The sequence below is a fragment of the Agromyces terreus genome (assembly GCF_009749465.1).
GTDB classification, from domain to species: domain Bacteria; phylum Actinomycetota; class Actinomycetes; order Actinomycetales; family Microbacteriaceae; genus Agromyces; species Agromyces terreus.
In genome coordinates this window covers 508,652-566,322 of the sequence record NZ_WBIS01000001.1, presented here as the reverse complement: position 1 = coordinate 566,322, position 57,671 = coordinate 508,652, and the positions used below count along the sequence as shown (strand labels likewise).

Annotated in this window: 46 protein-coding genes and 2 tRNA genes (1 of these 48 cut by a window edge); 7 read left to right on the top strand and 41 right to left on the bottom strand. The window is 71.7% G+C overall.

What is annotated here, in order from left to right; all coding sequences use genetic code 11:
* Positions 1–15 precede the first annotated feature (15 nt).
* Genes GQQ92_RS02535 through GQQ92_RS02510 form a run of 6 tightly spaced genes read right to left on the bottom strand, consistent with a single transcriptional unit; the run spans position 16 to position 8,224 of the window.
* A complete protein-coding gene (locus GQQ92_RS02535) occupies positions 16–2,349 on the bottom strand; it encodes a transglutaminase family protein (RefSeq protein ID WP_156997644.1) in 2,334 nt (777 codons plus the stop codon).
* Positions 2,339–3,655, bottom strand: a complete 1,317-nt coding sequence (locus tag GQQ92_RS02530) for a DUF58 domain-containing protein (protein WP_156997643.1) — start codon at positions 3,653–3,655, stop codon at positions 2,339–2,341. The genes GQQ92_RS02535 and GQQ92_RS02530 overlap by 11 nt, the downstream gene beginning before the upstream one ends.
* 2 nt (positions 3,656–3,657) lie before the next feature.
* On the bottom strand, positions 3,658–4,671 hold the full coding sequence (locus GQQ92_RS02525) for an AAA family ATPase (protein WP_232057443.1): 1,014 nt from the start codon (positions 4,669–4,671) through the stop codon (positions 3,658–3,660).
* A gap of 11 nt (positions 4,672–4,682) precedes the next feature.
* Complete coding sequence (coaD, locus tag GQQ92_RS02520) at positions 4,683–5,174, bottom strand: pantetheine-phosphate adenylyltransferase (RefSeq protein WP_156997642.1); 492 nt, start codon at positions 5,172–5,174, stop codon at positions 4,683–4,685.
* A gap of 51 nt (positions 5,175–5,225) precedes the next feature.
* Positions 5,226–7,430: an ATP-dependent DNA helicase RecG gene (locus GQQ92_RS02515; RefSeq protein WP_156997641.1), complete on the bottom strand. Its 2,205-nt coding sequence runs from the start codon at positions 7,428–7,430 to the stop codon at positions 5,226–5,228.
* Complete coding sequence (locus GQQ92_RS02510; protein ID WP_156997640.1) at positions 7,427–8,224, bottom strand: tetratricopeptide repeat protein; 798 nt, start codon at positions 8,222–8,224, stop codon at positions 7,427–7,429. The genes GQQ92_RS02515 and GQQ92_RS02510 overlap by 4 nt, the downstream gene beginning before the upstream one ends.
* A gap of 115 nt (positions 8,225–8,339) precedes the next feature.
* On the opposite strand from GQQ92_RS02510, the gene GQQ92_RS02505 reads away from it, so the two are divergent.
* Positions 8,340–8,936 (top strand): RsmD family RNA methyltransferase, encoded by a 597-nt coding sequence (locus tag GQQ92_RS02505; RefSeq protein ID WP_156997639.1) that lies wholly within the window; start codon positions 8,340–8,342, stop codon positions 8,934–8,936.
* Here the strand turns inward: GQQ92_RS02505 and thiL are convergent.
* The gene (thiL, locus tag GQQ92_RS02500) at positions 8,906–9,928 is read right to left on the bottom strand and encodes a thiamine-phosphate kinase (protein WP_197738041.1); all 1,023 of its coding nucleotides are present in this window, start codon (positions 9,926–9,928) and stop codon (positions 8,906–8,908) included. The genes GQQ92_RS02505 and thiL overlap by 31 nt on opposite strands.
* A 289-nt stretch (positions 9,929–10,217) precedes the next feature.
* Between thiL and GQQ92_RS02495 the strand changes: the two genes are divergently transcribed.
* A complete protein-coding gene (locus GQQ92_RS02495) occupies positions 10,218–11,846 on the top strand; it encodes a VWA domain-containing protein (RefSeq protein WP_197738040.1) in 1,629 nt (542 codons plus the stop codon).
* A 24-nt stretch (positions 11,847–11,870) separates the two neighbouring features.
* Positions 11,871–12,389 (top strand): DUF3515 domain-containing protein, encoded by a 519-nt coding sequence (locus GQQ92_RS02490; RefSeq protein WP_156997637.1) that lies wholly within the window; start codon positions 11,871–11,873, stop codon positions 12,387–12,389.
* A 14-nt stretch (positions 12,390–12,403) separates the two neighbouring features.
* Here the strand turns inward: GQQ92_RS02490 and GQQ92_RS02485 are convergent, their stop codons facing one another.
* The 18 genes from GQQ92_RS02485 to GQQ92_RS02400 form a co-directional block, all read right to left on the bottom strand.
* A complete protein-coding gene (locus GQQ92_RS02485; protein WP_156997636.1) occupies positions 12,404–13,489 on the bottom strand; it encodes a D-alanine--D-alanine ligase family protein in 1,086 nt (361 codons plus the stop codon).
* Complete coding sequence (locus tag GQQ92_RS02480) at positions 13,389–14,519, bottom strand: NAD(P)H-dependent glycerol-3-phosphate dehydrogenase (protein ID WP_156997635.1); 1,131 nt, start codon at positions 14,517–14,519, stop codon at positions 13,389–13,391. The genes GQQ92_RS02485 and GQQ92_RS02480 overlap by 101 nt, the downstream gene beginning before the upstream one ends.
* Positions 14,512–15,288, bottom strand: coding sequence for a lysophospholipid acyltransferase family protein (locus GQQ92_RS02475; RefSeq protein ID WP_232057442.1), 777 nt, complete (start codon positions 15,286–15,288; stop codon positions 14,512–14,514). The genes GQQ92_RS02480 and GQQ92_RS02475 overlap by 8 nt, the downstream gene beginning before the upstream one ends.
* Positions 15,289–15,295: 7 nt before the next feature.
* Positions 15,296–16,666, bottom strand: coding sequence for a UDP-N-acetylglucosamine 1-carboxyvinyltransferase (murA, locus tag GQQ92_RS02470; protein WP_156997634.1), 1,371 nt, complete (start codon positions 16,664–16,666; stop codon positions 15,296–15,298).
* Positions 16,663–17,283 carry a 3-isopropylmalate dehydratase small subunit gene (gene leuD, locus GQQ92_RS02465; protein ID WP_156997633.1) on the bottom strand — a complete coding sequence of 207 codons (621 nt, stop codon included), beginning with the start codon at positions 17,281–17,283 and terminating at the stop codon, positions 16,663–16,665. The genes murA and leuD overlap by 4 nt, the downstream gene beginning before the upstream one ends.
* A gap of 1 nt (position 17,284) precedes the next feature.
* Entirely contained in the window at positions 17,285–18,760 is a 1,476-nt protein-coding gene (gene leuC / locus GQQ92_RS02460) for a 3-isopropylmalate dehydratase large subunit (protein ID WP_156997632.1), read from the bottom strand.
* 116 nt (positions 18,761–18,876) lie between these two features.
* On the bottom strand, positions 18,877–19,686 hold the full coding sequence (locus GQQ92_RS02455) for an FHA domain-containing protein (RefSeq protein WP_156997631.1): 810 nt from the start codon (positions 19,684–19,686) through the stop codon (positions 18,877–18,879).
* A gap of 9 nt (positions 19,687–19,695) precedes the next feature.
* Complete coding sequence (locus GQQ92_RS02450; protein ID WP_156997630.1) at positions 19,696–21,987, bottom strand: transglutaminase domain-containing protein; 2,292 nt, start codon at positions 21,985–21,987, stop codon at positions 19,696–19,698.
* The gene (locus GQQ92_RS02445; protein ID WP_156997629.1) at positions 21,984–23,282 is read right to left on the bottom strand and encodes a DUF58 domain-containing protein; all 1,299 of its coding nucleotides are present in this window, start codon (positions 23,280–23,282) and stop codon (positions 21,984–21,986) included. The genes GQQ92_RS02450 and GQQ92_RS02445 overlap by 4 nt, the downstream gene beginning before the upstream one ends.
* Positions 23,279–24,247 carry an AAA family ATPase gene (locus tag GQQ92_RS02440; protein ID WP_156997628.1) on the bottom strand — a complete coding sequence of 323 codons (969 nt, stop codon included), beginning with the start codon at positions 24,245–24,247 and terminating at the stop codon, positions 23,279–23,281. Before GQQ92_RS02440 ends, GQQ92_RS02445 begins: the two co-directional genes overlap by 4 nt.
* A gap of 21 nt (positions 24,248–24,268) precedes the next feature.
* Entirely contained in the window at positions 24,269–29,656 is a 5,388-nt protein-coding gene (locus GQQ92_RS02435) for an Ig-like domain-containing protein (RefSeq protein ID WP_156997627.1), read from the bottom strand.
* A 162-nt stretch (positions 29,657–29,818) separates the two neighbouring features.
* On the bottom strand, positions 29,819–30,541 hold the full coding sequence (locus GQQ92_RS02430) for an FHA domain-containing protein (RefSeq protein WP_232057441.1): 723 nt from the start codon (positions 30,539–30,541) through the stop codon (positions 29,819–29,821).
* Positions 30,529–32,238, bottom strand: a complete 1,710-nt coding sequence (locus GQQ92_RS02425; RefSeq protein ID WP_156997626.1) for a serine/threonine-protein kinase — start codon at positions 32,236–32,238, stop codon at positions 30,529–30,531. Before GQQ92_RS02425 ends, GQQ92_RS02430 begins: the two co-directional genes overlap by 13 nt.
* On the bottom strand, positions 32,238–33,572 hold the full coding sequence (locus tag GQQ92_RS02420; protein WP_156997625.1) for an FHA domain-containing protein: 1,335 nt from the start codon (positions 33,570–33,572) through the stop codon (positions 32,238–32,240). Before GQQ92_RS02420 ends, GQQ92_RS02425 begins: the two co-directional genes overlap by 1 nt.
* Positions 33,553–34,437, bottom strand: coding sequence for a PP2C family protein-serine/threonine phosphatase (locus tag GQQ92_RS02415; protein ID WP_232057440.1), 885 nt, complete (start codon positions 34,435–34,437; stop codon positions 33,553–33,555). Before GQQ92_RS02415 ends, GQQ92_RS02420 begins: the two co-directional genes overlap by 20 nt.
* A 140-nt stretch (positions 34,438–34,577) precedes the next feature.
* On the bottom strand, positions 34,578–35,597 hold the full coding sequence (locus GQQ92_RS02410; RefSeq protein ID WP_232057510.1) for a TerC/Alx family metal homeostasis membrane protein: 1,020 nt from the start codon (positions 35,595–35,597) through the stop codon (positions 34,578–34,580).
* A gap of 276 nt (positions 35,598–35,873) precedes the next feature.
* Positions 35,874–35,949 (bottom strand) — tRNA-Glu (locus tag GQQ92_RS02405).
* A gap of 108 nt (positions 35,950–36,057) precedes the next feature.
* Positions 36,058–36,963, bottom strand: coding sequence for a diacylglycerol/lipid kinase family protein (locus tag GQQ92_RS02400; RefSeq protein ID WP_156997623.1), 906 nt, complete (start codon positions 36,961–36,963; stop codon positions 36,058–36,060).
* A 62-nt stretch (positions 36,964–37,025) separates the two neighbouring features.
* Here GQQ92_RS02400 and GQQ92_RS02395 point away from each other — a divergent pair, with 62 nt between their 5' ends.
* Complete coding sequence (locus GQQ92_RS02395; protein ID WP_156997622.1) at positions 37,026–37,664, top strand: MBL fold metallo-hydrolase; 639 nt, start codon at positions 37,026–37,028, stop codon at positions 37,662–37,664.
* Positions 37,665–37,721: 57 nt separating this feature from the next.
* Here GQQ92_RS02395 and GQQ92_RS02390 read toward each other — a convergent pair whose 3' ends face one another.
* The 4 genes from GQQ92_RS02390 to GQQ92_RS02375 all read right to left on the bottom strand — a co-directional run bounded on the left by GQQ92_RS02390 (position 37,722) and on the right by GQQ92_RS02375 (position 43,130).
* Positions 37,722–40,175, bottom strand: a complete 2,454-nt coding sequence (locus tag GQQ92_RS02390) for a transglycosylase domain-containing protein (RefSeq protein WP_156997621.1) — start codon at positions 40,173–40,175, stop codon at positions 37,722–37,724.
* A 253-nt stretch (positions 40,176–40,428) separates the two neighbouring features.
* Positions 40,429–40,500, bottom strand: a tRNA-Gln gene (locus GQQ92_RS02385).
* A 145-nt stretch (positions 40,501–40,645) separates the two neighbouring features.
* Entirely contained in the window at positions 40,646–42,160 is a 1,515-nt protein-coding gene (gltX, locus tag GQQ92_RS02380) for a glutamate--tRNA ligase (RefSeq protein WP_156997620.1), read from the bottom strand.
* A gap of 28 nt (positions 42,161–42,188) precedes the next feature.
* A complete protein-coding gene (locus tag GQQ92_RS02375; RefSeq protein WP_232057439.1) occupies positions 42,189–43,130 on the bottom strand; it encodes a LysR substrate-binding domain-containing protein in 942 nt (313 codons plus the stop codon).
* Positions 43,131–43,211: 81 nt separating this feature from the next.
* On the opposite strand from GQQ92_RS02375, the gene GQQ92_RS02370 reads away from it, so the two are divergent.
* A complete protein-coding gene (locus GQQ92_RS02370; protein ID WP_156997618.1) occupies positions 43,212–44,300 on the top strand; it encodes an aminotransferase class V-fold PLP-dependent enzyme in 1,089 nt (362 codons plus the stop codon).
* Between the two features lie 35 nt (positions 44,301–44,335).
* Here the strand turns inward: GQQ92_RS02370 and GQQ92_RS02365 are convergent, their stop codons facing one another.
* The 3 genes from GQQ92_RS02365 to GQQ92_RS02355 all read right to left on the bottom strand — a co-directional run bounded on the left by GQQ92_RS02365 (position 44,336) and on the right by GQQ92_RS02355 (position 47,442).
* Positions 44,336–45,106: a fumarylacetoacetate hydrolase family protein gene (locus tag GQQ92_RS02365; protein WP_156997617.1), complete on the bottom strand. Its 771-nt coding sequence runs from the start codon at positions 45,104–45,106 to the stop codon at positions 44,336–44,338.
* Between the two features lie 135 nt (positions 45,107–45,241).
* The gene (locus tag GQQ92_RS02360) at positions 45,242–46,357 is read right to left on the bottom strand and encodes a branched-chain amino acid aminotransferase (protein ID WP_156997616.1); all 1,116 of its coding nucleotides are present in this window, start codon (positions 46,355–46,357) and stop codon (positions 45,242–45,244) included.
* Positions 46,358–46,380: 23 nt separating this feature from the next.
* A complete protein-coding gene (locus GQQ92_RS02355) occupies positions 46,381–47,442 on the bottom strand; it encodes a 3-isopropylmalate dehydrogenase (protein ID WP_156997615.1) in 1,062 nt (353 codons plus the stop codon).
* Positions 47,443–47,567: 125 nt separating this feature from the next.
* Between GQQ92_RS02355 and GQQ92_RS02350 the strand changes: the two genes are divergently transcribed.
* The gene (locus GQQ92_RS02350; protein ID WP_156997614.1) at positions 47,568–47,822 is read left to right on the top strand and encodes a DUF6458 family protein; all 255 of its coding nucleotides are present in this window, start codon (positions 47,568–47,570) and stop codon (positions 47,820–47,822) included.
* A gap of 57 nt (positions 47,823–47,879) precedes the next feature.
* Here GQQ92_RS02350 and GQQ92_RS02345 read toward each other — a convergent pair whose 3' ends face one another.
* Positions 47,880–49,490 (bottom strand): MFS transporter, encoded by a 1,611-nt coding sequence (locus GQQ92_RS02345; protein ID WP_156997613.1) that lies wholly within the window; start codon positions 49,488–49,490, stop codon positions 47,880–47,882.
* A 129-nt stretch (positions 49,491–49,619) separates the two neighbouring features.
* On the opposite strand from GQQ92_RS02345, the gene GQQ92_RS02340 reads away from it, so the two are divergent.
* The gene (locus GQQ92_RS02340; protein ID WP_156997612.1) at positions 49,620–50,249 is read left to right on the top strand and encodes a TetR/AcrR family transcriptional regulator; all 630 of its coding nucleotides are present in this window, start codon (positions 49,620–49,622) and stop codon (positions 50,247–50,249) included.
* A 77-nt stretch (positions 50,250–50,326) separates the two neighbouring features.
* Here GQQ92_RS02340 and serA read toward each other — a convergent pair whose 3' ends face one another.
* The 8 genes from serA to ilvD form a co-directional block, all read right to left on the bottom strand.
* Positions 50,327–51,916, bottom strand: a complete 1,590-nt coding sequence (serA, locus tag GQQ92_RS02335) for a phosphoglycerate dehydrogenase (RefSeq protein ID WP_156997611.1) — start codon at positions 51,914–51,916, stop codon at positions 50,327–50,329.
* Positions 51,917–52,093: 177 nt separating this feature from the next.
* Positions 52,094–52,483 (bottom strand): hypothetical protein, encoded by a 390-nt coding sequence (locus tag GQQ92_RS02330; RefSeq protein ID WP_156997610.1) that lies wholly within the window; start codon positions 52,481–52,483, stop codon positions 52,094–52,096.
* Complete coding sequence (locus GQQ92_RS02325) at positions 52,480–52,998, bottom strand: DNA polymerase III subunit gamma/tau (RefSeq protein ID WP_156997609.1); 519 nt, start codon at positions 52,996–52,998, stop codon at positions 52,480–52,482. Before GQQ92_RS02325 ends, GQQ92_RS02330 begins: the two co-directional genes overlap by 4 nt.
* A gap of 77 nt (positions 52,999–53,075) precedes the next feature.
* Positions 53,076–53,840 (bottom strand): copper homeostasis protein CutC, encoded by a 765-nt coding sequence (locus tag GQQ92_RS02320; protein ID WP_156997608.1) that lies wholly within the window; start codon positions 53,838–53,840, stop codon positions 53,076–53,078.
* A gap of 206 nt (positions 53,841–54,046) precedes the next feature.
* A complete protein-coding gene (ilvC, locus tag GQQ92_RS02315) occupies positions 54,047–55,075 on the bottom strand; it encodes a ketol-acid reductoisomerase (RefSeq protein WP_156997607.1) in 1,029 nt (342 codons plus the stop codon).
* Positions 55,076–55,148: 73 nt separating this feature from the next.
* Complete coding sequence (gene ilvN / locus GQQ92_RS02310) at positions 55,149–55,658, bottom strand: acetolactate synthase small subunit (RefSeq protein ID WP_156997606.1); 510 nt, start codon at positions 55,656–55,658, stop codon at positions 55,149–55,151.
* A 2-nt stretch (positions 55,659–55,660) separates the two neighbouring features.
* Positions 55,661–57,463, bottom strand: a complete 1,803-nt coding sequence (locus GQQ92_RS02305) for an acetolactate synthase large subunit (protein ID WP_156997605.1) — start codon at positions 57,461–57,463, stop codon at positions 55,661–55,663.
* A gap of 47 nt (positions 57,464–57,510) precedes the next feature.
* Positions 57,511–57,671, bottom strand: partial view of a dihydroxy-acid dehydratase gene (ilvD, locus tag GQQ92_RS02300; protein WP_156997604.1) — the 3' end only. 1,534 nt of this gene lie beyond the right edge of the window; only the last 161 of its 1,695 coding nucleotides appear in the window; its start codon lies beyond the right edge, outside the window; the stop codon is at positions 57,511–57,513.

Sequence of the window (57,671 nt, the reverse complement as noted above, 5' to 3'; positions counted from 1 at the left end):
CCACGAACGACGAGTCTACGCGCCGCCGCCTGCACGAACGCCGGGTACGCGTGCGACACGCTCCACGAGCGAGCGCGGCAGCAGCGTCGCGGCGGCGCGGTCGCGCGCGGTGACGTCGCGCAGCATCGCCCGGCGCACCGCGCCGAGATCGCGCAGGAGCCCGGCGCGAGCCTCGAGGTCGGAGCGGCCGGCGCCGTCGGGGCCGAATCGAGAGCGTTCGACGGCGTCGCGCAGCCGCAGCATCGCGGCCCGGGCCTCCGCCTCGTGGAACGCCGGCCGGGCGGCGACCGCGGACGCGACGGCGCGCGGCGTGCCGGCGGGCACCCCGATGCCGAGATCGATCGCCGTGGCCGCGAACTCCTGCCACGCGGCATCCGCCGGCGCACCGCCCCGGATGATGCGGCGACGACGGCCGGCCCGTTGCAGGGCCCGGACGATCGCGGGGATCGACAGCAGCAGCACGACCCCGAGGAGCAGGACGCCCGCCTGCATCGGCGCGCTGTTCGAGAGCGGGTCGCCGGCCTGCCCGGCCAGGCCCCGATCGGGATCGAGGTCGGGCCGCCCTGTCGGCACGGCCGTCGACGCCGGCCCCGTCGGGAGGACCGACGTGGGCGACTGCCCCGCGCCCGGCCTCGAGTACTCGGGCACCGAACCGCGCCCGGGCGTCGGCTCGAACGGCACCCACCCGACGCCCGAGAAGTACAGCTCGGGCCACGCGTGCAGGTCGTGCGAGTCGACCTGCACCCGCTGCACCCCGTCGACCCGGTCGGTGGTCGGCGTGCCCGACGTGTAGCCGATCGAGATGCGCGACGGGATGCCGGCCTCGCGTGCGAGCACCGCCATCGTCGACGCGAAGTGCACGCAGTAGCCCTGCTTCTGCTCGAGGAACGACGCGATCACCTCAAAGCCGCCGCCGTCGTACCCGCCGTCGACCGGCGCCTCGGTCGAGTAGTCGAAGTCGGGCGAGCGCAGGTACGCCTGGATCGCGACCGCCGTGTCGTAGGACGATCCCGTTCCCGCCGCGAGATTCGCGGCGGTCGTGCCGATGATCTCGGGCATCTCCTCGGGCAGTTCGAGGTATCGCGCATCGACCTGCGCCGCGGCCGCCGCGGCGCCCGCCGAGCGGAGCTGCTCGACCGTCGGCTCCACCGCGAGGCGCGTGACCTCGTAGCGCTGCCCCGCGGTGTTCGTGTCGGCGCTGCGGACCGTGAGCGATTCGTCGTCCCAGAACCAGGAGCCCTGCAGGCCGTCGATGCGCGTCGACGGGTACGGCACCGGCAGCCACGTCGTGCGCACCTCGTTCACGAGCACGTCGATCGGATGCTCCGAGGTCGCGACGTCGGGGCCGAGGCCCGCCGGCGAGCCGAGCTCGTCGACCGTGTTGTCGCCGTCGACCGGCCGGTCGGCGACCGACCACACGTCGCCCTCGAAGCGGTCGAGCGTGAGGAGGGTGAAGTAGGGCCGGTCTCCGTCGCGCGCGAGGTACCGGAAGGCGGGGCGGGCCTCGGGCCGACGCAGGTCGCGGCCGAGGTCGATGAACGGGCTGACTCCGCGGGCGAAGAGCGTGCTCTGCGATCCGGTGCCGAGGAGCAGGCTCGTCGAGATGCTCGGCGTCGAGACGGCGAGCATCGAGGCCGCGAGGATGCCCACCGCGGCGACGCCGAGCGAGGCGCCCAGCGTCGACGCGACCGGCACGCGCAGCGGCGCCGTCACGGTCGCGATGCCGTCGTCGCGGCGCTGCTCGATGCGCGCCCGCCGATTGACCCGCACGTCGACCCGCAGCAGGAGCAGGTACGACGCCGCGACGACCACGACGATCGGCAGGCCGATGCCGGACTCGACGATGAATCCCGGGATGAGCAGCGGCACGATCACCGGGACGGCGGCGAACGCCGGGCGCCTCGCCACCTGGACGAGCACGTCGAGCAGGATCGACAGGACGCCGACGCCGAGGGCGAGGGCGAACGAGAGGGCGGGCACCGTGACCGCCGGCACCGACTGCTGGGCGATCGTGCGCTGGGCTCCCGTGATCAGCTCGCCGAACAGGGCGAACGTGTCGGGCATCGGGATCAGGAGGAGCAGGCTCGTCGACGCGCCGAACAGCAGCGTCAGGAGCATGAGCAGCAGCACGGCCTCGAGCACGGGCACGAGCCCGCCGCGCACGCGCAGCGCACGCAGTCCGGCGCCGCCGAAGAGCACACCGGCGGCGACGAAGGCGCAGAGCCACCACCAGCCGCTGCCCGCGATCAACGGCCCGAGCGCCATGATCGAGGTCGCCATGAGCAGGAACGAGGCCGCCGACAACGCGAGCCGCTGCCCCGACGACAGCGTGGCCTGGTCAGGATGCATCGCGCACCGCCGTCGTGGCCGAGGCCGCCCACGCTCCGCCGATCTCGGACGCGCGCCGCACCGTCACGACGGTCCAGTCGGCATCCTCCAGCATCTGCCGGACGGCGGCCGGCACCGTCGCGGTGACGAAGGCGACCGCCGGCTCGAAGGCGGGCCGAAGCGCGACGAGCGCCCCGGCGTCGGCCGCACTGGGATCGGCGAGCACCGCGAACGCCGGCTCGCGCGCGTCGCGTCCGCGCGTGCGGACCTCGGATGCCGCCGCGCGATCGTCTCGCCGGCGGCCCTGCTCGTCGAGGTCGACGCGGGCGAGGTCCTCGAGCAGGAGCCGGTCGCCGCCCGGCATGCGGTACGTGCCGTCGAAGGGCGCGGTCGGCCCGAGGCCCCGCTCGTGCTCGCCGACGCTCGTGCAGCGCACCCGGAACCCGTGCTCGAGCAGGTGCACCCCGATCGAGGCGGCGACCTCGATCGCGAGCTCGTACCGCTCGTCGCCGTCGTGGCCGCGTTCGCGGTGCACGACGAGGCCGGGGCGCGAGCTCGACGGCACGTCGAGCAGCACCCGTGCCTCGGGGTCGCCGCGCTGCTCCTCTTCTCGCACCATGAGCTCGCCGCGTCGCGCGGTCGCCGGCCAGTTCACCCGACGGAGCGGATCGCCGTAGCGGTACTCGCGCGCGATGAGCTCGTCGGAGTTCGGGTGGTTGCGCCGTTGCAGGCCGTGCACGACGCCGTCGATGCTGGCCGCCGTCGCGAGCGCCTCGGCCAGCGGCGTGACCCGCGGGGTCACCACGATCTCGTGCGCGGAACCCGCGTCGCGTTCGACGACGGCGAGCGCGAACGGGTCGTGCATGCCGATGCGCAGCGGACCGACGGGGTAGACGCCGCGTCGCGGCATCCGCAGTCGGTACTCGACCCGGACCCGGTCGTCCCCGGAGGGCAGCACCGCCTCGTGCGGGCCGAGGGCCGGCAGGAGCGACTCGGGCGGCCCCACCGCGCTGTCGGGTGCGCGATCGCGCCAGTGGGCGCCGTCGAAGGTGCGCGGGCCCCGGTTCTGCACGACGAGGCCGACGACGGTCGACTCCCCCGCGCGGACGACCGCCGGCGAGAACTGGCGCTGCACCGCGAGCCTCGGGCGACGCGTCGCCACGAATGCCGCGGCGACGACGGGCATCGCGATGCCGACGAACGCGAGCACGAGGATGTCGCGCAGGTCGAACCACAGCGAGACGCCCGCGAGCACCACGCCGACGGCGACGAGGGCGATGCCGCGTCGGGTGAGGCGGGGCCAGGAGATCGGGCGGGGGCGCGACATGCTCAGTTCCTTCGCGCGCTCCCGACCGGGACGGGCGTGTCGGCGACGATGCGTCGCACGATCGCGTCGATGAGCGGCCCGCTGTCGCGGTCGTGGGTGCCGACCGCACGGCTCGTGGGCACGAGCCGGTGCGCCAGCACGGGCACGGCGAGCGCGTCGACGTCGTCGGGGAGCACGAAGTCGCGGCCGTGCATCGCGGCGTGCGCCTTCGCGGCCCTGATGAGCTGCAGGGTCGCGCGCGGGCTGGCGCCGAGCCGCAGCTGGCGGTCGTCTCGGGTCGCGCGTGCCAGTTCGACCGCGTACTCCTTGACGGGCTGAGACGTGAACACGTGCTGGACCGCGGCGATCATGCGGCGCAGCTGTTCGACCTCGACGACCTGTTCGAGCCGGTCGAGCGGGCTCGAGGTCTCACGCGTCGACAGCATCGCGAGCTCGTCGGCCGAGGCGGGGTACCCCATCGAGACCCTCGCCATGAACCGGTCGCGCTGCGCCTCGGGCAGCGGGTAGGTGCCCTCCATCTCGACCGGATTCTGCGTCGCGATGACGGTGAACGGCAGTTCGAGGAGGTACGTGGTGCCGTCGGCGGTGACCTGGCGCTCCTCCATGCACTCGAGCAGGGCGGCCTGGGTCTTCGGGCTCGCCCGGTTGATCTCGTCGCCGATGACGATGTTGGCGAACACGGGACCGCGCTTGAACTCGAATCGGCGGCTGGCCTGGTCGAAGACCGAGACGCCCGTGACGTCGCTCGGCAGCAGGTCGGGGGTGAACTGGATGCGGCTGATGCTGCTGCCGAGCGATCGGGCGAGCGCCTTGGCGAGCATGGTCTTGCCGACGCCGGGGACGTCCTCGATGAGCAGGTGCCCCTCGGCGAGCACCACGGTGAGCGCGGCGGTGATGGCCTCGCGCTTGCCGGCGATCACGGTCTCGACGTTGCCGACGACGCGGGCCGCGAGCGAGCCCACCTCGTCGATGAGCATGGCGGATGCCTCGCCGGCGGCGTCTGGGGCGGTGGTCATGGCCTGCTCGCTCACGGGGTCATCGCCGTCGCGAGGTACTCGGAGACCGCCGCCGGAACGTACGGCGAGACGTCGCCGCCGAGGGCGGAGACCTGCCGCACGAGCGAACTGGACACGTGCGCGTGCTGCGGGTCGGGAAGCAGGAACACCGTCTCGACGCCGGCGAGATGCCGGTTCACGATCGCCATGGGGGTCTCGTACGCGATGTCGAGCTGGGAGCGGACGCCCTTGACGAGCACGCTCGCGCCGACGTCGGTGCAGTAGTCGACGAGCAGGCCCATGCTCCACGAGGCCACGATGATGCGCCCCTCGATGCCGGCGTCGGCGATGGCGCGCTCGATGAGGGAGACGCGCTGGGCGATCGGCAGGAGGGCGCTCTTGTCGGGGTTGTGCACCACGACGACGTGCAGTTCGTCGTAGAGGCCCGCGGCACGCGCGATGACGTCGAGATGCCCCTTGGTGACGGGGTCGAATGAACCGGGAACGACGGCGATCCGCTGCATAGGCACCAGCGTAGTGCCCGGATGCCGCGCCGGGAGGGGGTCGTTGTACTCTCAGCCCTTGCTCAGGAATCCGGTGGCGTCGTCGTCGAGCCGGCGCCGTACCGCGGCCGCGAGCGCCGGGTGCGTCGCGAGCTCGGGGTCGGCGGCGAGCAGCGTCGCGGCGGACTCCCTCGCGTCGGCGATGACGTCGCCGTCGCGGGCGACGCGCAGCAGCTTGAGCGACGATCGGCCGCCGGACTGGTTGGCGCCGAGCACATCGCCCTCCTGCCGGAGCTCGAGGTCGACCCGCGCGAGCTCGAAGCCGTCGAGCGTCGCCGCGACCGCGTCGACGCGCTGGCGGGCGAGCGAGCCCGGCGGCGCCGCCGTGACGAGCAGGCAGAGCCCCGGCAACCCGCCTCGGCCGACGCGGCCGCGGAGCTGGTGCAGCTGGGAGACGCCGAAGCGGTCGGCGTCGGCGACGACCATGACGCTCGCGTTGGGCACGTCGACGCCGACCTCGATGACGGTGGTCGCGACGAGCACGTCGATCTCGCCCGCCGCGAAGGCGCGCATCGTCGCGTCCTTCTCGTCGGAGGCCATGCGGCCGTGCAGCGGCGCGACCCGGATGCCGGCGAAGCGGGGGGCGGCGGCGAGCTCCTCGAGGATCGAGGCGACGGATGCGGCGGGCGCGGAGGACGGGGCATCCGCCTCCTGCTCGGCGGCCGGGTCGGCCTCCTCGGCCACCTTGGGCTCGATCGCCGGGCAGACGACGAACCCCTGCCGCCCCTGCTCGACCTCCTCGGCGAGACGCTCCCAGACGCGGGCGCGCCAGCCCGGCCGCTCGGCGAGGGGCACGACGTGCGATTCGATGCCGGCCCGGCCGGCGGGCAGCTCGCGGATCGTCGAGACGTCGAGGTCTCCGAACACGGTCATGGCCACGGTGCGCGGGATGGGCGTCGCCGTGAGCACGAGCACGTGGGGCGGCTGCCGGCCCTTGAGCCGCAGGGCCTCGCGCTGCTCGACGCCGAAGCGGTGCTGCTCGTCGACGACCACGAGCCCGAGGTCGGCGAACGACACGGTCTCGCCGATGAGCGCGTGGGTGCCGACGACGATGCGCGACTGGCCCGCCGCCGCACGCAGCAGCGCCTTGCGGCGTTCGGCCGTCGGGAGCTGGCCCGTGAGCAGGGTCGGCACGAGCTGGGACGAGAGGTCGGGGCCGAGCATGCGGACGATGGAGCGCAGGTGCTGCGCGGCGAGCACCTCGGTGGGCGCGAGCAGCGCCGACTGGCCGCCGGAATCCGCGACCGCGAGCATCGCCCGGAGCGCGACGACGGTCTTGCCCGAGCCCACCTCGCCCTGCACGAGACGGTTCATGGGCACGGGCTCGGCCAGGTCTTCGGAGATCTGCCCGCCGACCTCGACCTGGTCGCCGGTGAGCTCGAAGGGCAGCGCGTCGTCGAAGCGCGCGAGGAGGCCGTCGGGCGACGGATGCCGCGCGGTGGCCGCGTGCGCCCGCAGCTCGGCCCGCCTGAGCAGCAACGTGGTCTGCAGCACGATCGCCTCGGTGAACCGCAGAGTGCGTCTTGCGGCCTTCCAGTCGCGCTCGGCCTCGGGCCGATGCACGCGTTCGAGCGCGTCGCGGTGCGACAGCAGCCCATGCGCCGAGCGCACGGCCGCCGGCACGGGGTCGGGCACGGGGTCGAGCCCGTCGAGCAGGAGGGCGATCGCCTTCGCGAGCTGCCAGCTGGCGAGCGCGCCGGTGGCCGGGTAGATCGGGATGGGCGCCTCGGCCCAGCGCTTGACCGAGGCGTCGGTCGGCGATGCGGGCGCCTCGTCGTCGAAGAGCTCGTAGTCGGGGTGGGCGAGCTGGCGCGCTCCGCGGTAGTCGCCGACCTTGCCGGCGAAGATGCCCCGCGCACCGGGGACGAGCTCGCGGGACCGCCACGCCTGGTTGAAGAAGGTGAGCGTGAGGATGCCCGTGCCGTCGGAGATCTTGACCTCGAGGATCGAGCCCCTGCGCGACCGCATCGTGCGCTCGCGCACCTCGATGACCTCGGCGACGATGGTGACGTTCTCGTCGAGCGGCAGGCTCGCGAGCGCGGTCAGCTCGCCGCGGAGCGCGTATCGGCGCGGGTAGTGGCCGAGCAGGTCGCCCACGGTGCGGTACCCGAACGCGCGCTCGAGCGCCTGCGCCGTGCGACCGCCGAGGGCGCCCGTCAGCCGGGTGTCGAGCGTGAATCGGCCGACGCCCCCGTGCTGCGTCTGCTCGGCCGTCATGCCTCGATCGTAGGCGCGCCCGCCGTCAACGCCTCGATCTCGGCGAGCACGTACGCGTCGTCGGGACGCGCCTCGGCGAGCTCGCGTTGCATCGCGAGGGCTTCGTCGGTGCGGCCCAGCGTGCGCAGGCACCTCGCGACCGACCATCGCGTGACCTGCCGCTGCTCTGCCGAACCGTGGCGGTCGGCGATCTCGACGGCACGTTCGAACTCCATGAGGGCGCCGACGGATCGCCCCTGATCGTGCTTGGCCCAGCCGAGGTTGTGGTGCAGCGCGATGCCCCAGCGCAGCACGCGGGGGTCGCGTTGGCCGTCGAGCACGTCGAGTCCCTCGACCGCCCACTCCTCCTCGTGGCCGTGGTCGTGCAGGGCGAGCAGGTGCAGCGCGTCGAGCACGAGGAACGGGGATCCGGCGCGCGCCGCCTCGCGCACGCCGAGCGTGAGGGCGGGCACGGCGGCCGACGGCTCCTCGCCGTCGGCGATGATGCGGCCCCGCTCGACGGCGACCCGCGCGCGCAGTTCGGCGTCGGACTCCGCGAGGCCCTGCTCGACCGCGTCGAGGAGTCGCTCGGCCTCGTCGACCGAGCCCAGGAGCGCGAGGGCGCGAGCAAGCTGGGTGGCCATCACGGCGCGGACCGGCGCCGGTGCCGACTCGTCGTCGACGACCGCACGGAACCGCGCCGCCGTCGCCCCGGGGTCTGCGAAGTCCCACATGCCGTCGAGCACCGACTGGTCGACGATCGGACGTCGGGCGGCCACGGGAGCGGGAGGGGCTTCCACGTTCTGGTCATCCACCCGTCCATCATGGCAGCGCGGCTGAACCGGACCGGTCCCCGGACGAGCGGGCGGATGCCACGGGTGCAGCTGAGCGGGGCGGATGCCTCGACCGGGCCGGTAGGCTGCGGGGAGCATGACGCGCATCATCGCCGGGGCCGCCGGCTCACTCGCCCTCGCCGTGCCGCGCTCCGGCACGCGTCCCACGAGCGACCGCGTCCGCGAGGCGATCTTCTCCGCCCTCGAGGCGCGCGACGCCGTCGACGGCGGCGTGGTGCTCGACCTCTACGCGGGCTCCGGGGCCCTCGGCCTCGAGGCCGCGAGCCGCGGCGCGGCCGAGGTCGTGCTCGTCGAGCGCGCGAAGCCCGCGGCCGACGTGTGCCGGCGCAACGCCGAGGCCGTCACGCGAGCCCTCGGCCGGGGCGCGGCGCGCATCCGGGTGGTCCCCCGTTCCGTGGCCTCCTACCTCGAGTCCGCGCCGTCCGGCGTCGATCTCGCGTTCGTGGACCCGCCGTACGACCTCGACGAGGGCGCGCTCGCGCGCGACCTGGCGCTGCTCGCTCCGCTCCTCCACGCCGACGCCCTCGTCGTCGTCGAACGCAGCGCCCGCTCCCCCGAGCCGACCTGGCCCGCGGGGCTCGCGGTCGAGCGTCGGCGGGACTACGGCGAGACGACGCTCTGGTGGGCCGGTGCGACGCCGGCTCAGCCGGATCTGCCGTCCCATCCCGCGTAGGGATCCCATCCGTCGGCCCCGACGTCGAGGCCGTCGAGCAGCACCTCGCCGTCGCCCGCGACCACGCGCCCGATGACCTCGAACGGGTCGGGCACCGCGGCGTCGTCGGGGAAGGTCGCGAGGAACCCGTGGTCCTCGCCGCCGGCGAGGGCGACGCGTACCGTCTCTGGGTCGCTGCCGAGCGCCGAGGACGAGAAATCGAGGGCGACCCCGCTGGACTCGGCCACGCGGCGGGCGTCGCGCGCGAGCCCGTCGGACACGTCGAGCATCGAGGTCGCGCCCGCGAGCGCGGCGACGACGCCCGCGGCCACCGGCGGCGAGGGCGCCAACTGGGCGCGGAGGAGGTCGGGATGCCGCGCCCTGAGCTCGGCGGCCAGGGTCGCGGACGGCTCGCCCGCGGCATCCGTCGCCTCGGCGAAGAGGAGCGCGAGACCCCTCGCCGCGTCGCCCCGCGCGCCGGCGTGCGCGATGACGTCGCCGATGCGGGCTCCGGAGCGCCGTACGGGCGCCCGGCCCTCGAGATCGCCGAAGGCGGTGACGGCGATCGTGAGCACGTCGGAGGCGGAGAGGTCGCCGCCGACGACGCCCGCGCCGGGTGCGAGCGCCCGGAGCGCCTCCCGCAGTCCGTCGGCGATGCCCTCGAGCAGCGACGCCGGCGCGGAGGGCGGCGCGGCGATCGCCACGACGAGCGCGGTGGGCCGCGCGCCCATGGCCGCCACATCGGTGAGGTTCGTCGCGGCCGCCTTCCAGCCGAGCTCGAACGGCGTCGACCAGGCGAGGCGGAAGTCGGGCCCGTGCACGAGGAGGTCGGTGGTGACCACGAATCGGCCGTCGGATGCCGCGACGAGGGCGGCGTCGTCGCCCGGCCCGAGCAGCGCCGAGGCGCCCGACTCGAGACGCGGCAGGATGCGTCGGAGCGCCGCGATCTCTCCGATGGCGCCGATCGTGGCGTCATCGTCTCGGGGCTCGCTCCGCGTCGGTGAATCTGGCACGCCGCAAGCCTAGGACAGGCCGCTCATCAGGCCTTCTCGGAGTGTCACCCGGGCGGGGGACGTGACGGGAATGTAACGAATACTTACGTATCGGTCGATCGTGACGTAAGGTGAAGTCGCCTCACCAGGCCGCGATACCCGAAACGCGGTGGCTCTCTGTTGCTCACCGTGCAGCAATGGAGCCCAAGTGAACCGACGAAGCGAACGAGCAGAACGCGCACGCGCACGCGCCCGCCGACACCGCCGGACGGCCGTGATCGTCGCCGCGGCAGCCGGGAGCCTCGCCCTCGTGGGCATCGCCGGAACGGCCTGGGCGGGCGGATCCCTGAGCGCCTGGCTCGCCGCGGCGCCCGCGTGCACCGAACCCGTCACGCTGAAGGTGGTCGCCGACACGGCCATCGCGCGACCGGTCAAGGCGATCGCGGCCGAGTACGACGCACGCGAGGACGCCTGCGCCCGCACCGAGGTCATCGCGCAGGACTCGGCCGACACCTCCGCGCTGCTCGCCTCGGGCAACGGCTCCGACATCGACGCGTGGATCCCCGACTCCCCCGTCTGGCTCGTGCGCACCGCGGCGAGCGCCCGCTCGCTCGGCCGAGACGTGCCCGACGTGGCCCTCGAGCGGTCGATCGCCTCGAGCCCGGTCGTGTTCGCGGCGCCGGTCAGCGGGGCCGACGCGCTCGCCGGCCGCGAGCTCGACTGGGCCGACGTGCTCACGGGCGAGCTGCCGACCCTCCTCGCCGACCCCGAGGCGTCCTCGGCCAGCCTGAACGGCCTGCAGGCCATGGAGCGCGCGACGCCCATCGGGCAGGCGCGCCAGTTCCGCAACGCGATGATCCGCCTGAGCGACGGCGCGCCGACCAGGGTCGACGCCGCGTTCGCGGCGCTCGCGGTCAGCCCTCCCGGCACCGTGGCGATCGCGAGCGAGCAGCAGGTCGCCATGCACAACCACGACGACGCGGCGACTCCCCTGCTCGCCCTCTACCCCGACGACGGCACCCTCGCCCTGCAGTTCCCGTTCCTGCGCATGCTCGACAAGTCCGAGCTCGCGAAGTACCAGTCCGCCGAGACCCAGCCGGAGGGTGCCGAACAGGAGCGCCTCGCCCAGCGCGCGGCCCAGCTGAACGCGCTGAAGATCGCGCTCTGGGACGACTCCGCCCGGTTCGCGTCCGAGGGCTTCCGCAACGGCACCGGCGGCGGCGAGCTCAAACAGGACGGCGTGCTCGCCGACGCGACCGAGGTCGGTTCGGCCGCGGCATCCGCCCAGGTCTCGATCCTCCGCAACTGGGGCGTGCTGAGCCTCCGATCCCGCATCCTCTCGGTCATCGACGTGTCGGGCTCGATGGAGGAGCCCACGGTCACCGGCCTCCGCCGCATCGACCTGCTCACCCAGGCCGCGACCGGCACCGTCTCGCAGCTCTCCGAGGCGGTCGACGTCGGCCTCTGGGCGTTCTCGACGACGCGGGTCGGAGATCAGGACTGGGAGCCGCTGTCCGCGATCGAACCGCTCGCCGACGACGCCCACCGCGAGGCGGTGCTCGACGCCATCGCGTCGTTGCCGGGCCGGCTCGGCGGGGCCACCGGGCTCTACGACTCGACCCTGGCCGCCGTCGAGGCGGTACGCGAGAACTACGACCCGGCCAACGTGAACTCGGTCCTGCTCCTCACCGACGGGCGCAACGAGGACGAGAACGGCATCAGCCGCGAGGCCCTCCTCGAGCAGCTCACCGCGATCGCCGAGAGCGACCGGCCCGTGCCCGTCGTGCTCGTCGGCATCGGACCCGACACCGACCTCGAATCGATGCGGCTGATCGCCGAGGCCACGGGCGGCGCCGCCTACTCCGCGCAGCGGCCCGAAGACCTGAAGACGGTGCTGACCGATGCCCTGTCGCAGCGTTCGTGCCGTCCGAACTGCTGAACGCGACGGGGTAACCTGAAGCGGATGTCTCAGCACCCCGCCGTTCGCCCGTCCGTGCGTCGCCCCCGGCACCGTCGACTCGCGGGAGGCATCCTCACCGTCGTCCTCGCTGCCGCGGCCCTCACCGCCTGCAGCCCCATCGTGAACCTCGAGGCCGCCCCCGCGGCGAGCGATCCCGCGTGCGCCGACCTCGTCGTGCTGCTGCCCGACACCGTCGCCGAGCAGCCGGCCCGTGAGACCGACGCGCAGGGCACGGGCGCCTGGGGCGACCCCGCATCGGTGCTGCTGCGCTGCGGTGTGCCGACGCCCGGTCCGACGACCGATCGCTGCGTCAGCGTCGACGGCATCGACTGGCTCGTCGACGAGACGCAGCAGCCGAACTACGCGTTCACGACCTACGGCCGCACCCCCGCCGTCGAGGTGATCGTCGACAACGACGTCGTCTCGGGCACGACGGCGCTCACCGACCTCTCCCGCGCCGTCAGCGCCATTCCGGCCGAGGGCGGGTGCACCTCGGTCGAGGACGCGACGCCGACCGACTGAGCCGGCCGATCGCCTCAGCGGGCGCCGCGGGCGTGGCCGACGTCGATGAGCTCGCCGATCAGCTCGGGGTAGCTGAGGCCGGTGTTGAGCCAGCAGGTGGGGAACATCGAGATGGGCGTGAAGCCGGGCATCGTGTTGATCTCGTTGACGACGAATCCCTCGTCGCCGAGGAACACGTCGACCCGGGCCAGTCCCTCGGCGCCGATCGCCTCGAACGCGCGGCGGGCGATGCGCTCGAGCTCGAAGCCCTCGCCGTCGCCGAGCTCGGCCGGGCACACCAGGTCGACGCCCGGCGCATCGAGGTACTTCGCCTCGAAGTCGTAGAAGTCCCGCCCCGAGACGACGACCTCGCCCGCGACGCTGACGCGGACGCCGTCGCGACCCTCGAGCACCGCGACCTCGATCTCGCGGCCGGGGATCGCCTGCTCCACGAGGACGGTGCGGTCCTCGTCGAAGGCCACGTCGAGCGCGGCGTCGAGCTCGGACCAGTCGGTCACCTTCGTGACGCCGACCGAGGAGCCCGCCCGCGCCGGCTTGACGAACACCGGCAGCCCGAGCCCGCGGACCCGCCGCTGCCAGAGCTCGGCGTCGGCGTCGAGCGCGGCACGCGTCAGCGTCACCCACGGCGCCACCGGGATGCCGGCGGCCTCGAGGGCCGTCTTCGTGAAGTGCTTGTCCATGCCGACGGCCGACGCGAGCACGCCGTTGCCGACGTAGGGCAGCCCCACGAGCTCGAGGAGGCCCTGCACGGTGCCGTCCTCGCCGAACCGACCGTGCAGGATCGGGAACACGACGTCGACCTCGCCGAGCGAGCGTTCGCCGTCGGGGTCGGACACCCGCAGCTCTCGCGAGCCGGAGCCCTCGGGCCAGCGCACCCGGGACCCGTTGTCGACGACCTCGGGGAGGCGGTCGGGATCGAGGGCGAAGCGACCCGGGTCGTCGCTCTCGAGCACGAAGGCGCCGTCGCGGGTGATGCCGACCGGGATCACCTCGAAGCGGTCACGATCGATCGCTCCCAGGACTCCGCCCGCCGTTGCGCAGCTGATCGAGTGTTCGCTTGAACGCCCGCCGAAGAGCAGAACCACCCTGAGCTTGTCCATCCAAAGTCCTTTCGCCCTGCGGCTCGTCATCGGTCGTGAGGTGGGGCGCGATGTCCCTCGGCTCGAGCGTTCCGGCGAGCACCTGGCGTACCTGCTCGACGATCGGCATGTCAACGCCCTTCGCGCGGGCGAGCTCGAGGATCGGCCCGACCGAGGCGAGTCCCTCGGTGGTCTGGTTCATCTGGTTCACCACGTCGGCGAGATGGTAGCCCTGGCCGAGCAGACGCCCGGCGGTGTTGTTGCGCGAGAGCGGCGACTGGCTCGTCGCGATGAGGTCGCCGAGCCCGGCGAGGCCGGACAGCGTCTCGGGCTGTGCGCCGTAGGCGACGGCGAAGTCGGTCATCTCGACGAGCCCGCGCGTGATGATCGACGCCTTCGTGTTCTCGCCGTAGCCGACGCCGTCGACGATGCCGATCGCGACGGCGATGAGGTTCTTCAGCACGCCGCCGAACTCGGTGCCGATCACGTCGGTGTTCACGAAGGACCGGAAGTAGCGGTTGCGGGAGATGGATGCGACGGCCTGGGCCGTCTCGAGGCTCGTCGAGGAGACCACGGCGGCCGTCGGCTGCTCCTTCGCGATCTCGAGCGCGAGGTTCGGCCCCGAGATGACCGCGATCTGGCCCGGGTCGATGGGAAGCACGTCGGCGATGACCTCGCTCATGCGCAGGCCCGAGGACTTCTCGACGCCCTTCATGAGCGAGACGATCGTGGCCTGCGCGTGCAGGTGCGGCTCGGCCGCGATGAGGTTGTCGCGCAGCGACTGACTGGGCACCGACATGAAGACGTGCTCGGCCCCGGCGAGGGCGAGGTCGAGTCGGCTCGTCGCCCGGAGGCCGAGCGGCAGGTTGACGCCGGAGAGGTAGTCGCTGTTGCGCTTGCCCTCCTGGATCTCTTTCGCCAGCTCGGGGCGGCGTGCCCACAGCACGACGTCGGCGCCGCCGTCGGCGAGGATCTTCGCGAAGGTGGTGCCCCAGCTGCCGGCGCCGAGCACGGCGACCCGGGTGCCGTGCACGGTCTTGGCCCTAGCCATCGAGGCGCCCCGTCTCCTTCTGCCCGTGCTTGGCCGGGTCCCAGCGTTCGGCGGGCGGCTGCTCGCCGCGGAGCTCGCCGAGGAGCGCCGCGATGGCGTCCATGAGCTCGCCGGTGGCCTCCAGCAGCAGCGTCTGCGTGAGCGGCCGGCCGCGGTACGCCGAGAGGTCGAGCGGTTCGCCGACGATGACGTCGATGGTCTTGCGCGGGTACGGCCGCAGCTTCTTGCCGTACCGGCCCATGAGCTCCTGCGTGCCCCAGTGGGCGGCGGGCACGATCGGGATGTCGCGCTCGAGCGCGATGCGCACGGCGCCCGTCTTGCCGCGCATGGGCCACAGGTCGGGATCGCGCGTCAGCGACCCCTCGGGGTAGACGATGACCACGCGGCCGTTCTCGACGAGCTCTTCGGCCGCTCGCAGCGCCGCGTGGCTCTTGCTGCCGGCGCGCTCGACCGGGATCTGGCCCGAGGTGCGCAGCAGCCACCCGAGCACCGGGTTCTTGAACAGCGACGCCTTCGCCATGAAGCGCGGAGCCCGACCGAGATGCCACGTCGCCGCGCCCATCACCACCGGATCGATCTCGCTGTAGTGGTTGGGCGCGAGCACGAACGCGCCCGTCTGCGGCATCCGCTCGCGATGATGGAATCGGTACTTGACCATCGTGCTCAGCAGCGGGAGCACCAGGAACGCGAGAACCCAGAAGAACGACGGCCGGCGGGTCTCCGAACGGGCCTTCACAGGAGGTTCGGGAGCCGCGGCGTCGTCGTGCACTCCCCCATTATGCGTCGAGTTCGAAGTCCGCCCCGAGGAGCTCGAGCTTCGTGATGAAGTTCTCGTACCCTCGGGCGATGATGCCGACGTTCGAGACCGTCGACCGGCCGTCTGCGGTCAGGGCGGCGATGAGGTGGCTGAACCCGCCTCGGAGGTCGGGCACCTCGATGTCGGCGCCCGTCAGCACGGACGGACCGGAGATCACGGCGGAGTGCTTGAAGTTGCGCTGGCCGAACCGGCACGCCGCGGAACCGAGGCACTCCTTGTGCACCTCGATCGAGGCGCCCATCTCGACGAGCGCGTCGACGAAGCCGAACCGCTGCTCGTACACGGTCTCGTGCACGATCGAGACGCCCTTGGCCTTGCTCAGGGCGACCACGAGCGGCTGCTGCCAGTCGGTCATGAACCCGGGGTGCACATCGGTCTCGATGATCACGGGCTTGAGGTCGCCGCCGGGGTGGAAGAAGCGGATGCCGTCTTCGGCGATGTCGAAGTCGCCGCCGACCTTGCGGAACACGTTGAGGAACGTCAGCATCTCGGCCTGGCGGGCGCCGCCGACGAAGATGTCGCCCTCGGTCGCGAGCGCCGCAGCGGCCCAGCTCGCGGCCTCGTTGCGGTCGAAGAGGGCGCGGTGCGTGTAGCCCTCGAGCCTGTCGACGCCCTCGATGCGGATGACCCGGTCGGTGTCGACCGTGATGATGGCGCCCATCTTCTGGAGGATGTTGACGAGGTCCATGATCTCGGGCTCGATCGCCGCGCCCGAGAGCTCGGTGATGCCGTCGGCGAGCACCGCGGTGAGCAGCACCTGCTCGGTGGCGCCGACGCTCGGGTAGGGCAGTTCGACCTTCGCCCCGTGCAGGCCGCCGGGAGCCGACATGCGGATGCCGCTCGGGAGCTTCTCGACGATGGCGCCGAAGTTGCGCAGGACCTCGAGGTGGTAGTCGATCGGGCGGTCGCCGATGCGGCATCCGCCGAGGTCGGGGATGAACGCCTCGCCGAGCCGGTGCAGCAGCGGGCCGCAGAACAGGATCGGGATGCGGCTCGAGCCGGCGTGCGCGTCGATGTCGGCCATGTGCGCCGTCTCGACCGCGGACGGGTCGAGGATGAGCTCGCCCTCGACCGGGCCGTCGGTCACGGTGACGCCGTGCACCTCGAGGAGCCCGCGCACGATGCGCACGTCGCTGATGTTCGGCACGTCCTTCAGCACGCTGGGCGTGTCGCCGAGGATCGCCGCGACCATCGCCTTGGTGACCAGGTTCTTCGCGCCCTTGAGCTCGATGCGGCCCACCAGCGGCTTGCCGCCGTTGATCGTGATGCGGTCGACGTTCAGCCCTACCGCCGACGCGTGGTTCTTGGCATCCTGCCCGAGTGTGTTCACAGAGTTCCTGATTCCGCCGGCTCCCTGATGGGGAGCGTCTTCGGCCGCCAAGCCTCTCGGTGCGTCTCGAACTCGGCGATGGCCGGTTCGTCGCGCAGGGTGAGACCGATGTCGTCGAGCCCTTCGAGAAGCCTCCAACGAGTGTAGTCGTCGACGTCGAAGGGCACGGTCAGCGAACCGACGCTGACCGTACGCTCAACCAGATCGACCGTCACCGCTATTCCCGGCTCGGCCTCGACGACCTCCCAGAGCCGCTCGACGTCTTCGTACGCGACCTGCGCCGCGAGCAACCCCTGCTTGCCGGAATTGCCTCGGAAGATGTCGCCGAAACGCGAGCTGATGACCACGTCGAAGCCGTAGTCGCGAAGCGCCCAGACGGCGTGCTCGCGGCTCGACCCGGTGCCGAAGTCGGGTCCCGCGATGAGCACGCGCGCGCCCTGATAGGCCTCCTGGTTCAGGATGAAGTCGGGATCCTGGCGCCACGCGAAGAACAGCGCGTCGTCGAACCCGGTCTTCGTGACCCGCTTGAGGAACACGGCGGGGATGATCTGGTCGGTGTCGACGTTCGAGCGGCGCATCGGCACCGCGACGCCCGAGACGGTCGTGAACTTCTCCATGTCAGCGCCCTTCGCTCTCGCCGGTCGAGTGGGCCGCCGGGCCCGTGTCGAGACCCAGATCCCACGGACTCGAGAGCGTGCCGCGGATCGCGGTGGCCGCCGCCACGAGCGGCGAGACCAGGTGGGTGCGTCCGCCCTTGCCCTGCCGGCCCTCGAAGTTGCGGTTCGACGTGGAGGCGCACCGCTCGCCCGGGGCGAGCTGGTCGGGGTTCATGCCGAGGCACATCGAGCAGCCGGCGAATCGCCACTCGGCGCCGAACGACTCGAACACCTTGTCGAGCCCCTCGGCCTCGGCCTCGAGGCGCACCCGGGCGGAGCCCGGCACGACCATGACGCGCACGCCGTCGGCCTTCTGCTTGCCCTCGATGATCGACGCGAACGCCCGGAGGTCTTCGATGCGGCTGTTCGTGCACGAGCCCATGAACACGGCGTCGACCCGGATGTCCTTCAGCGGCGTGCCCGGCTCGAGGTCCATGTACTCGAGCGCGCGCTCGGCCGCGGCACGCTCGTGCTGGTCGTCGATGCTCGCGGGGTCGGGCACGGTCTCGGAGAGCGAGACGCCCTGGCCCGGGTTCGTGCCCCACGTGACGAACGGCTCGAGCGCATCGGCGTCGATGAACACCTCGGCGTCGAACTCGGCGCCCTCGTCGGTCGCGAGCGTCTTCCAGTACTCGACCGCGTCGAGCCAGTCCTGACCCTGCGGCGCGTGCGCGCGTCCCTCGAGGTAGTCGAAGGTCGTCTGGTCGGGCGCGACCATGCCCGCACGGGCGCCGGCCTCGATCGACATGTTGCAGATCGTCATGCGGCCGTCCATCGAGAGGGCGCGGATGGCGCTGCCGCGGTACTCGAGCACGTAGCCCTGGCCGCCGCCGGTGCCGATCTTCGCGATCACGGCGAGGATGATGTCCTTCGCGGTCACCCCCGGGCGCAAGGTGCCCTCGACGTTGATCGCCATGGTCTTGAACGCCTTGAGCGGCAGCGTCTGCGTGGCCATGACGTGCTCGACCTCGCTCGTGCCGATGCCGAACGCCATGGCCCCGAAGGCGCCGTGCGTGGAGGTGTGCGAGTCGCCGCAGACAACGGTGATGCCGGGCTGCGTCAGGCCGAGCTGCGGCCCGACGACGTGCACGATGCCCTGCTCCTTGTCGCCGAGGGAGTGCAGGCGGATGCCGAACTCGGCCGCGTTGCGGCGCAGGGTCTCGATCTGCGTGCGGCTCGTGAGGTCGGCGATCGGCTTGTCGATCGCGAGCGTCGGGGTGTTGTGGTCTTCGGTGGCGATCGTCAGGTCCGGCCGACGCACCGGCCGACCGGCCATGCGGAGGCCGTCGAAGGCCTGCGGGCTCGTCACCTCGTGCACGAGGTGGAGGTCGATGTAGATGAGGTCGGGCGTGCCGTCCTCACCCTTCTTGACCAGGTGGTCGCTCCAGACCTTCTCGGCCAGAGTGCGCGGGCGTGCAGTACTTGCGGGGTTGTTCATGCGTTCGCTTCCTCGGAATGATGGCAGCCGGCGACGGACTCCGCGGCGGGATCGGCCTAGAACGAGGCCCCGCCGCGGCAGCGAAGGAGAAGACGGGCTGCGCGCACCATGACAGGCTACACCGTCAACCCGGCAGACCTGCGCAGCGTCAGGGCCAGGTCGCCGAGGCGGAGCACCGACCCCGGCTCGACCGCGGCCGGGGCCCCGGCGTCGAGGACCGTGACCTCGCCGCCGCCGGCCTGGACGGCGACGCCGTTGGTCGAGTGCAGGTCGGTGACGATCACGCGCCCCTCGCGGATCTCGATGAGCGCGTGCGTCTTGGAGACGGTTCGGGTGGGGTCGACGACGGCGACGGCACGGGCATCGGCGTTCGTGCCGGCGGCGACCGGGTTGCGACCCAGGACGCACCGATCCGACAGTTCGATCTCGACGCCGTCGGGGGTCTCGAGGCGGAACCGGGCTGCCGAGGGCCTCGGCGCGGTCGCGGTCGGCAGGAACGCCGGCGGCATCGTCAGCTCGGCCGGCGGGGCCGCGGGTGCCGGCGCGGCCTGCATGGAGGGCGGGGACGGCACGGCCGACGGCGTCGGCAGGGCTGGAGGCGCGGGCGCGGCCGAAGGCGCGGGCGCGGGCGCGGCCGGGAGCGGAGCCGCGTTCGGCTGGGCGACGAGCGCGGACGGCGGAGCCGAGGGCAACGGGGTGTAGCCGGGGAGGGGCCGCACGGGCACAGCCCTCACCGTGCGATCGGTCGCGCCGGGAACGCTGCCCGTGTGCGGCTGAAGCGGTTCGACCGGGCGACCGCCGCCGTCGTCGACGTGGTGCACGCCGTCGGCGCCCTCGGCAGCACGGTCTTCCGGCTTCTGCGCGCGGGGCTCGGGCGCGTCGGGGATCAACCCCGGCGGGGGGACGATGAACTCCGGTGCGACCACGAGGGCATTCTACCGACGACGACGGATGCGGTAGCGGGCGACGAAGCGCCGTGTTCGGCCGACGGCCGCCGAGACGGCGGCGGCGGCGGCATCCGCTTCGTTCCATCGCGTGACCACCGTCTCGGACGCGACCTGCTCGCCGTCGAAGACGTCGCGGTCGACGCTCGCGGCGAGCGCCGTGAGCGCGAGCGCGCCGGAGTCGCCGTCGGGCGCGACGCCCTGATCGGCCGCCTGGCGTTCGAGGGCGTACGCCGTCTGCAGACGCGACGAGCGCTGCGGCGGCTCGAAGCCGAGTTCGGCGTAGCGATCGATGAGCTCGTCCCACGCGGCGGCGGCGGCGACCTCGTTCGCCTCGGCGCGGCGTCGGCGGCGCCGGCGCGCCTTCACGAGGGCGACGACGAGCATCGGCAGGAAGACGATGGCGAGCGGGATGGCGATCGAGGCGGTGGCCACCCACACCCAGCCCGGGATGCGGAACTCGCGGTCCTTGTCCTCGTCGTCGGTGTCGTCGATCTCGACGGTGGAGAGCAGGTCGTCCTCGACCGCCTCGGCGCGCGGGGGCTGGCGCACCTGCGGCTGCGGCTCGGACTTCGGCTTCGGCGTCTGCTCCTGCGGCGCGTCGATCTCCTCGGGCGTGGGATGGAACGAGACCCAGCCGACGCCCTCGAACGGCACCTCGACCCACGCGGTGACGTCTTCGCCGAGCACCTCGACCGTGGCGTCGTCCTCGCCGATCTCGGGGGCGAATCCCATGACGACGCGCGCCGGGTATCCGAGCTGGCGCGCCATGAGCGCCATCGCCGCGGCGTACTGCTCCTCGTCGCCGACCATCGAGGTCCGTGTGAAGAGCTCGATGAGCCGGTCGGCGCCGTGCCCGGCTCGCGAGGCGACCGAGTCCGACGCGAGCCCGTGGCTGAGGAATCCGTTGGTCTTGAGTCCGCGTTCGATGTTGCGGAGCTGCTCGATCGGCGTGGTGGCCTCCCCCGCGTACTCCTCCCCCTTCGCCGCGACGACGTCGGGCACGTTCTCGACCGCGGGCAGCTCGACGGTCGCGACGGGCACATCGGCGAGCGCGTCGTCGCTCGGCTCGGTCTGGAGCGCTGCGTCGAGGCGGTACCGCGCGCCTTCGCCGAGGCCGCTCGTGAGGACTGCCGTGCCCGCGGCGGCGTTGTACCGCAGGTCGCCGGTGCGTGCGGCCGTCTCGTCGTCCTCCAGCTCCAGCTGCGATCCGTAGCCGACCGTCGGGAGCCAGACGTCGTCGTAGCCCGAGACGTCGATCTCGACGGAGCGGGTGCGGCCGAGGGTCGCGAGCGAGGGCTGCGGCAGCGTCGGGCCGGTGATCGCGTACCCGCCGTCGGCATCGGCGTCGCCGGGGCCCGCGACGTTCCACAGTCGGCCGGTGTAGGAGTTCATCGACGCGAGTCGGATCGTGTCGCCCGGCTCGAGGCCCGTGACGGTGAAGAGGGGCTCCTCGGCGAGGTCCTTCGTGTAGTTGCGGAATCCGGCAAGGGGGCTCGAGAACTCGAGCGGGTCGAACGGCGGCACGATCTCGTCACGCAGCACGAACCGGTCGGGTGCGACGGGTGCGACGGCGAGGCCGGCGAGGGCGCCGATCGCGACGGCGCCGACGACGACGACGGCCGAGCCCCGCAGCTTCTGCGCCCGGAGCTTCTTGGCGCCGGCCTCGTCGGTCTCGACGTCGGCGCCACGGCGCCAGGCGAGCCAGACGAGCGCGATGACGGCGAACGCGACGCCGCGGACGCCCGCGAAGAACGCCTCGTCGGTGCCGAGGAGGATGCCCGAGATGAACAGCAGCAGCGGACCGACGAGGATGACGGCGCTGCGCAGCACGGTGCGTCGTCGCGGAAGCCAGCGCAGGACGAGCATCGATCCGACGAGAGAGACCGCCCAGGCCGCGAAGTACGGCACGACGGCGATGTAGTACGGCGCCTCGACGGGCGTGCCGATCGTGAGGATGTCGGCCCAGCCGTACACGGCGCCGAGGGCGAGCCCGGCGAGCGAGGTGAGGCTCGGCAGCACGAGGAACAGCGCCGAGTCGGGCATCGTGAAGGGCGTGCCGAGCACGAAGTAGGCGGCGAGCCCGAGCAGCACGGTCGTGAGCACGCCGAGGCGCAGCAGGGTGCCGACGACCGCGGCGAGCGTGCCGATGACGAGCCCCGCTGCGGCGGCGAGGAGGAAGTCGAGGTCGCCGAAGCTCGTCTCGTAGCCCGCGATGGCGAGCACCGAGAGCACGGCGAGCACGATGAGGTCGGTCGTGGCCGATCTGGGGATGCGCGTCATGGTCGGACCCTCCCGACGAGGCCGGCGAGGTCGGCCAGGGAGCCGACCGTGATGACGATCGTGCCGGCCACCTTCGCGATCCGCGACGCGGCGCCCGCCTCGACCCGGAACGCGAGCGTCTGCGTGTCAGGCCCGAAGACCGTCTCGGCGGACCGGAACTCCGCCAGGGGCACGAGAGAACCCGCGACGAGGATCGCGACGCTCGGGGGCGACAGGCGCTTCGTGCGCTCGCGCACGAACGTGCGAAGGGTGTCGTGGGCGCCGGATGCCGCGTCGATGCGGCTGGTGTCGTCGAGCAGCGCCGTCGGCGTGGCGGTGCGGAGGGTGAGCTGCTCGGTCAGGATGTCGACCCGCGTCGCGTCGCGGATCACCTGCACGCCGAGCGAGGCGAGCACCGACACGCCGAGCTCGAACTCGTCGTCGGAGGCGTAGTGGGCGCGCTCGGTGCACTGCAGGAGCGCGAGCTGCGAACGCCTCGTCTCCTCGAACTGGCGCACCATGAGCGTTCCCGTGCGCGCGGAGGTGCGCCAGTGCACGTTCCGCAGCGGGTCGCCGGGCTGGTACGCCCTGAGCGCGTGGAAGGAGATGTCGTTGTCGGTGATCGTCTTCGTGATCTCGCCCTCGAGGTCGCGCACGAGTCCCGCGGCCGACGGCTTGAGCCGCGCAGTCACGGGGTGCACGAACAGCTCGACCGGCTCGCTCCATCGCACGATGCGCCGGAGGAGGCCGAGCTGGTCGCCGCGGACGGAGATCGCCGGGCCCGCGACGATCACGGCGCGGCGGGATGTCGGAACGGCGAAGAGCTCCTCGTGCTCCGCGCCTGCGGGCAGGCCGGGCACGACGAACTCGGCGAGGCCGGCGCCCACGGGCAGTTCCATGCGCGACGGGATCGACGGCTTCTGGCCGGCATTCGTCACCGCGAGGCGGCCGAACGCGCGTTCGCCGGCGACGACGCGGGTGGGCTGGAGCGCGACCTGCACGCGGTACTGCATGCGGCCGAAGGTGAACGGTACGCTCACGAGCAGCGCCGCGAGCAGCGTCGCGCCGAGGAACACGAGCTCGATCCAGCCGAGCAGCGCCGCCCCGATGAACGCGATGAGCGAGGCGAGCAGCACGAACCAGCCGGTGAGCGACACGATGCCCGTGACGGGCGAGGCCCATTCCCGCACCCGACGTCCGGCGCCGGCGATCGCGGTCGAGGCGGAGACGGCGGATGCCGCGAGCGAACGCCCGACCGACCGTGCGGCGATGCGCGCCTGCGACGGGGGTCGGGGCGCGCGCGGCTCCGCGCTCATGCGGCGCGGTACGCGGGCGGAGCGACGTCGACGAGCACGGAGGAGACGATGTCCTCCGCCTTGGCACCGGCGAACTCGGCCTCGGGATCGACGATGATGCGGTGCGCGAGCACCGGCACGGCGAGCTCGCGCACGTCGTCGGGCGTCACGTACGTGCGGCCGTGGCCGATCGCCCAGGTCTTCGTCGCGCGGGCCAGGGCGAGCGCCCCGCGCATGCTGACGCCGAGGGCGGAGTCCTTGTGCTCGCGCGTGCCGGTGACGATCTCGTTGAGGTAGCCGAGCACGGCCGCGTCGACGTACACGTCGGACGCGAGTTGCGCCATGGTCGTCACCGAGCTCGACGCGATGATCGGCGAGACCTTCGACGCGCGTGCGCGGTTGGCGGAGTCGAGCAGCAGCGTCACCGCGGTGTCGTGGTCGGGGTAGCCGAGCGAGGTCTTGATGAGGAACCGGTCGAGCTGCGCCTCGGGCAGCGAGTAGGTGCCCGCCTGCTCGACCGGGTTCTGCGTCGCGATGACCATGAACGGGCTGCCGACCTCGTAGCCGACGCCGTCGACCGTGACGCGGCCCTCCTCCATGACCTCGAGCAGCGCCGACTGCGTCTTGGGGCTCGCGCGGTTGATCTCGTCGGCGAGCACGATGGAGGCGAAGATCGGGCCGCGGTGGAACTCGAAGTGCCCCTTGCCCTGGTCGAAGATCGTCACGCCTGTGACGTCGGAGGGCAGCAGGTCGGGCGTGAACTGGATGCGCGAGTGGGTGCCGTCGAGCGTGTTGGCGAGCGCCTTCGCGAGCACGGTCTTGCCGGTGCCGGGGAAGTCCTCGAGCAGCACGTGGCCGTCGGAGAGCAGTGCGGTCACCACCAGTTCGATCGTCGGCCGCTTGCCGAGGATCGCCTGATCGATGTTGTCGACCAGCTTCGAGAAGGCGTCCTGGAACCAGGTGGCCTGCTCCTGCGTTACTGCCATTGCTTCTTCCTCATCCTGTCGTTACCAACCGTCTCTCAGTCCGCCGGCCTCGGCGTATCCCTGGTCACCGCAGAACGCCGAGGGGTTGCCGTTGACCCAGCCGCCGCTCCACGACCCGTGCCCGCTGCCGTTGATGTTGACCTTCGGCTTCGTGCTGAGCTCGTAGCTGTTGCAGAAGAGCGACACCGTCACCGTCGTGTTCGGCGGGAAGTTGTCGAGCGACACGTTGAAGAAGTAGCACGTGCCGTTGCAGTTTCCGTAGGCGCCGTGGTACGGGCCCATCGCCGATCCTCGGTTGAGCGTCAGCGACTTCGGCGGATCGGGCTTCTTCTCGACGGTGAAGGTGCGCGAGGCCGCGCCGCCCTTCTCGCCGCTCCCGGTGTTCACCGCGCGCACCTGCACGGTGTGGTTGCCGATGCCGACCCCGCCGATCGCGTGCGTGCGACCCGTGCCCACGTTGGTCCAGCCGCCGCCGTCGAGCTTGACCTCGTAGGTGATTCCGCCGCCGCCGGTCTCGCGAGGCGCCGACCACGAGAAGTCGACGGCCGTGGGGCCGTACCCGCGCGCCGAGGCGCTCACCGAGGGGACCGGACCGGGCGTGCCGTAGGGGGTGACGGCGTTGCTCGCCGACGACCACGCGCCCCAGCCCTTGACGTTGTGCGCACGCACCTTGAACGTGTACGTCGTGCCGTTCACCATGTCGATGCGGTGGGCGGTGCCGTCTGCGCCGGCGCCGAAGTCGTACGTCTTGGTCGTGCCGCCGTTGATGCGCTGCACCTGGTACGCGTCGATGTCGGCGTTGTTCTTCGCCGGCGCCGCCCACTTGACCGTTCCAGACGCGTCGGAGGCCGTCGCCGTCGGCGCGTTCGGCTTGTCGGGCGGTGCGCGCACGATGACGGTCGCGTTGCCGGTGGTGCGTCGCAGCTTGTCCTTCGTGCCGTCTTCGATCGTGTAGATGACCGCGAGGGTTCCGGTGAACGCGGCTCCGGTGTTGACGGTGATGCCCTTGTCGGTGAAGGACACCGAGGCCCTCGCCTCGACGCCGGCCTGCGTGAGCTCGGCGCCCACGACCCGGAGCGGAACGCCGTCCTGCGCGAACGGGTTGAAGTCGTTGGCGAGCACGTCGATGTCGAGCGAGGAGCTCCGATCCATCTCGTGGTCGAGGTCGTCCTTCGCCTTCGGAAGGGCCCTCGTCGAGGAGACGACCTTCACGTCGACATAACCCTCGACCGTGAACTCGTTGAAGTTCACGTCGAAGGTGAGCCGTGTGGAGGTTCCGGGCTGCACGCCGAGCGGAGCGGAGACCCGCAGGGTGGCCCCGTCGACGATCTCGGCCTCGATGTCGGCGCTCGTTCCGCCGAGGTTCGTGTAGGTGATGCGCTCGATGTTGTCGGGGTTCGGCTGGTCGCTCGACTGCCGCAGATCGAGCTCGATCGCCTTCTCGCCGGCCTCGATCGATTCGGTGCGCGGGGTGAACGTCGGCGGCGAGTCGTTGAACTCGGGGTCTCCGACGGTGATCGGCAGCGTGAGGATCGCCGTGCGCCCGATCGGGTCGTCGGCGCTCTCGCCGTCGGTCACCTCGAACGTGAGGGACGCCTGACCGCGGTAGTCGGTCTGCGGGATGTACTGCAGGTGCGTGCCGTCGACGAGCGGGTCGTCGTCGGTGTTCGTCGCGTTCGCGCTGAGGATGAGGGCGGGGTTGCCCGAGGGCACCTCGACGAGCTCGTCGACGCTCCACGAGATCTCGCCGTTCATCGGCACGACGATGGCCTCGAGATCCTTCAGGTACGGCGCCGGGAACTTCGCCTTCTCTTCGGCCGCGAGCTGCTCGGGAGTCTTCTGCTCCTTCTCCTCTTCGGCCTTCTCGGTCTCCTGCGGCTTCAACGTCTCTTCGGTCACGGCCTCTTCGCCGCTCTCGGGATCGGGAGCCGGCGGCACGATGACGAAGGCCATCGCCGAGAGGTCGTCGAGCTCGTTCGTGAGCCGGTAGGCGACCGCGTACCGCTCGCGGCCGGGCTCCACCGTGATGCGTCCGTCTTCGTCGATCTCGGCGCGACCCGCGTTCGGGCCCTCGGCCGTGACCACGAGGTCTTCGACCAGCCCGCCGGAGTTCGTCGCGTCGGCGAGCGGGGTGACGGTGACCTTCTCGCCGTCGAGCACCTCTTCGGGTTCGATGACCTGGTCTTCGGCGGTGGGCGGCAGGATGACGGCGTCTTCGGTGACCGCGATCTGGAGGAACGCGGCGTCGGCGCCGCCGTGCCCGTTCGACATCTCGTAGCGCACCGTGTAGGCGCCCTCGGTCTCGGGTGCCTCGACGATGACCCGGCGGCGGTCGCGGATCTCGGCCGTGATGCCCTCGTCGATGTCGGCGAGCTTCGTCACGCTCAGGCTGTATCCGCTCGGGTCGGAGTCGTTGAGCAGCACCTCGACCGACGCCGTGCGGCCGGGCTTCATCTCGATCGCGTCGTCGACCGCGGTGGGCGGCAGCTGCACCGGCGGGCGGGGCACCACGCCGATGCGGATGGTGCCGGTCGCGGTCGCACCGTAGGTGTCGCGCACCTCGTACTCGAACGTGTCGGTGCCGGCCGACCCCGGCATGGCCTCGTACGTGAGCGAGGTGCTGGTGCGGTCGATCAGCCGGCCGAGCGAGGGCGCGACGGTGATGCCGGTCAGCGTGACCGAGTCGCCTTCGGGGTCGAGTCCGTCGAGCGGGATGTCGATCTTGACGGCGGACCCGGCGAATGTGCGCGAGGTGACCGGGGTGGGCAGCGGCGGCCGGTTGGAGTCGGCGTCGCGCGCGATCACGGTGAACGAGAGCTTCGCCTTCGCGGTCTCGCCGGCCTCGTCGGCGATCGTGTAGGCGAGGCTGTACACGCCCGCCGTCTCGGGAGCCTGGTAGCGCACCGTGTCGTCGTCGACGAAGGCGAGGCCCTTGAGCTCGTCGACAGCGGACAACTCGGGCAGCACGTGGAAGCTCGCCGCGTCGGGGTGGAAGTCGTTCTTCGTGACGGGCACGGTGACGATGTCGCCGGCGCGCACGATCGCACGGTCGTCGACCGCGACCGGGGGCTGGTTCTTCACGAGCGGCGGCACCGGCACGACCGTCACGGTCGTGCTCGCGGTGTTGATGCCGTCGGAGACGGTGTAGCTGAACTGGAGTTGGCGGTCGAGCGCCGCTGAGGCCGTGACGCGGGCGACCGTGTTGGTGAGGATCTCGACCGAGACGAGCCCGTCGGTCGCGGTGTCGTCGACCGATTGCACCGCGAGCACGCGACCGGACGGCGACACGTCGTTCGCGAGCACCGGGATCGACAGCGGCTCGCCGGGGCGCAGGTAGGCGGTGTCCTTGACCGCGATGGGCGCGAGCGCCTCGGCGGGCTGTTCGACGACCTGCACGCGGATGAGGCCGACGCTCACGGTGGCCTCTGCGCCGAGGTTGTACACGAAGACGTAGTCGCCCGGCACACCGCTCTCGAACGTGATCGAGCCCCGCTCGACGTTGGGCGTGACGACGGCGTCGTCGGGCACCTCCTCGACGCCGAGGAGCGTCAGCGGCGCGCCAGAGGGCGACACGTCATTGGTGAGCGGCTCGATGAGCGCCGTCTCTCCGGCGAAGACGCGGGCGAAGTCGGGCGTGCCGATGGGGTTCAAGTCGCCCGACGGCTTGACCTCGACGGTGAGGGTGCCGCTCGCGGACGTCTCGCCGTCGGAGACCGTGAACTGCACCTCCTTCTGCCCGATCTCGGCCGACTTGTGCTGGAACGTCAGGTAGCCGTCTGGGCTGAACCGCACCGAGTCGCCGCCGACGGGCGAGGCGTTCACGAGGTAGAGATCGTCGCCGTCGGGGTCGCGCCAGTCGGCGAGGACGTTGTAGGAGACCTGCTGCCCCTGCTCGACGCTGATCGCCCCGGAGCGCATCGACGTCGGCGCGGTGTTCTCGCTCTCGGGCACGATGCGCACGTTGACGGATGTCTCGGCGACGCCCCCGCGGCCGTCGTCGACGGTGTACCGGAACGAGACGGTGCCCGCGGCGTTCTCGGCCGGCGAGAACTGGAGCGCCCGCCCGTCGTCGATCGGCTCGATGCGGCCCATCGACTCGGGGATGCCCGTCGTGGAGGCAACGGTCAGCACGTCCCCGTCGGGGTCGGTGTCGTTCTCGAGGACGTCGAGGATCGTCGTGCGCGAGGGGCGTGCGCCGTAGTCGTCTTCGCGTGCCGTGGGCTGGCGGTTCTGGTCGGTGCGCTCGGCGATCGTGTCTTCGAAGGTCTGCTGCGCGCTCTTCTCGTCGCCCTCGAGCTCGTCGCTCTCTTCGGGCGGCGTCACCTCTTCCCAGTTGTCGACGAGGCGGAGCTCGGAGTCGACGAGCCAGGCGTTGCCGTTGGTGAGGTTGTTCAGGGCGATCACGTCTCGGTTGACCCGGAACTCCAGCCGTGCGCCGGCGGTGGGCTGGTCGATCGCGATGGTGCGCGGCTTCTCCTCGTCGCATGCGACGAGGTAGCGGCCGTTCGGCGCCCAGGCGCCGTGGACGCAGCCGTCGAGCCACACGGGCGCCGCGACATCCGCCCTGCCCGCTTCGGGGGCGGGCTCGTCGGTGTCGAGCTCGCGCACCGCACCGTCGTCGAGCCCGATCTCGACGAGGCCGGACGCCGTGGCCACGTACGCGGCCCCGTTCTCGGCGCTCGTCTGCTGCAGGCGGAGCCCGGGCGCGGGCAGCTCGGTCGCCCGCCCGTCGACGAGGACCTCGTTCGCCTCCTCGTCGAAGACGACGGCTCGGTCGCCGACCGCGGCGAGCTGGTGGTCGCCCAGTTCGGGCAGCTCGGTGATCTCGGGGTCGTCGGCGGTGCCGCGCACGAACCGCTGCAGGTTCGACGACTTCTTCGAGGTCGCGAGGATGGTGCCCTCGTCGGTCACCGCGACCTGGGCGTCTTCTCCGAGCTTCGCGAGCGGCTCGGTGCCCCGCCAGTCGAACGAGAGCTCGGCGCCGGCCTGCACGTTCCAGAGCTCGCCCTTCGGCGACAGCACGGCGATGACGTCGCCGCCGTAGGCGATGCGCGAGGCCGGTGGGACGTCGATGCGCTGCGACAGCGTCGTGAACGAGGGGTCGATGCGCTCGATGGAACCGGCGCTCGGATCGTAGAGGAACGCGTCGTCGCCGTTCTGGAACACGTCGGCTTCGTTGGAGGCCGTCGAGACGGCCGCGTCGAGCTCTTCGATCTGCCGGTTCAGCCGACCGGTGAGCAGTTCTTCGGCGTTCGTGACCCAGACGTCGCGCGCACGGAGGTCGGGATCGGTGACCGGGAATCCCTGGTGGAGCACCGCGACCGTGAGCGGCACGCCGGCGAGCACGGCGATCGCGACGCCGGAGGCGAGGGTCTTGCGCGCACGAAGCCAGGAGGTGAACGTGCCCACGTCTCGACTCCTCATAATGCGACGACCCGACGCCGGCGGATGCGTGGCCGGCGTCCGGCATAACCTAACACGGGCGCGGCCGTCCCCCGAATGGGGAGGCATCCCCATCGACACGGTCGGTCATCGACGGATGCCGCGGCGCGGAGCCGAGGCATCCGCCCGTCACTCTGCGGCGTCCGCGGCGGCCGGCTCCGCGCGGTCGAGCAGCGGCAGGTCGTCGGCGCTGACGAGGCGCGTCGCCACGGCGTACTCGACGAGCCGCATGCGACGGTTGGTCGCGAGCTTGCCGCGCCCGCCGCGCAGGCCGTCGACGCCCAGCCGGTCGAGCTTCTCGCACACGTTGTCGAGCTTGCGGTTGAAGGTCGTCATGCTCCACCCCAGTCGGGCGGCGGCCTCGGCCGAGGTCGGCACCGTCGCGCGCCCGGCCGAGGGCTGCAGCAGCACGCGCTCGGCGAGCGAGAGCACGAGCAGCCGCTGCGTGGACGTGAGCGCGACCGGCATGATCGTCGTGCCGCCGTCGGTCGTCGTCGCCGTGAGCGAGGTGTTGTAGAAGTCCTCCTCGGCGTGGACCGCGAACTCGTAGGTCGTGGCGCCCGCGCTGAAGATGACCTGCACCTGCTGGAACACGAGCGGGAGCTTCGCGCCGGGGGCGACCCAGGCCTGCACGCTGCCGGTCGCGTCGGAGACGGTCGCGGCGAGGAGCTGCCCCACGTTCGAGAGCCACCACAGCCCGAACTCGAACGTGAGCGTGAGGAACACGCGGTGCAGGTAGGGGTTCTCGTCGATGGTCAGGTCGGCGTCTCGCCCGATCGTGAACGTCCGGTCGGTCTCGACCGTGTACCACTCGCCGCAGTACTCGACCTTGAGCGCCTTCACGGCGTGCACCCCGTGGTCGGCTCGGACGTTCGGCTGCCGCGCTGCGTCTGCACGTCGATGCACACCTTCTCGTTCGGTCCGACACCGGCGACCACTATCGGGGACGCCTCGGCGACCTCGACCGTGCCGCTGCCGTCGGAACGCTTCCACCGGAAGAGGTCGCCCTCCTCCGCCCCGTCGACGGAGATCTCGAATGCGACGCTCGCGCCGTCGGCCGATCGCACGCCCTCGGCGACGGTCGGCTTGGGAACGGTCGCCTCGGCCACCGCGTCCTCGCCGCTCGTGGCCGCGGGTCGTTCCGCTTCGGGCCCCGGCATCGATCCGGCCATCGCGATCGCGGTCACGACCGCGCCGACCACGATCAGGCCGGCGACGAGGCCGACGACGAGGCCCGTCTTCGAGCGGCGCGGGCGCGGCGTGCCGTCGGCGGATGTCGCGGGCGACGTCGCCGGCGCGGCGCCCGCCGGGCGCATGATCGTGCCGTCGTCGACGTCGGAGCCCGCGGTCGGGGAGGCCTGAGCGGCCGTCGTCGACGGGGCGCCGCGGACGACGGTGCGATCCTCGACCCCGGATGCGGCGGGATCGGCCGAGGGACGGGCGAGGGTCGCGTCGCTCGCCGGCGTCTGCGCGACGACCTGTTTCGGCGCGCGTGCGACCGTCTCGTCGGCGCCCGGCGCGGCGACGGATGCCGCGGCCGCCCCGGCGGCCTGCGCGTCGATGGTGCGGACGCTGCGGGCCCTCGTGGCGTCGGCGTCGTCGTCGGAGTCGTGGGACTCGGCCACGACGAGGTTCGGCACCTCGATCGTCGTGGCCGCGTATCCGAGCTCGAGTTCGACGCGCTGCAGGGCGCGCGCGAACTCGACCGCGCTCGGGTAGCGGTCTTCACGCCGCACCGCCATGCCCTTCGCGAGCACCGCGTTCAGGCTGCGCGGCACGTCGTCGCGCTGCATGGGCGTGATCGAGCCGCGCTCGATGCGCCCGATGAGGTCGAGGGTGCCGTTCGAGCGCCCCGGGATCTCGAACGGCGAACGGCCGGCGAGCAGGGTGTGCACCGTCGCCGCCAACGAGAAGACGTCGCTGCGCGGATCGGGTCGGGGATCGTCCTCGAACATCTCGGCGGGCGACCAGGGCACGCTCATGCCGACCGCGGCCGACCCGGTGCTCCCGGTGGCGGACTCCCCCGGGCGCATCGTCATCGTGTGCACGGGAAGTTCGCCGTCGAGGTTCGAGGAGATGCCGAAGTCGGTGAGGGCCGGCCATCCGTAGTCATTGGTCAGGACGTTGGCGGGCTTGATGTCGCGGTGCAGGATGCCGGCGGCATGCGCGGTCGCCACGGCCCCCGAGATGCGGATGCCGGTGCGCAGCGCGTCGGCGACGGCGAACGGCGCGCGCTTGTACTGCTCGGAGAGGCTCGGCCCGGAGCAGTACTCCATGACGAAGTACGGGCGGCCGTCGGCCGAGACATCCGCGTGGAAGATCGTCACGATGAACGGGTGGGCCGAGAGCTGCGCCATCAGGTTCGCCTCGGCGACGAACTGCGCGCGGGTGTCGCGGCCGAGCTGCTCCGTGAGCAGCACCTTGACGGCGACCTTGCGGCGAGGCAGGCGCTGCTCGTAGAGGAAGACGTCGGCGAACCCGCCCGAACCGAGCAGGTTCATCGGGGTGTACCCGGGCAGTTCGGGCGGAGTGGAGGTGGCGCGGCGCATCAGATCGCGACCACCTGGAGGGTCCAACCGCCGCCGAGGTCGACCACGGTGCCCGTGAGCACCGGCGTCGGCTCCCCGGCGCGGAGCCGCACCGGCGCCTTGCCGGGCTGGGCGACATGCGTGCCGTTGCGCGAGTGGAGGTCGGTGACGACGACCGTGTCGCCTTCGACGGTGACGCGCACGTGGTTGCGGGAGATGTCGTGATCGCCCGCGCCGATGGCGACGACCTTCGGCAACCGCCCGCCGGCGAGCTGGCTCGCGCTCGGCGAGCGCCCGAGCACGACCTCGTGGGTGATCGGCTCGATGGTGCCGTCGGGCAGGCGGAGCGCGAGCGACTTCGCCTCGGACGGGGAATCGGCCGCCTGCGGCGCGGACCGCTCAGCGTCGCCCCGACGCTCGCGCAGCCGCTGGAGGTCGAGGCCGACGATGGTCATGCCGTCATGGTCGCCCGCCTGCACCGCGTCGCCGCCGTCGCCGCCGTCGCCGCCGTCGCCGCCGTCGGCGCCGTCGGCGTCGTCGCCGGATGCGGTCTCGGTCGGCGGGATCATGGTCTGCTCGGCGCCGGACTGGGCCTGCTGCGCCGCGAGCGCGCGGGCGGAGCGGCCCGACACCGAGACGACGGTGGCGTCGTCGAGCGAGGCCGGGGCCCCGCCGTCGGCATCGGAGTCGGCGCCCGGGGCGGCCGGGGACGCCGGAGGAGCCGGCGGGGGCGGGAAGGCCGGCGTGCGCACGGGCTCCGTCGGCACCGCGCCCGCGGCCGAGGTGCCCTTCGTTGCGGCGGCGGCCGGGCTCTCGGCCGCACCCGCCTCGGACGGGCCGGCATCGCCCGGGTCCGCCGCAGCGGCCTCGCCCGACTCGGCGGCGGCCACGGACACGGGCGCGGGCGCGACCGACTCCGTCACGGCCTCGATGCCCGTCGACGTGACGGATGCCGCAGGCACCACGCCCTCGATGATCGGCAACGTCGGGCGGCCCGTGGGCGAGGCATCCGTCGCCTTCACGACGACCGTGCGGCCCCTGACGACCCGCTCGACCCAGGTCGACACGCCGGCGCCCTCGACGAGCTCGAGGTCGACGCGCGCCGCGAACCGACCGCGCACGACGAGGCGCACCTCGCCGCCGCCCTCGGTGTGGACCGCGAGGGCGAAGGACGGCGTCTCGGAGAGGCCGTCGGCCGTCAGCCGGTCGAGCACGGCGCGCGTGGGGTCGGCCTCGGCGAGCACGGGCCACAGGTCGTTCAGGGCGTCGGCCGCCTCGGCCGGAACCATCAGCACGGTCGAGCCGCGGACCACGGCGAGCGCGGAGCCCTCTGGATCAGTCGTGTACGTCGCCATGGGCGCCGTCCTCTCGTCTCGGGGTCGTGTCCTCTGACGCGAAGACCTCGGCGGGGCGGTCCCTCGTGGACGCGTCGTCGGGTGCGGCGAGCGCCGACTCGACGACGACCACGCTCACGTTGTCGCGGCCGCCGTGCTCGAGCGCCAGGTCGACGAGCTCGCCCGCGAGGCCGGCCGCGTGCCCGGTGTCGCCCGTGAGCACCCGCGCGATGGTCTCGTCGTCGACCTCCTTGCTGAGGCCGTCGGAGCAGAGCAGGAAGACCTGCCGCCCGGAGGCGGGGATGAGCCAGAGGTCGGGCTCGACGACGTCGTCGGCGCCGATGGCCCTCGTGATCACATTGCGGTCGGGATGGCGTTCGGCGTCTTCTGGCGAGAGGAGCCCGGCGTCGACGAGTTCCTGCACCGCGGAATGGTCGACGCTGAGCTGGCGGAGCGTGCGACCGTCCCAGGTGTAGATGCGGGAGTCGCCGACGTTGAAGGCCAGCCAGTGGAACCCGGCGCCGTCGCCGGCGTCGACGAGCGCCACGCCCGTGAGCGTGGTGCCGGCCACCGCCGTGCCCTCGTCGCCCTCGTCGCTCAGGGCGCGGACGGCCTCGTTCGAGGAGTGGATCGCGTCGAGCACCTGTTCGGGCGTGGACGGCGAGCCGACCGCGAGGTGGCGTCGGAACGTCTCGACGACGGCACGGCTCGCCGCGTCGCCGCGCGCGTGACCGCCCATGCCGTCGGCCACGAGGTAGACGGGCGCTTCCGCGAGGAAGGCGTCTTCGTTCACGCTGCGCACGCGCCCGACATCCGTTCGCGCGCTGTGAGCGATCACGGCCGAAGCCTGCTCGAGCGCGACGACGTCTTCGCCATCAGGGGACACGGTGCTCCTCGTCGCCGTTCACCAACCGGGAGATTCCCGGGCGCCGCACCCGGCGCCGCCACCCCAAACTAGCAAGTCGCGGCGCCGTGCTCGGACCGCGACGGCCGGAGGGCGGCCGTGCGCCCCGAGGGACGGCCCGGTCAGCGCGCGTCGTCGGTGAAGTGCGGCACCTCGTCCATGAGCTTGTGCCCACGCTGCTTGGCGTCGACGTTCGCCTTGATGACGCTCGCGACCGTCGCCACGGCCATGGCCGCGACGATGACGCCGAGCGACATCCAGGTCGAGATCTCGGGCGCCCACTCGATGTGCTCGCCGCCGTTGATGAAGGGCAGTTCGTTGACGTGCATCGCGTGCAGCACGAGCTTGACCCCGATGAAGGCGAGGATGAACGCGATGCCGTACTTGAGGTACTCGAGCCGCTCGAGCAGGCCCCCGAGGAGGAAGTAGAGCTGGCGCAGCCCCATGAGCGCGAACACGTTCGCCGTGAAGACGATGAACGCGCTCTGCGTGATGCCGAAGATCGCGGGGATCGAGTCGAGCGCGAAGAGCAGGTCGGTCGTGCCGATCGCGATGAAGACGAACAGGATCGGCGTGTACATGCGGTGGCCGTCGACCACCGTGCGGATCTTGATGCCGTCGTACTCGTCGGAGATCTTCACGCGCCGACGCAGGATGCGCACCAGGAGGTTGTCCTTGTCGTCGTCGTGCTCGACGAACGCCTGCTGGTAGGCGGTGTAGACGAGCCAGGCGCCGAAGAGGTAGAAGATCCAGCTGAAGTTCTCGATGAGCTGCGCGCCCAGCAGGATGAAGACGCCGCGGAAGATCAGGGCGAGGATGATGCCCACCATGAGCACCTCCTGCTGGAGCTTCTTCGGCACGGCGAACCTCGCCATGATGATCACGAACACGAACAGGTTGTCGATCGACAGGCTGTACTCCGTCAGCCATCCGGCGATGAACTGCCCCGCGTGCTCGGCGTCGCCGAGCAGGAACATGAGGAGCGCGAAGAGCAGCGCGAGACCCACGTAGAACACGACCCAGAGGGTGGACTCGCGGAACGACGGGACATGCGGCCGCTTCACGACGAGCAGGAGGTCGGCGATCAGGATCAACGTGAGGACGACGAGGGACCCGATTTCGAACCAGGCGGGGAGCTGCAGCACGTGCGGCCTTTCGGGAGGATGGGTACGACGGAACCCGAAAGTCTCTCCCTGTCGCACGACTCGTGCGCTGCCACGCCCGGAGCGGCGACTTCGGCGCTCGTACTGACGATCGTGGCTCAGGACGCGGACGCCCTGCGGGATACTCCCCTTCGCTCCGGCGAGTCTAGCGGTCATCCGCGACCCGGTCGCCCGATGCCGGGACACCCGCCCGGAAACGCCGAATGCCCCCGCCGAGGCGAGGGCATTCCGGGTGTTGTCAGCATGTCACGCGATTGGTGACCCCAGCGGGATTTGAACCCGCGCTGCCGCCGTGAGAGGGCGGTGTCCTAGGCCGCTAAACGATGGGGCCGAACTGACAACTTGAAGAGTATGACACAGGTTCGGGGCGCCGTCCAAATCGAGCCGCCGCCGAGGCGGCGGCGTCGACGAGACGCCGCGTCGAGGCATCCGATCGGGGTCAGGCGAAGACCCGCAGCGCCCCCGGCACGACCTCGATCTCGACCGGCAGCGCGCCGACCCGCTCGCCGTCGGCGTAGGCCACGACGTCGGATGCCTCGAGGCTCACGTGCCGCGCGCGGAGGAACTCGACCCGCGGATGCCCCGTGTGCTCGCCCTTGAACACCTTCGGGAAGACGGCCACGAGGCCCGCCCGGGAGAGCGGGTGCACGATGAAGACGTCGAGCAGGCCGTCGGACAGGTCGGCGTGCGGCACGAGCGTCATGCCGCCGCCGAGCGAGGAGTTGTTCGCCACCGAGACGAGCATCGCGCGCTGCTCGCGCCGCACCCCGTCGATCGTCATCACGTATCGGCGCGGGGTGAACGTCGCGAGTTCGCGCACCAGGGCGAGCGTGTACCGGCTGGGGCCCTTCGGCCTCGTCATGCGGTTGGCACGCTCGTTCACCAGTGCGTCGAACCCGGCCGACACGATGCCCGCGAACCACACCGGAGCGGATGCCTCGCGCCGGATCACGCCCGCGTCGATGACCCGGGGCTCGCGGTCGAGCGAGGCCATGAGGGCGTCCAGTCCCGCGGCGGGGTCGTCGTGGGGAAGGCCGAGGCCCCGGGCGAGATCGTTCCCGGTGCCGGCCGGAACCACGCCGAACGGCACCCCGGTGCCCGCGACGATGTTCACCGCGAGCGAGACCATGCCGTCGCCGCCGACGACCACGAGGCCGTCGACGCCGCCCGCGAAGGCGTGCTCGGCCTCGCGGCGCAGCAGTTCGAAGTTCGCCTCCTGCAGCATCGCGACGTCGTGCCCCGCCGCGAGCAACCGGGTCGTCGTGGCCGCGCCCACGTCGCGATGCCGCCCGAACGAGGCAGACGGGTTCACGGCGACGAGCAGTCGCTTGGCGGAGGCGGTCATGCAGTGATTCTGGCATCCGCGACGGGTTGCATCGCGCGGGGCCGCGGGTGTTGGCTCGGAACATGCGCCTCACGAAGCTCGAACACGCCGCCCTCGTCATCGACCACTCGGGCGACCGGCTCTTCATCGACCCCGGATCGTTCACCACCCCGATCACCGAGGGCACGGGTGCCGTGGCCGTCGTGATCACCCACGAGCACAACGACCACTGGACGCCCGAGCAGCTCAACCGCATCATCGAGGCCAGCCCCGACGTGCGCATCTTCGGGCCCGCGGGCGTCGCGGCCGCGGCATCCGATTTCGCCGTCGAGGTCGTCGCCGCGGGCGACGAGGTCGAGGTGGGCCCCTTCCGTCTGCGCTTCTTCGGCGGGCACCACGCCGAGATCCACTCGTCGATCCCGATCATCGACAACCTCGGCGTGCTCGTCGACGACGCCCTCTACTACGGCGGCGACTCGTTCACGGTGCCGTCCGGCGTCGAGGTCGACGTCCTGGCCGCTCCGGCCAGCGCGCCCTGGATGAAGATCTCCGAGGCCATGGACTACGTGATCGCCGTCGCGCCCCGCCGCGCGTTCCCGACGCACGAGATGCTGCTCTCGCAGGCGGGCAAGGCGCTCTCGAACGCGCGGCTCGCGTGGGCCGTCGAGCAGGGCGGCGGCGAGTACCTCCCGCTCGAACCGGGCGACACGCTCGACTTCTGACGCAGAGGTCGCGCGCCGCATGCGCGCAGACGCGGGCGCGGGCGGGCGCGAGCGCCGTCAGCCGCCGTCCGGCTGATTCGGCCCGCCGCGGTCGCCGTCGTCGCGCGGCTCGAGGGTGCGGTCGCCGGGCTGTCCGGCGTCGTCGCCGCCTCCGCCGCCGTCCGGGGAGGGCGCCGGCGCGGGCGCGGGCGCGGGCGCCGCGGGAGCAGACGGGGACGGAGACGGCGACGGCTCGACGGGCGCCAGCGGGATGTCGTCGAACGGCGTGGGCGAGGTCAGCGGGGCGACCGCCTCGGGGCCCGCCATCGTGAACCCTCCCCCGCCGTACTTGGCGGAAGCGGCCGACATCACGATCGGCCACATCCGGTGTCGCGCCGTCGCAGCCTCGCCGGAGGCGAAGGAGATGCCGCGCTGGTTCGCATCGCCGTTGACGCTCACCACCGCGGCCGCGGTCGCGACCTTCATGCTCGCGCCCACCATCCAGGTGTCCTTCGCGCCGTCGGTCGTGCCGGTCTTGCCGATGACCGGCACCCACGGGTTCAGCGCCGCGCTCGAGGCGTAGCCGGTGCCGTACTCCATGACGCGCGACATGGCGTAGTGCATGGCGCCCGCGACGGCGGGGGTCACCGCGGCGGCGCAGGCCGACTTCGGGGGCGTGATCTCGGCGCCGTCGGGGCCGACGATGCGGTCGATCGCGATCGGGGTGCACGCGACGCCGTTGTTCGCGATGCCCGCGAACGCGACCGCCATGCTGAGCGGGGCGACCTCGTTGATGCCGAGCACCGCCGACGGGAACTGCACGAGCGGGTCGCCGTCGGCGCGGTGCACGCCGAACGCCCTGGCCTTGTTCGCGATGCCGCACTGGTCGAGCAGTTTGGCCATGCCGAGGAATCCGGTGTTGATCGATCCGATCGTGGACTCGAGCGCGCTGTATCGCCCGCCCGGCTCGTTGGCGTCGTTGCGGGGGTTCCAACCGGGGTCGGCGTACTGGGTTCCGAGGCAGCTGTCGTTGAAGGCCCCCCAGTTGGACTTGCGGCTCGAGTTGACCCGCTCGGTCAGCGCATGCCCCGACGCGAGCCACTCCGCGAGCGTGAAGACCTTGTAGGAGGAACCCGGCTGGAACCCGCTCGAGCCGCCGTAGTCGTAGTCGGTGTTGTAGTTGATGCCCGAGTAGGCCGGATTGCCGTTCACGACCTTCGGGTCCTGGCTGTAGACCTTGTTCTGCGCCATCGCCAGCACCCGCCCCGTGCCGACCTGGACGCTCGAGATCACGGCCCCCACGTCCCATCCGGGATACGTGGAGGGCACGTTCTCGGCGATCGCCCGCTCGGCCGCGGCCTGCAGGTCGAGGTCGAGGCTCGTGTACACCTGATAGCCGCCGCGGCGGAAGTTCAGCAGTCGCTCCTCGTCGTCGTCGCCGAACGTCGGATCGTTCTGCAGGATGTGCTTGACGTAGTCGCAGAAGTAGGCGGCGCCCTTCGCCGTCTGGCAGCCCGTGCTCGGCTCGGTGATGACCGGTTCGACCGGGGTCGCGATCGCCGCCTCGTACTGCTCGGGCGTGATCTTCTTCTCGTGCTCCATCTGACGCAGCAGGTAGTTGCGGCGAGCGGTGTTCGCGGCGTACCCGTTCGCGGCGCCGTTCGTCTCGCTCTCGGGCTTGTCGAGCTGGAACTTGACCGGGTTGTTCACGATCGCGACGAGCGATGCGGCCTGCGGCAGCGTGAGGTTCGCGGCGGAGGTGCTGTAGTAGTAGTTCGCGGCGGCCTCGATGCCGTAGACCGTTCCGCCGAAGCCCGCGATGTTGAGGTAGCCGAGCAGGATCTCGTTCTTCGAGTAGCGCTTCTCGACCCCGATCGCGAGGCGCATCTCCTTCAGCTTGCGGTCGATGCTCGTCTCGGTCGCCGAGTCGTAGCAGTCGAGCCGCGCGTCCTCGACGAGGGCGAACCGCTCGTCGCCGGTGAGGGCGGCGATTTCCTCCTCGGTGAGGTCTTCGAGCGCGACCTCGTCGGCGTCGCGCTCGCACTGCTGGACGCGCACGTTCTTCACGTACTGCTGGGCGATCGAGGATCCGCCCTGCGTCTCGCGCCCGGCGGCGGTCGTCAGCGCGGCGCGCAGCGTGCCCTGCAGGTCGACGCCGCCGTGGTCGTAGAACCGCGGATCCTCGCCGGCCACGGTCGCGTCCTTCGCGAAGTCGCTGATCTGATCCCAGCCGACCTCGACCCGGTTCTGGTCGTAGAAGGAGGCGAGCAGCACGTTCGTGCCGTCGGAACGGGTCGCGTAGATGTTGCTCTTCTGCGAGAGCTCGCCGATGCGCAGGTATCCGGGCAGCCGCTCGAACATGTCGATCGTGCCGGACGCCGCCATGCCGACGGTGGCGAGCGCGGGCGTGACCCCCACGACGATGAGCCCGGCCGCCATGGCGCTCGCGACCACGAGCCCCAGGATGCCGCCGAGCACGCCGATGGGCGTACGCGTCTCGGCGAAGTCCCGGTTGCGCTTGTTGCGTTCCATTCCGGCTCACCCCCCAGAGGCCCGACCAGGGTCGGCCCGCAGGGCGGCCCGCACTGGTCGCTACCAATCGAACCGCAGCCGAGGGCGCGTGTCCAGTACCGGCAGATCGACGCGCCGGGATCGACGCGGGGTCGCGACTCCTCATGCGGGGTGCGGATGCCTCGCTGCGGGTGCGAAACTCGGCCGCGAAGCTCAGCCGCGAAGCTCAGCCCGGAAACGACGAAACCCCCGGATCGACCGGGGGTTTTCGAAGCTGGGGTACCTGGACTCGAACCAAGAACAACGGAACCAGAAACCGCCGTGTTGCCAATTACACCATACCCCAATGGCTCGAAACCTGAGTTCCGCGCCGACATACGACTCTAGCCTATCGACGAGGCTCGTCCAAACCGAGACGGTCTCGAGGCGGTCGATGCGGGCGTCGGGCGACGGATGCCGCGGCGCGAGCCCCGCGGCATCCGTCGCCGTGCTCAGCCGACCTGCGCCGCAAGCTTGTCGATGCGCTCGAGCGAATCGATCTTGCCGAGGATCTGCATGGACTCGAAGAGCGGCGGCGAGATGCGACGGCCCGAGATCGCCGTGCGCACCGGGCCGAAGGCGACGCGGGGCTTCAGGCCGAGCCCGTCGATGAGCGCGGCGCGCAGCGCCTGCTCGATCTGGTCGTGCGTCCACTCCTCGGCCGGAAGCCGGTCGAGCACCTCGCGCGACGAGGCGAGCACCGCGGCGGTGTCGGCGGGCAGGCCCTTGATGGCGTCGTCGTCGTAGGCGAGACCCGCGGCGTCGGTGAAGAGGAAGCCGAGCATGCCGGGCGCCTCGCCGAGCAGCCCGATGCGCTCCTGCACGAGCGGCGCGGCCTCGGCGAGGATCGCCTCCTGCGCGGGCGGGAGCGGGGCCGTGAGCACGCCGGCGGCCTCGAGGTAGGGAACGGTGCGCGACGCGAAGTCGGCGGGCTCGAGCAGGCGGATGTGGTCGCCGTTGATCGACTCGGCCTTCTTCTGGTCGAAGCGCGCCGGGTTCGGGTTGACGTTCGCGACGTCGAAGGCCGCGACGAACTCGTCGCGGCTGAAGACGTCGCGGTCGGCCGAGAAGCCCCAGCCGAGGAGGGCGAGGTAGTTGACGAGGCCCTCGGGGATGAACCCGCGGTCGCGGTGGTGGAACAGGTTCGACTCGGGGTCGCGCTTGCTGAGCTTCTTGTTGCCCTCGCCCATGACGTAGGGCAGGTGGCCGAAGCGCGGCACGAACGTGGTCACGCCGATGTCGATGAGGGCGTGGTAGAGCGCGATCTGGCGCGGCGTCGAGCTCAGGATGTCTTCGCCGCGGAGCACGTGCGTGATGCCCATGAGCGCGTCGTCGACGGGGTTCACGAGCGTGTAGAGCGGCGCGCCGTTGGGGCGCACGAGCACGAAGTCGATGGTCGAGCCCACCGGGAAGTCGATGCGGCCGCGCACGAGGTCGTCGAAGCCGAGGTCGACCTCGGGCACGCGCAGGCGCAGGGCGGGCTCGCGGCCCTCGGCGCGGAACGCGGCCTTCTGCTCGTCGGTGAGGTCGCGGTCGAAGTTGTCGTAGCCGAGCTGCTTCGGGCGGCCGTTGGCGGCGTTGCGCGCGTCGATCTCTTCGGCCGTCGAGAACGACTCGTAGAGGTGTCCGGCATCCTTCAGCCTGGCGATGACGTCTTGATAGATGTCGCTGCGCTGCGACTGGCGGTACGGCTCGTTCGGGCCGCCCCTGCCGATGCCCTCGTCCCAGTCGAGGCCGAGCCAGGTGAGCGCGTCGATGATCTGCTCGAAGCTCTCTTCGCTGTCGCGGGCGGCGTCGGTGTCCTCGATGCGGAACACGAACGTGCCGCCGGTGTGCCGGGCGTACGCCCAGTTGAAGAGGGCGGTGCGGACGAGGCCGACATGCGGCGTGCCGGTGGGCGACGGGCAGAAGCGGACGCGGACGTCGCTGCCGGTGGCGGTGGTCGTGGGGTGCGTGGTCTCAGACATCCCGTCAATCGTACCGAGCGCCCCGGCGCTACCGCGGCGCGAGCTGCTCGAGCACGGCGACCGCCGCGGCCACCGCGGGCACCCGGACTCCCCCGCGCGCGGTGACGAGGTGCAGCGAGCGCACGTCGGCTCCCGAGGTCGGCCGGGTGACGACGCCCGGATGCCGCGGCGACGCCGCCAGCGCGAGCTCGGGCAGCAGCGCGACGCCGAGCCCCTGCGCCACCATCGACTCGACGGCGACGAAGTTGTCGGTCTCGAAGCCGATGCGGGGGCGGAACCCGGCCCTCGTCGTCAGCTCGAGGAGGTGGCCGCGGCAGCGGGGGCATCCGGCGATCCAGGCGTCGTCGGCGAGGGCCGAGAGATCGACGAGGTCGGATGCCGCGGCCGGATGCGCCTCGGGCAGCACGAGCCGCATGCCCTCGGCGCCGATCGAGCGCACGTCCAGGCCCTTGGCGCTCTCGGTGTGCGGGTCGTCGCGGTCGCCCGGGTAGCTGAACGTGATCGCGAGGTCCGCGCGGTCGGCGCGCACCGCGGCGACGGCCTCGGGCGGTTCGGCCTCGACGTAGGTGACGGTGACGCCCGGATGCCGCGACGCGAGGCCCGCGATGAGCTTCGGCACGAGGGTGGCCGACGCCGACGGGAACGCCGCGAGCCGCACCCGCCCGGCCCGGAGCCCGCGGATCTCGGCGAGCTCGCCCGCGGCGGCCTCGAGCGCGGTCGCGACGGCGTTCGCGTGCCGCGCGAGGATGTGCCCCGACTCGGTGAGGCGGATGCCGCGGCCCGCGCGTTCGACGAGCGCGATGCCGGTGCGCTGCTCGAATCGTCGCAGCTGCTGGCTCACGGCCGGCTGGCTGAAGCCGAGCGAGGCCGCCGCCGCCGTCAGCGAGCCGTGCTCGCGGATGCGGCCGACGACGCGCACGGTCTGCAGGTCGAGGGCGTCGGCGAGGGCTTCGATCGAGGCGTCGGACATGGTCGAATCATAACGCGACGGCATGCATGCGATTGCACAGTTGCCGTTGTGCAATATGCGCGCCTGATCGAGGCTTGACGCATGCACCGCGAACGAACCCGATACTCGGCAGGCCGCGGCTACCTCGCCGCCTGCACGCTCGGCCTCCCCGCCGACGTCACGCGCGAGGCCGTCCGCCGCGACCTCGAGGCCTGGTCGACGGGCGCCGCGACGGCCGCCGACTACTCGGCCTCGCTCGAGCGGGCGCGCGGGCACGCCGCGTCCCTGCTCGGATCCGAGCCGTCCCGCATCGCGACCGGCTCGCAGGCCTCGGTGTTCGCCGGATTCGCCGCGGCGTCCGCCCCCGCCGGCGCCGAGGTGCTGTGCGTCGACGGCGACTTCTCGTCGATCGTGGCCCCGTTCCTTGCCCGGGGCGACCTGCGCGTGCGCCACGTGCCGCTCGACGCCCTCGCCGACGAGATCCGACCCGACACGTGGCTCGTGTCGGCGTCGCTCGTGCAATCGGCCACCGGCGAGCTCGCGGATGCCGCGTCGGTCATCGCCGCCGCGCGCGACGCTGGAGCGCTCACCGTCCTCGACACCACCCAGGCGACCGGCTGGATGCCGACCGACGACCTCGAGGCCGACCTGCTCGTCTGCCACGCGTACAAGTGGCTCGGCGCCCCCCGCGGAGCCGCATTCGCCGCGTTCTCGGAGCGGGCCGTCGTCGAGTTCACGCCCATCGCCGCCGGCTGGTATTCGGGCGCCGACCCGTGGACGTCCTGCTACGGCCCCGACCTGCACCTCGCACCGGATGCCACGCGTTTCGACATCTCCCCCGCCTGGCACGCCTGGGCCGGCGCCGAGGCCGCGCTCGGACTCGCGGCCTCGCTCGACATGGAGGCGGTGCGGCGCCACGATGTCGGCCTCGCGAACGCCTTCAGGGCACGGCTCGGCCTCGAGGCATCCGACAGCGCCATCGTGACGTGGGCCGACCCCGCCGGCTGCGACCTCGCGGCGCTCACCGCCGCGGGCATCACCGCATCGGGCCGCGCCGGCCGGGCACGCGTCGCGTTCCACGTCTGGAACGACGAGGAGGACGTCGAGCTCGCGGCGGGAGCGCTGCGCCGGAGCGAGGCGACGACGGCGACGGCGACGGCGACGGCGACGGCGACGGCGACCCGAGCCTGACCGCTCGACCACGCCCCCACGCGCGCCGCGCTCGGCTACATGCGACGTGCGGTGTTCGTGAGCGTGCCGAGGCCCGACACCTCGACCTCGACGACGTCGCCGTCGACGAGCGGGCCGACGCCGGCCGGCGTGCCCGTGAGGATCACGTCGCCCGGCAGCAGGGTGAACACGCTCGACGCGTAGGCGATGATCGCCGGGATCGAGTGCACCATGTCGGACAGCGAGCCGTGCTGGCGGACCTCGCCGTTCACGCGGGTCTCGATCGTGCCGGCCTCGAGGTCGAGGTCGGTGTCGATGACCGGGCCGAGCGGGCAGAACGTGTCGAAGCCCTTCGCCCGCGACCACTGGCCGTCGCGGCGCTGCAGGTCGCGCGCGGTCACGTCGTTCGCGATCGTGTACCCGAACACGACGCCCGCGGCATCGGCCTCGGAGACGTTCTTCGCGACGCGCCCGATGACGACCGCGACCTCGCCCTCGTGCTCGACCTGCTCGCTCTGGGGCGGCAGCACGATGATGTCGGCCGTGCCGATGACCGAGGTGTTCGGCTTCAGGAAGAGCAGCGGCTCGGTCGGCGCCTCGCCGCCCATCTCGGCCGCGTGGTCGCGGTAGTTCTTGCCGACCGCGACGATCTTCGAGCGCGGGATCACCGGCGCGAGCAGGGTCGCGTCGGCGAGCGCCACGCGCTGCCCCGTGGGCTCGTAGCCGGCGTACATCGGGTCCGCCTTCAACACCACGAGCTCGCTCTCCTCCTCGTCGAGGACGCCGAACGAGATGGACTCACCGTGTGAGAAGCGCGCGATCTTCATGGCCCAAGCCTATCGGCGCAGGCCGCCCGGCACCTCGGGCGACGAGGCCGCGGAGCCGCAGAGACGCCGCGACGTCGTGGCGAGCCGTGTGCGGCAGCTCGCCACGACGTCCGCGGCATCCGAAGCTCTCGGTGCTCAGACGTCGAGGCGCAGCATCCAGCCGTGGCGGTCTTCGACGCGGCCGTACTGGATGCCGGTGAGCTCCTCGCGCAGCGACAGGGCGAGGGCGGATGCCTCGGAGTCCGAGTGCTCGATCTCGAACCCGTCGGCGAGCAGCCGCCCGATGGGCACGACGACCGCCGCCGTGCCGCACGCGAACGCGCCCACGATCTCACCGGATGCCACGCCCTCGCGCCACTCGTCGATGTGCACCGCGCGACGCTCGACCGTGTGCCCGCGGTCGGCCGCGAGCTGGAGGATGGAATCGCGGGTGATGCCCTCGAGGATCGAGTCGGATTCGGGCGTCACGAGGGTGCCGTCGCGCTTGACGAGCACGACGTTCATGCCGCCGAGCTCTTCGAGGTTGCCCTCGGCGTCGAGGAACGCGACCTGCTGGCATCCGTGCTCGTAGGCCTCGGCCTGCGGAAGCAGGCTCGACGCGTAGTTGCCGCCGGTCTTGGCCGCACCCGTGCCGCCCTTGCCCGCGCGGGCGTACTGGGTCGACAACCAGATGTTCACCGGAGCCACGCCACCCGAGAAGTACGCACCCGCGGGGCTCGCGATGACGTAGTACGCGACCTTCTTCGAGGGACGCACACCGAGGAACGCCTCTTTCGCGAACATGAACGGGCGCAGGTACAGGCTCGTCTCGGCAGCATCGGGAACCCAGTCGCCGTCGACCTCGACCAGCTTCTTCAGCGACTCGATGAAGATCTCACTCGGCAGCTCGGGCAGCGCGAGGCGCTTCGCCGAGCGCTGCATGCGAGCCGCGTTCTCGTACGGGCGGAACGTGCGGATCGAGCCTTCGGCGTGACGGTACGCCTTCATGCCCTCGAAGATCTCCTGCCCGTAGTGCAGCACGGCCGCGGCCGGGTCGAGCGAGATCGGGCCGTACGGCGTGACCCGCGGGCGGTGCCAGCCGCCCTTCTCGGACCAGCAGACGTCGACCATGTGGTCGGTGAAGTGCTGGCCGAACCCGGGGTCGGCGAGGATCTCGGCGCGCGCCTCGGGCGTCTTCGCCTGCTCGTTGCGGACCGTCTGCCAGATCAGGCCCGCGGGTGAGGGAGCCTGGAGCGGAAGGTTGATGCTCATGATGTGCCCTTCGATGCGATGGATCAGTCGTGTGAGCCGATGCGGGCCGCGATCGCGTCGCCGACCTCGGAGGTCGTGCGGGCGCGGTCGCCGCGGTCGGCGATGTCGGAGGCGATCGCCTGCTCGACGCCGACCGCGGCTTCCGTCTCGCCGAGGTGGCGGAGCAGGAGCGCGACCGAGCCGATGGCGGCCGTCGGATCGGCGATGCCCTTCCCGGCGATGTCGGGTGCGGAACCGTGAACCGGCTCGAACATGCTGGGGAATCGTCCGTCGGGGTTGATGTTGCCCGAGGCTGCGAGTCCGATGCCGCCGCTGATCGCGCCGGCCAGATCGGTGAGGATGTCGCCGAAGAGGTTGTCTGTGACGATGACATCGAATCTAGCAGGATCCGTGACGAGGAAGATCGTCGCCGCATCGACGTGCAGGTAGTCGACGCTCACGTCGGGGAACTCGGCCGCGACCTCGTCGACCGTGCGCTTCCAGAGGGAGCCCGCGAAGACGAGCACGTTGGTCTTGTGCACGAGCGTGAGCTTCTTGCGCGGGCGATCGGATGCCGCGGCGAACGCGTAGCGCACGACCCGCTCGACGCCGTACGCGGTGTTGACCGACACCTCGTTGGCGACCTCGGCGGGCGTGCCCTGCCGGATCGCCCCGCCGTTGCCGACGTAGGGGCCCTCGGTGCCCTCTCGGACCACCACGAAGTCGACCTCGCCCGGGCTCGCCAGCGGGCTCGCGACGCCCTCGTGCAGCACCGTCGGCCGCAGGTTGACGTAGTGGTCGAGCGAGAAGCGGAGCTTGAGGAGCAGGCCGCGCTCGATGTTGGCGCCCGCGAGGCGCGGGTCGCCGGGCACGCCGCCGACGGCGCCGAGCAGGATCGCGTCGTGGGCCTTGATCGCCTCGAGGTCCTCGTCGGTCAGCACCTCGCCCGTCTCGAGGTATCGTGCGGCGCCGAGCGAGAACGGCGTCTGCTCGAACACGAGGTCGGTTCCCGCCGTCGCGGCGTCGAGGACCTTCAACGCCTCGCCCACCACCTCGGGTCCGATCCCGTCACCGGGGATGACTGCGAGCTTGACCGTGCGTACCATGAACGTCCCTTCGTGCGCCAGCCCTCCCAGCGTAGTGCGTGGGCGAGCTAGCCTGACGCCGTGCGGGGCAGGTCCCCGCCGCCGTCGGACGCGGCATCCGACCGCCCCGGCATTGGAGGTACCTCGTGAGTCTCGGACTCGGAATCGTCCTGTTCGTCATCGGCGCCATCCTGGCCTTCGCGCTGCAGGTGAGCGTCGACTGGATCGACCTGCAGCTGGTCGGCTACATCCTGATGGCCGCCGGCGCGGTCGTCGTCATCCTCGGGCTCGTGCTGATGGCCCGCCGTCGCCGCACCGTCGCGACGAGCCAGACCTCGGTCGACCCCTCCACGGGCGACCGGGTCACGCGCAGCGAGCAGTCGCGGCCCGAAGACCTCTGAACCTCGCCGAGCCCGCCCCTCGCCGTCAGGCGTCGGGCGGGCTCGTCCGCGTGCGGCTCAATGCGAGGCGGCCGAGCTCGAGGACCGCGGGTTCCGCAGCGTCACCGCGGCGATCACGGCCGCACCGATCATGAGCGCGACCCCGATGAGCGAGGTCAGCACCACTCCCCCGTCGAACGCGGCGGCGGCCGACGCGAGCAGCTCGTCGGCGACCCCGGCCGGCAGGTCGCCGGCGACCGCGGTCGCCCCGGCGAGCGTCTCGCGCGCGGCATCCGCCTGATCCGCCGTGAGCGCGGCCGGCAGCACGATCGCCGACCGGTAGTGCGCGGCCAGGATGCTGCCGAGCACCGCCGTGCCGAGCACGGCGCCCAGCTCGTACGCGGTCTCGGACACGGCCGAGGCGGCCCCGGCCTTCGCCGGGGGCGCGCTCGAGAGGATGAGCTCGTTCGAGACCGTCTCGGCGGCGCCGATGCCGACGCCGAGCAGCACGAACGCGACCACGATCGGTGCGATGGACTCGGCGTCGGTCAGGAGGGCGATGACCAGGTACCCGAGTCCCGAGAGCACGAGCGCGGCCGGCACCAGGACCCGCGGACGCACCCGCCTGGCGATCGGCACCACGACGAGTCCCGCGATGATCATCGCGACGAGGCCCGGCAGCAGTGCGACGCCCGCCTGGACCGGGCTCAGGCCGGCGATGAGCTGCAGGTGCTGGGACACGAAGTAGAGGAACCCGACGAGCGCGATGACGCTGAACAGGTTGACGACGACGGCGCCCCCGAACGAGCCCTTCGCGAACAGCCGCACGTCGAGCATCGGCGAGGCGCTGCGGAGCTGTCGCCGCACGAACCAGACCGCGCAGAACAAGCCGAGCACGATCGCCTGGATGCCGAATCCCTCGACGCCCTCGGTCGCGATGGACTTGATGCCGAAGACGATGGGCACCATGGCGGCGAGCGAGAGCAGGATGCTCGGCACGTCGATCGCGCCGGGCGCCGGGTCGCGGCTCTCGGGGATGAGCAGGGGCACGAGCACGATGAGGGGCACGAGCACGGGCACCGCGAGGAGGAACACCGACCCCCAGGCGAAGTGCTCGAGCAGGACGCCGCCCACGATCGGGCCGAGCGCGCTGCCCGCGGCGAAGCCGGTCGCCCAGATGGCGATCGCGAGCCGGCGCTGCTCGCGATCGGCGAAGATCGTGCGCAGCAGCGACAGCGTCGAGGGCATGAGCATCGCGCCGAAGAAGCCGAGCGCGGCCCGGGCCGCGATGAGCGCTTCGGCGGTGGGCGCGAACGCCGCGCCGATCGAGACGACGGCGAATCCCACGCTCCCGATGAGCAGCATCCGTCGGCGACCCCACCGGTCTCCGGCGCTGCCCATGGCGACGAGCAGGCCGGCGAGCACGAGCGGGTAGGCGTCGATGATCCAGAGCTGCTGGGCGGCCGTGGGCTCGAGCGCGAGCGCGATCTCGGGCAGCGCGAAGCTCAGCACCGTGTTGTCGACGGAGACGAGCAGCACCGGCAGCATGAGCACGGCGAGCCCGACCCAGGCGCGACGCGGCGCGCGGGCGGCGGCGGCCGCTGCGGCGGCTGCAGCCGGAGCCGAGTGCGCGGGCCGCGCTGCGGACACGTCAGTGCGGATTTCGGGGTTCGAGAGGTGTTCGGTCATGCGGTTCGCTCGTTCTGGTCGGAGGGCGGTTACTGTACCGTCCAGTTGGTATAGTAACAGCATGACGATGCTCGCCGCCACGTCGGCGCACACGCGGCCGTTCTCGCCGCGCTCCGCCACAATGGAGTCATGAGCCGACCGCCCGCCGCCCGCGAAGCCGTGCTCGACGCCTTCGAACGCCTCATCATCGCCGACGGCGAACGGGGCGCGACCATCGACGCCACCGCCCGCGCCGCCGGGGTCTCGAAGGGCGGGCTGCTCTACCACTTCGGCACCCGCGACGCACTGATCGGCGGGCTCCTCACCCGCCTGCACCGCCTCGTCGACGACGACATCTCGCGCATCGACGCGGCCCCCGAGGGCGCCGTCTCGTACTTCGTTCGCTCGTCGGTCGCCCTCGAGACCCCGCTCGACCGCACGTTCGTCGCCACCGTGCGACTCGCGCAGGGCGGCGACCGCGACGCGGCCCACGCCATCGACGAGGTCCGCACCAGGTGGCTCGAGACCCTCGGGCACCACGTCGGAGACCCGACCCTCGCCCTCGCCGTCACCCTCATCGGCGACGGCCTGTACTACCACTCCGCCCTGCGAGCCGAGGCCGACGACCCCTCCTCCGACGATGCGGACGCGGCATCCGACCCGCTCGGTCCCGCCGAGATGGACGCGCTCGTCGAACTGCTCGAACGGCTCGCGTCGCAGTCGCGCTCGTCGACGCCCGCCGCGGAGATCGTCGCGGGCGACGCGTCAGCCCCGGGCTGAGCCGAAGACCGCCCGAGACGACGGATGCCGCGACCGGCCGAAGAGCGGCGGGTCGCGGCATCCGCGGTCGTGGAGCGCTACTCGGTGATGTCGACCTCGACGAAGATCTGCGCATCGATCGCCTCGCGCACCCGGTCGAGCACCTCGGTGGGCACCGGCGAGTCGACCGTGAGGACGCTGAGCGCCGAGCCGCCGGCCTCGCGACGGGCGATCTGCATGCCCGCGATGTTGATGCCGGCCTCGCCGAACTCCTGGCCGTACACGGCCACGATGCCGGGGCGGTCGACGTACTCCATGACGATGTGCGTCGTGGCGATGGGCACCTCGAGCTCGTAGCCGTTGATGCCGACGAGCTTCTCGATCTGCTTCGTGCCCGTGAGCGTGCCCGCGACCGACACCTGCGTGCCGTCGGCGAGGGCGCCGCGGAGGGTGATCACGTTGCGGAACTCGGGGCTGTCGGCCTCGGTGATGAGCCGCACCGCGATGCCGCGCTGCTCGGCGAGGAGCGGCGCGTTCACGTACGACACGGTCTCGCTGACGACGTTCGTGAAGACGCCCTTCAGCGCCGCGAGCTTCAGGACGCTCACGTCGTAGTCGACGAGCTCGCCCCTGACCTCGACGTCGAGGCTCGTCAGCGGGCCGTTGGCGAGGCCCGAGAAGAGCTGGCCGAGCTTCTCGACGAGCGGGATGCCCGGACGCACGTATTGGTCGATGACGCCGCCCGCGACGTTCACCGCGTCGGGCACGAGCTCGCCCGCGAGGGCCAGGCGCACCGACTTCGCGACCGAGACGCCCGCCTTCTCTTGAGCGTCGTCGGTCGAGGCGCCGAGGTGCGGCGTGACGATGATGTTCGGCAGGCCGAGCAGCGGCGACTCCTTCGGCGGCTCCTGCACGAACACGTCGAGCGCGGCACCGGCGATGACGCCGTTCGCGAGCGCGTCGTGCAGCGCCTCCTCGTCGATGAGCCCGCCGCGCGCGACGTTCACGACGTAGGCGGTCTTCTTCATCTTCGCAAGCTGCTCGGTTCCGATCATGCCGAGCGTCTCGGGCGTGCGCGGCATGTGGATCGTGACGAAGTCGCTGCGCTCGAGCAGTTCGTCGAGCGTGACGTTGTGCACGCCGAGCTGCTGCGCGCGCGCCGCCGTGATGTAGGGGTCGTAGGCGATCACGTTCATGCCGAACGCCTGCAGGCGAGCCGTGATGAGCGCGCCGATGCGGCCGAGGCCGATGATGCCCACGGTCTTCTCGTAGAGCTCGGTGCCCGTGTAGGCCGAACGCTTCCACTGCCCGGCGGCGAGCGAGCTGTGCCCCGCGGGGATGTGGCGGGCGAGGCTCAGGATGTGGCCGATCGTGAGCTCGGCCGCCGAGATGATGTTCGACGTCGGCGCGTTCACGACCATGACGCCCGCGGTCGTCGCGGCCTTCACGTCGACGTTGTCGAGGCCGACGCCCGCGCGCGCCACGACCCGGAGCTTCGGCGCCGCGGCGATCGCCTCGGCGTCGACCTGGGTCGCCGACCGGATGAGGATCGCCTCGGCATCGGAGAGGGCGGACAGCAGCGCTGCACGATCGGTGCCGTCGACGTTGCGGACGTCGAAGTCGGGCCCGAGGGCGTCGACGGTGGCGGGCGAGAGTTCTTCTGCGATCAGCACGACCGGCTTTGACACGAACGGTTCCTTCGGGTCTTGCGCGCACAGGGCGCTGCTGTGTGTGGGTGGGATGCGCCACACGCCGTCGGGGCGCAACCCGCCCAGCCTACTTCAGCCGCGGGGCGACTCCGTTCGTGTGACGGCGCGCGACGGCCCGCGACCCGTTCGCGGCGCACCGCGCCCGGTCGGAGCGCCTCAGACGACGACGCCGCCGATCTGCCCGACGAGCACCGAGAGGCTGAGGAACAGCACCGCCGAGACGCAGAGCCCGGCGAAGTACAGCGCGATGCGGCCGAGCACGCCCGTTCGGCGCCCGAGCGCGAACGCCGCCGCGAAGCACGCGAGCGGGGCGAGGAGGGCTGCGATCATGACGACCCAGCCGCCCGCGCTGAACGAGAGGCCGAGACCGAGGAGCTGCACGATGCTCTCGACCACCTCCCACACGTCGTAGGCGTAGAAGAGCCCGAAGAGCACGGCGAGGGTCGCGTCGAGCCAGGTCGGCAGCGACGGCCGTCGCGCTCCGTCGAGTGCGCCGGATGCCGCGGGGCCCGGCTCCTGGCCGGGCGAGACGGATGCCGCGCTCATGAGATCGCCCCCAGCACGAACGGCAGCGGAACGAGCACGACGGCGCCCGCGATGAGCCACACGAGACGGACCCGGTGCGTGCGCGCGCGGAGCGCGAGCGCGAACCAGCACGGTGCCGCGAGGACCGCGAGCCAGAGTCCGAGCGAGTACATGGCGTCGCTCACGATGCTGATGCCGGGCGCCGAGGTGCGCAGCGCCGTGATGAGCCAGCCGATCGTGTAGAGCAGGTAGACGCCCGCGAGCACGCCGAGGACGACGAGTTCGACCGAGCTGGTCTGCGCGGGGGCCGACGCCCCGTCGCCCGCTGCCGTCTCGTCGACGGCGTCTGCCGGGCCGTCGGCGCCGGCCGGGTCGTCGGCGACCGCGCGGGCCGATGCGTCGTCGGCCCCGACGGTCGGTTCGCTCGTCGCGGGTTCGGCGGCGGCCGGCGCACCGACCGCCTTCCACCCGGGCGCGAGCGTCGGATCGTCGTCGCCCTCCCAGCGCAGGGCGTCGTCGTCGGAGTCTGCTCGCATGCCTCCAGCCTAGCCAGCGAGGACCCGTCGCCGGCGCCGACCTCCACACGTCTCCCCCGGACGCGCGGCCGCCGGGCTCACGCGCGCGCGGCCGAACCGGCTCCGCTGATCGCGGCGCCCGCCGCACGGACGGCCGCGACGACGAGCGCGGCATCGGTCTCGTCGAATCCGTCGACGCCGCCTCCGGGGCCGCTCGCGCCGCCGCGCAGTGCGCGCCCGCGCGCCGAGAGATGCACCGCGTCGACGCCGGCCGCCGCGAGCGCGGGGATGTCGTCGATCTTCACGCCGCCTCCGGCCATGATCTCGAGCGGGCCGGATGCCGCCGCCATGGCCTCGAGCGCCACGAGTCCGCCGCGGCAGTCGGCGGCACCGCCAGAGGTGAGCACGCGCCGCACGCCGAGACCCGCGAGCGCCGCCACGGCGCCCCGAGGATCGATGGACGCGTCGACGGCGCGGTGCACCGTCACATCGGCGTCGCCCGCGGCATCGACGAATCGGCGCACCGCGTCGAGGTCGAGTCGGCCGGCGTCGGTGAGCGCGCCGACCACGACGCCGTCGGCGCCCGCGGCTGCGGCCGAGCGGATGTCGCGCGCGATCGTGTCGAGTTCGTCGGCGTCGTACACGAAACCGCCGCCGCGCGGACGCACGAGCACGTGCACGAAGGCCGAGGCGCCCGCCTCGGCGGCCGCCGCGACGGCGGACTCGACGAGCCCGATCGACGGCGTGAGGCCGCCGAGGCCGAGGGCCTGGCAGAGTTCGATGCGGGCGGCGCCGTGCTCGAGGGCGACGCGCGTGCCCGCGGCATCCTGGACGGCGATTTCGACGGGGAGGTTTCGGCTCACCCCGACACGCTACCCGTTCGCCGGCGCCCCGGCCGCGCACCGACGCGAACGGCGGGGCCGACCGAAGTCGACCCCGCCGTTCAGCGGGTGGGCTCGCGTCAGCGAGCGACCGTGGCCTCGCGTCAGCGAGCGACCTCGCCGTCAGCGCCGCCGCTCGCGCGGCGCGGCATCAGCACCGGTGACGGAGAGGACGGCCGAAGCTCGCGTCAGCGAGCGACCTCGCCGTCCACGTAGTCGTCGTCGTCCGACGAGTTCCAGGCGAAGAGGGCGCGCAGTTCGCGGCCCGTGACCTCGATCGGGTGCTGCTCGCCCTTGGCGCGCAGTTCGAGGAACTCGGGTGCGCCGGCGTCCTGGTCGCCGATGAAGCGCTTGGCGAACGTGCCGTCCTGGATGTCGGCGAGAACGGCCTTCATGTTCTCCTTGACGCTCGGGTCGATGACGCGGGGGCCCGAGACGTAGTCGCCGTACTCGGCCGTGTCGGAGACCGACCAGCGCTGCTTGGCGATGCCGCCCTCCCACATGAGGTCGACGATGAGCTTCAGCTCGTGGAGCACCTCGAAGTAGGCGATCTGCGGCTGGTAGCCGGCCTCGGTGAGGGTCTCGAAGCCGTACTGGACGAGCTGCGAGACGCCGCCGCAGAGCACGGACTGCTCGCCGAACAGGTCGGTCTCGGTCTCTTCGGTGAAGGTCGTCTTGATGACGCCGGCGCGCGTGCCGCCGATGGCCTTGGCGTAGGACTTCGCGAGGTCCCAGGCGCTGCCCGAGGCGTCCTGCTCGACGGCGATGATGTCGGGGATGCCGCGGCCGGCGACGAACTCGCGACGCACGGTGTGGCCCGGAGCCTTGGGGGCGACGAGGATGACGTCGACGCCGGCGGGAGCCTCGATGTAGCCGAAGCGGATGTTGAAGCCGTGCCCGAAGACGAGGGTCTTGCCCTCGGCGAGGTTGTCCTTGATCGACTCGGCGTAGATGTGGCGCTGGAACTGGTCGGGGGCGAGGATGACGATCACGTCGGCCCAGGCCGAGGCGTCGGCCACGTTCTTGACCTCGAAGCCCGCCTCCTGTGCCTTCGCGGTCGACTTGGAGCCGTCCTTGAGGCCGATGACGACCTCGACGCCCGAGTCGCGGAGGTTCTGCGCGTGTGCGTGACCCTGCGAGCCGTAGCCGATGACGGCGACCTTCTTGCCCTGGATCAGCGAGAGGTCGGCGTCCTTGTCGTAATAGATCTCAGCCATGTGCTGTTCTTTCTCCTTGTGGTGGGGTTCTGCTGGGAACGGATGCCTCGGCGTCGGCGAGGCATCCTCCGGTTCAGTTCTTGAAGACGCGCTCGGTGATGGACTTGCCGCCGCGACCGATCGCGAGCAGCCCGGACTGGGCGATCTCGCGGATGCCGTACGGTTCGAGCACCTTGAGGAACGCGTTCGTCTTGCCGGAATCGCCGGTGACCTCGATGACGAGGGCGTCGGTGGCGACGTCGACGACGCGGGCGCGGAAGAGGTTGACCGCTTCGAGCACCTGCGAACGCGTCGTGTTGTCGACGCGCACCTTGATGAGCAGGTGCTCGCGCTGCACGGACTGCGTCTGATCGAGCTCGACGATCTTGATGACGTTGACGAGCTTGTTGAGCTGCTTCGTCACCTGCTCGAGCGGCAGGTCCTCGACGTCGACGACGACCGTGATGCGGGAGAGCCCGGCGATCTCGGAGTGGCCGACCGCGAGGGACTCGATGTTGAAACCGCGGCGCGCGAAGAGCCCCGCGACGCGGGTCAGGAGTCCGGGCTTGTCTTCGACGAGCAGTGAGAGCACGTGGCTCGACATGGTCAGTCCTCCTCGCTGAAGGCCGGCGAGTGGTCGCGGGCGTACTGGACGTAGCTGTTCGAGACGCCCTGCGGCACCATCGGCCACACCATGGCATCTGCCGAGACGACGAAGTCGATCACGACGGGACGGTCGTTGGTCTCGAGCGCGAGCTTGATGGCCGCGTCGACCTCGTCTTCTCTCGTGACGCGGATGCCGAGCGCGCCGTACGCGTCGGCGAGCTTCACGAAGTCGGGGACGCGCACGCTGCCGTGACCCGTGTTCAGGTCGGTGTTCGAGTAGCGGCCGTCGTAGAAGAGCGTCTGCCACTGCCGCACCATGCCGAGCGACGAGTTGTTGATGACGGCGACCTTGATCGGGATGTCGTTCAACGTGCAGGTCGCGAGCTCCTGGTTCGTCATCTGGAAGCAGCCGTCGCCGTCGATCGCCCACACGTGGCGGTTCGGTTCGGCGACCTTGGCCCCCATCGCGGCCGGGACCGCGTAGCCCATGGTTCCGGCGCCGCCGGAGTTGAGCCAGGAGTTCGGCCGCTCGTACTTGATGAACTGCGCGGCCCACATCTGGTGCTGGCCGACGCCGGCCGCGTAGACGCCTTCGGGCCCGGTGAGCTCGCCGATGCGCTGGATCACGTACTGCGGCGAGAGCAGGCCGTCGGTCGGCTCGGTGAAGCCGAGCGGGAACTCGGCGCGCAGACCGTCGAGCGTGGCCCACCACTCGGACAGGTCGGGCCGGCCGTCGGCGGTCTGCTCGCGGTAGGCGGCGTGCAGATCGACGAGCACGTCCTTCAGGTCGCCCACGATGGGGACGTCGGCCACCCGGATCTTGGAGATCTCGGCGGGGTCGATGTCGACGTGCACGACCTTCGCGTTCGGCGCGAAGAGCTCGGACTTGCCCGTCACGCGGTCGTCGAATCGGGCGCCGAGGGCGACGAGCAGGTCGGCCTCCTGGAGGGCGAGCACCGCGGGGACGGTGCCGTGCATGCCGGGCATGCCGAGGTGCTGCTGATGCGAGTCGGGGAACGCGCCGCGGGCCATGAGGGTGGTGACCACCGGCACGCCGGTGGTCTCCGCGAGCTCGAGCAGCTCTGCCGAAGCCTTCGAGCGGATGATGCCGCCGCCGACGTACAGCACGGGACGCTTCGCCTCGGCGAGCATCTGCGCCGCCGCCGTGACCTGCTTGCCGTGCGCCTTCGTGATCGGGCGGTACCCCGGGAGGTCGATCTTCGGCGGCCACGAGAACGCGAACGACGCCTGCTGGGCGTCTTTCGTGATGTCGACGAGCACCGGCCCGGGGCGCCCGGTCGTGGCGATGTGCACCGCCGCGGCGATGGTCGCCGGGATGTCCTCGGCGCTCTTCACGAGGAAGGAGTGCTTCGTGATCGGCATGGTGATGCCGACGATGTCGGCCTCCTGGAACGCATCGGTGCCCATGAGGTTCGAGAACACCTGGCCGGTGATGGCGAGCAGCGGCACCGAGTCCATGTGGGCGTCGGCGATGGCGGTGACGAGGTTCGTCGCACCGGGACCGGATGTCGCGATGCAGACGCCGAGTTTGCCGGTCGAGGAGGCGTACCCCTGGGCCGCGTGGCCGGCGCCCTGCTCGTGGCGCACGAGGATGTGGCGCAGCTTCTTGCTGTCGAGCAGCGGGTCGTAGACGGGGAGGATCGCGCCGCCGGGAAGGCCGAAGACGTCGGTGATGCCGAGCATCTCGAGCGTGCGGACGACCGCCTCGGCTCCGGTGATCTCGGCCGGGGCGTGCGACGGCACGAGGGCGGGCGATGGCACGGGACTGGATTCCGTGGTCATTCGGTTCCTGTTCTGATGAGCGATGTGTGCGGAGAGTCGCGCAGCATTCAGCCCGTCGTGGCGCCTTCGGCGGCCGAGCGCACGAGCTTGGAGTACTTCGCGAGAACGCCTCGGGTGTAGCGCGGGGGAAGCGGAGCCCAGCCGTCACGGCGGGCAGCCAGCTCGGCGTCATCGACCAGTAGGTCGATGGAACGAGCTGCGATATCGA

Bases quoted from the DNA above. Each gene is read 5' to 3' on its own strand.
- GQQ92_RS02325 (WP_156997609.1), bottom strand. From the start codon at position 52,998: ATGCGAGCAGACTCCGACGACGACGCCCTGCGCTGGGAGGGCGACGAC.
- GQQ92_RS02445 (WP_156997629.1), bottom strand. From the start codon at position 23,282: ATGAGCGCGGAGCCGCGCGCGCCCCGACCCCCGTCGCAGGCGCGCATC.
- GQQ92_RS02450 (WP_156997630.1), bottom strand. From the start codon at position 21,987: ATGACGCGCATCCCCAGATCGGCCACGACCGACCTCATCGTGCTCGCC.
- GQQ92_RS02400 (WP_156997623.1), bottom strand. From the start codon at position 36,963: ATGACCGCCTCCGCCAAGCGACTGCTCGTCGCCGTGAACCCGTCTGCC.
- coaD (WP_156997642.1), bottom strand. From the start codon at position 5,174: ATGCAGCGGATCGCCGTCGTTCCCGGTTCATTCGACCCCGTCACCAAG.
- GQQ92_RS02345 (WP_156997613.1), bottom strand. From the start codon at position 49,490: ATGACCGAACACCTCTCGAACCCCGAAATCCGCACTGACGTGTCCGCA.
- GQQ92_RS02485 (WP_156997636.1), bottom strand. From the start codon at position 13,489: ATGGACAAGCTCAGGGTGGTTCTGCTCTTCGGCGGGCGTTCAAGCGAA.
- ilvC (WP_156997607.1), bottom strand. From the start codon at position 55,075: ATGGCTGAGATCTATTACGACAAGGACGCCGACCTCTCGCTGATCCAG.
- GQQ92_RS02330 (WP_156997610.1), bottom strand. From the start codon at position 52,483: ATGAGCGCGGCATCCGTCTCGCCCGGCCAGGAGCCGGGCCCCGCGGCA.
- GQQ92_RS02395 (WP_156997622.1), top strand. From the start codon at position 37,026: ATGCGCCTCACGAAGCTCGAACACGCCGCCCTCGTCATCGACCACTCG.
- GQQ92_RS02370 (WP_156997618.1), top strand. From the start codon at position 43,212: ATGCACCGCGAACGAACCCGATACTCGGCAGGCCGCGGCTACCTCGCC.
- GQQ92_RS02340 (WP_156997612.1), top strand. From the start codon at position 49,620: ATGAGCCGACCGCCCGCCGCCCGCGAAGCCGTGCTCGACGCCTTCGAA.
- GQQ92_RS02355 (WP_156997615.1), bottom strand. From the start codon at position 47,442: ATGGTACGCACGGTCAAGCTCGCAGTCATCCCCGGTGACGGGATCGGA.
- GQQ92_RS02525 (WP_232057443.1), bottom strand. From the start codon at position 4,671: ATGACCACCGCCCCAGACGCCGCCGGCGAGGCATCCGCCATGCTCATC.
- GQQ92_RS02360 (WP_156997616.1), bottom strand. From the start codon at position 46,357: ATGAGCATCAACCTTCCGCTCCAGGCTCCCTCACCCGCGGGCCTGATC.
- GQQ92_RS02515 (WP_156997641.1), bottom strand. From the start codon at position 7,430: ATGACGGCCGAGCAGACGCAGCACGGGGGCGTCGGCCGATTCACGCTC.
- GQQ92_RS02480 (WP_156997635.1), bottom strand. From the start codon at position 14,519: ATGGCTAGGGCCAAGACCGTGCACGGCACCCGGGTCGCCGTGCTCGGC.
- GQQ92_RS02530 (WP_156997643.1), bottom strand. From the start codon at position 3,655: ATGTCGCGCCCCCGCCCGATCTCCTGGCCCCGCCTCACCCGACGCGGC.
- GQQ92_RS02420 (WP_156997625.1), bottom strand. From the start codon at position 33,572: ATGGCGACGTACACGACTGATCCAGAGGGCTCCGCGCTCGCCGTGGTC.
- GQQ92_RS02535 (WP_156997644.1), bottom strand. From the start codon at position 2,349: ATGCATCCTGACCAGGCCACGCTGTCGTCGGGGCAGCGGCTCGCGTTG.
- GQQ92_RS02490 (WP_156997637.1), top strand. From the start codon at position 11,871: ATGTCTCAGCACCCCGCCGTTCGCCCGTCCGTGCGTCGCCCCCGGCAC.
- ilvN (WP_156997606.1), bottom strand. From the start codon at position 55,658: ATGTCGAGCCACGTGCTCTCACTGCTCGTCGAAGACAAGCCCGGACTC.
- GQQ92_RS02425 (WP_156997626.1), bottom strand. From the start codon at position 32,238: ATGCGCCGCGCCACCTCCACTCCGCCCGAACTGCCCGGGTACACCCCG.
- GQQ92_RS02365 (WP_156997617.1), bottom strand. From the start codon at position 45,106: ATGAAGATCGCGCGCTTCTCACACGGTGAGTCCATCTCGTTCGGCGTC.
- leuD (WP_156997633.1), bottom strand. From the start codon at position 17,283: ATGGAGAAGTTCACGACCGTCTCGGGCGTCGCGGTGCCGATGCGCCGC.
- GQQ92_RS02505 (WP_156997639.1), top strand. From the start codon at position 8,340: ATGACGCGCATCATCGCCGGGGCCGCCGGCTCACTCGCCCTCGCCGTG.
- GQQ92_RS02440 (WP_156997628.1), bottom strand. From the start codon at position 24,247: ATGGCAGTAACGCAGGAGCAGGCCACCTGGTTCCAGGACGCCTTCTCG.
- GQQ92_RS02390 (WP_156997621.1), bottom strand. From the start codon at position 40,175: ATGGAACGCAACAAGCGCAACCGGGACTTCGCCGAGACGCGTACGCCC.
- GQQ92_RS02375 (WP_232057439.1), bottom strand. From the start codon at position 43,130: ATGTCCGACGCCTCGATCGAAGCCCTCGCCGACGCCCTCGACCTGCAG.
- GQQ92_RS02305 (WP_156997605.1), bottom strand. From the start codon at position 57,463: ATGACCACGGAATCCAGTCCCGTGCCATCGCCCGCCCTCGTGCCGTCG.
- gltX (WP_156997620.1), bottom strand. From the start codon at position 42,160: ATGTCTGAGACCACGCACCCCACGACCACCGCCACCGGCAGCGACGTC.
- leuC (WP_156997632.1), bottom strand. From the start codon at position 18,760: ATGAACAACCCCGCAAGTACTGCACGCCCGCGCACTCTGGCCGAGAAG.